This is a genomic window from Cupriavidus sp. 05N40 (genome assembly GCF_056397305.1).
This window is the reverse complement of sequence record NZ_JBFTND010000024.1, coordinates 1-47,722: the sequence shown is the minus strand read 5'-3', so window position 1 is coordinate 47,722 and position 47,722 is coordinate 1. Positions and strand designations below refer to the sequence as shown.

The 47,722-nt window shown below is 60.8% G+C and carries 44 protein-coding genes and 2 pseudogenes; 19 read left to right on the top strand and 27 right to left on the bottom strand.

Features of this window, described 5'->3' with window-relative positions; all coding sequences use genetic code 11:
- Together AC1DO7_RS08135 and AC1DO7_RS08130 are read left to right on the top strand one after the other, a co-directional pair.
- Positions 1–1,270 (top strand): MFS transporter (locus AC1DO7_RS08135; protein ID WP_477115978.1); only part of this gene is annotated, 1,270 nt, incomplete at its 5' end.
- A 106-nt stretch (positions 1,271–1,376) separates the two neighbouring features.
- Positions 1,377–1,811: a cupin domain-containing protein gene (locus AC1DO7_RS08130; RefSeq protein WP_441614120.1), complete on the top strand. Its 435-nt coding sequence runs from the start codon at positions 1,377–1,379 to the stop codon at positions 1,809–1,811.
- 239 nt (positions 1,812–2,050) lie between these two features.
- On the opposite strand, the gene AC1DO7_RS08125 is transcribed toward AC1DO7_RS08130, so the two are convergent.
- Complete coding sequence (locus tag AC1DO7_RS08125) at positions 2,051–2,404, bottom strand: hypothetical protein (protein WP_441614121.1); 354 nt, start codon at positions 2,402–2,404, stop codon at positions 2,051–2,053.
- A gap of 784 nt (positions 2,405–3,188) precedes the next feature.
- Between AC1DO7_RS08125 and AC1DO7_RS08120 the strand changes: the two genes are divergently transcribed.
- The 3 genes from AC1DO7_RS08120 to AC1DO7_RS08110 all read left to right on the top strand — a co-directional run bounded on the left by AC1DO7_RS08120 (position 3,189) and on the right by AC1DO7_RS08110 (position 5,116).
- Complete coding sequence (locus tag AC1DO7_RS08120) at positions 3,189–3,860, top strand: energy transducer TonB (protein WP_441614122.1); 672 nt, start codon at positions 3,189–3,191, stop codon at positions 3,858–3,860.
- 72 nt (positions 3,861–3,932) lie between these two features.
- Entirely contained in the window at positions 3,933–4,661 is a 729-nt protein-coding gene (locus tag AC1DO7_RS08115; protein WP_441614123.1) for a MotA/TolQ/ExbB proton channel family protein, read from the top strand.
- 41 nt (positions 4,662–4,702) lie between these two features.
- Positions 4,703–5,116, top strand: a complete 414-nt coding sequence (locus AC1DO7_RS08110; RefSeq protein WP_441614124.1) for an ExbD/TolR family protein — start codon at positions 4,703–4,705, stop codon at positions 5,114–5,116.
- A gap of 89 nt (positions 5,117–5,205) precedes the next feature.
- Here AC1DO7_RS08110 and AC1DO7_RS08105 read toward each other — a convergent pair whose 3' ends face one another.
- The 5 genes from AC1DO7_RS08105 to AC1DO7_RS08085 form a co-directional block, all read right to left on the bottom strand.
- The gene (locus tag AC1DO7_RS08105) at positions 5,206–5,586 is read right to left on the bottom strand and encodes a DUF4124 domain-containing protein (RefSeq protein ID WP_441614125.1); all 381 of its coding nucleotides are present in this window, start codon (positions 5,584–5,586) and stop codon (positions 5,206–5,208) included.
- Between the two features lie 9 nt (positions 5,587–5,595).
- Positions 5,596–6,144: a DUF2726 domain-containing protein gene (locus AC1DO7_RS08100; RefSeq protein ID WP_441614346.1), complete on the bottom strand. Its 549-nt coding sequence runs from the start codon at positions 6,142–6,144 to the stop codon at positions 5,596–5,598.
- A 306-nt stretch (positions 6,145–6,450) separates the two neighbouring features.
- Positions 6,451–7,557, bottom strand: a complete 1,107-nt coding sequence (locus AC1DO7_RS08095; RefSeq protein ID WP_441614126.1) for a porin — start codon at positions 7,555–7,557, stop codon at positions 6,451–6,453.
- Positions 7,558–7,704: 147 nt separating this feature from the next.
- Entirely contained in the window at positions 7,705–9,021 is a 1,317-nt protein-coding gene (locus AC1DO7_RS08090) for a serine hydrolase domain-containing protein (RefSeq protein WP_477115982.1), read from the bottom strand.
- Positions 9,022–9,612: 591 nt separating this feature from the next.
- A complete protein-coding gene (locus AC1DO7_RS08085) occupies positions 9,613–9,978 on the bottom strand; it encodes a nuclear transport factor 2 family protein (protein ID WP_441614127.1) in 366 nt (121 codons plus the stop codon).
- A 115-nt stretch (positions 9,979–10,093) separates the two neighbouring features.
- Between AC1DO7_RS08085 and AC1DO7_RS08080 the strand changes: the two genes are divergently transcribed.
- Positions 10,094–11,002, top strand: a complete 909-nt coding sequence (locus AC1DO7_RS08080; RefSeq protein WP_441614128.1) for an AraC family transcriptional regulator — start codon at positions 10,094–10,096, stop codon at positions 11,000–11,002.
- 63 nt (positions 11,003–11,065) lie between these two features.
- Entirely contained in the window at positions 11,066–12,328 is a 1,263-nt protein-coding gene (locus AC1DO7_RS08075; RefSeq protein ID WP_441614129.1) for an HNH endonuclease, read from the top strand.
- 263 nt (positions 12,329–12,591) lie between these two features.
- Here the strand turns inward: AC1DO7_RS08075 and AC1DO7_RS08070 are convergent, their stop codons facing one another.
- The 5 genes from AC1DO7_RS08070 to AC1DO7_RS08050 are packed head-to-tail and all read right to left on the bottom strand — an operon-like array spanning position 12,592 to position 16,793.
- Complete coding sequence (locus AC1DO7_RS08070) at positions 12,592–12,969, bottom strand: RidA family protein (RefSeq protein WP_441614350.1); 378 nt, start codon at positions 12,967–12,969, stop codon at positions 12,592–12,594.
- On the bottom strand, positions 12,969–14,444 hold the full coding sequence (locus AC1DO7_RS08065; protein ID WP_477115977.1) for an FAD-dependent oxidoreductase: 1,476 nt from the start codon (positions 14,442–14,444) through the stop codon (positions 12,969–12,971). Before AC1DO7_RS08065 ends, AC1DO7_RS08070 begins: the two co-directional genes overlap by 1 nt.
- Entirely contained in the window at positions 14,441–14,752 is a 312-nt protein-coding gene (locus AC1DO7_RS08060) for a (2Fe-2S)-binding protein (protein ID WP_441614131.1), read from the bottom strand. Before AC1DO7_RS08060 ends, AC1DO7_RS08065 begins: the two co-directional genes overlap by 4 nt.
- Positions 14,721–15,851: an NAD(P)/FAD-dependent oxidoreductase gene (locus AC1DO7_RS08055; protein WP_441614132.1), complete on the bottom strand. Its 1,131-nt coding sequence runs from the start codon at positions 15,849–15,851 to the stop codon at positions 14,721–14,723. Before AC1DO7_RS08055 ends, AC1DO7_RS08060 begins: the two co-directional genes overlap by 32 nt.
- 3 nt (positions 15,852–15,854) lie before the next feature.
- The gene (locus AC1DO7_RS08050; RefSeq protein WP_477115981.1) at positions 15,855–16,793 is read right to left on the bottom strand and encodes a tripartite tricarboxylate transporter substrate binding protein; all 939 of its coding nucleotides are present in this window, start codon (positions 16,791–16,793) and stop codon (positions 15,855–15,857) included.
- A gap of 225 nt (positions 16,794–17,018) precedes the next feature.
- Between AC1DO7_RS08050 and AC1DO7_RS08045 the strand changes: the two genes are divergently transcribed.
- A complete protein-coding gene (locus AC1DO7_RS08045; protein WP_441614134.1) occupies positions 17,019–17,924 on the top strand; it encodes a LysR family transcriptional regulator in 906 nt (301 codons plus the stop codon).
- A 218-nt stretch (positions 17,925–18,142) separates the two neighbouring features.
- Here the strand turns inward: AC1DO7_RS08045 and AC1DO7_RS08040 are convergent, their stop codons facing one another.
- The 5 genes from AC1DO7_RS08040 to AC1DO7_RS08020 all read right to left on the bottom strand — a co-directional run bounded on the left by AC1DO7_RS08040 (position 18,143) and on the right by AC1DO7_RS08020 (position 22,724).
- Entirely contained in the window at positions 18,143–18,466 is a 324-nt protein-coding gene (locus AC1DO7_RS08040) for an HNH endonuclease (RefSeq protein WP_477115980.1), read from the bottom strand.
- Positions 18,467–19,347: 881 nt separating this feature from the next.
- A complete protein-coding gene (locus AC1DO7_RS08035) occupies positions 19,348–20,067 on the bottom strand; it encodes a hypothetical protein (RefSeq protein WP_441614136.1) in 720 nt (239 codons plus the stop codon).
- 17 nt (positions 20,068–20,084) lie between these two features.
- Positions 20,085–21,233, bottom strand: coding sequence for an MFS transporter (locus AC1DO7_RS08030; RefSeq protein WP_441614137.1), 1,149 nt, complete (start codon positions 21,231–21,233; stop codon positions 20,085–20,087).
- 140 nt (positions 21,234–21,373) lie between these two features.
- Entirely contained in the window at positions 21,374–22,132 is a 759-nt protein-coding gene (locus tag AC1DO7_RS08025; protein ID WP_477115976.1) for an SDR family oxidoreductase, read from the bottom strand.
- Positions 22,133–22,226: 94 nt separating this feature from the next.
- Entirely contained in the window at positions 22,227–22,724 is a 498-nt protein-coding gene (locus AC1DO7_RS08020; protein ID WP_477115979.1) for a response regulator transcription factor, read from the bottom strand.
- Positions 22,725–23,008: 284 nt separating this feature from the next.
- Between AC1DO7_RS08020 and AC1DO7_RS08015 the strand changes: the two genes are divergently transcribed.
- Positions 23,009–23,959 (top strand): GlxA family transcriptional regulator, encoded by a 951-nt coding sequence (locus AC1DO7_RS08015; protein WP_441614139.1) that lies wholly within the window; start codon positions 23,009–23,011, stop codon positions 23,957–23,959.
- Positions 23,960–24,451: 492 nt separating this feature from the next.
- On the opposite strand, the gene AC1DO7_RS08010 is transcribed toward AC1DO7_RS08015, so the two are convergent.
- Genes AC1DO7_RS08010 through AC1DO7_RS07995 form a run of 4 tightly spaced genes read right to left on the bottom strand, consistent with a single transcriptional unit; the run spans position 24,452 to position 28,335 of the window.
- Positions 24,452–26,707 carry a xanthine dehydrogenase family protein molybdopterin-binding subunit gene (locus AC1DO7_RS08010; protein ID WP_477115975.1) on the bottom strand — a complete coding sequence of 752 codons (2,256 nt, stop codon included), beginning with the start codon at positions 26,705–26,707 and terminating at the stop codon, positions 24,452–24,454.
- A 10-nt stretch (positions 26,708–26,717) separates the two neighbouring features.
- Positions 26,718–27,176, bottom strand: coding sequence for a (2Fe-2S)-binding protein (locus AC1DO7_RS08005; RefSeq protein ID WP_441614141.1), 459 nt, complete (start codon positions 27,174–27,176; stop codon positions 26,718–26,720).
- A gap of 11 nt (positions 27,177–27,187) precedes the next feature.
- Positions 27,188–27,505, bottom strand: a complete 318-nt coding sequence (locus AC1DO7_RS08000) for a c-type cytochrome (protein ID WP_441614142.1) — start codon at positions 27,503–27,505, stop codon at positions 27,188–27,190.
- A 20-nt stretch (positions 27,506–27,525) separates the two neighbouring features.
- Complete coding sequence (locus AC1DO7_RS07995; RefSeq protein WP_441614143.1) at positions 27,526–28,335, bottom strand: SDR family NAD(P)-dependent oxidoreductase; 810 nt, start codon at positions 28,333–28,335, stop codon at positions 27,526–27,528.
- 274 nt (positions 28,336–28,609) lie between these two features.
- Here AC1DO7_RS07995 and AC1DO7_RS07990 point away from each other — a divergent pair, with 274 nt between their 5' ends.
- Both AC1DO7_RS07990 and AC1DO7_RS07985 read left to right on the top strand, forming a co-directional pair.
- On the top strand, positions 28,610–29,416 hold the full coding sequence (locus tag AC1DO7_RS07990; RefSeq protein ID WP_477115974.1) for an alpha/beta fold hydrolase: 807 nt from the start codon (positions 28,610–28,612) through the stop codon (positions 29,414–29,416).
- 137 nt (positions 29,417–29,553) lie between these two features.
- Positions 29,554–30,617, top strand: a pseudogene (locus AC1DO7_RS07985) (IS256 family transposase); the annotation flags it as partial.
- 25 nt (positions 30,618–30,642) lie between these two features.
- Here AC1DO7_RS07985 and AC1DO7_RS07980 read toward each other — a convergent pair.
- Positions 30,643–31,881, bottom strand: a complete 1,239-nt coding sequence (locus AC1DO7_RS07980) for an IS110 family RNA-guided transposase (protein ID WP_477115973.1) — start codon at positions 31,879–31,881, stop codon at positions 30,643–30,645.
- A 234-nt stretch (positions 31,882–32,115) separates the two neighbouring features.
- Here AC1DO7_RS07980 and AC1DO7_RS07975 point away from each other — a divergent pair.
- From AC1DO7_RS07975 to AC1DO7_RS07965, 3 genes and pseudogenes are all read left to right on the top strand, one after another.
- A pseudogene (locus tag AC1DO7_RS07975) lies at positions 32,116–32,337 on the top strand (transposase); the annotation flags it as partial.
- 280 nt (positions 32,338–32,617) lie between these two features.
- Positions 32,618–32,821 carry a hypothetical protein gene (locus AC1DO7_RS07970; protein WP_441614146.1) on the top strand — a complete coding sequence of 68 codons (204 nt, stop codon included), beginning with the start codon at positions 32,618–32,620 and terminating at the stop codon, positions 32,819–32,821.
- 19 nt (positions 32,822–32,840) lie between these two features.
- On the top strand, positions 32,841–33,380 hold the full coding sequence (locus AC1DO7_RS07965; protein WP_441614147.1) for a carboxymuconolactone decarboxylase family protein: 540 nt from the start codon (positions 32,841–32,843) through the stop codon (positions 33,378–33,380).
- A 117-nt stretch (positions 33,381–33,497) separates the two neighbouring features.
- On the opposite strand, the gene AC1DO7_RS07960 is transcribed toward AC1DO7_RS07965, so the two are convergent.
- Together AC1DO7_RS07960 and AC1DO7_RS07955 are read right to left on the bottom strand one after the other, a co-directional pair.
- Positions 33,498–33,872 carry a hypothetical protein gene (locus tag AC1DO7_RS07960; RefSeq protein WP_441614148.1) on the bottom strand — a complete coding sequence of 125 codons (375 nt, stop codon included), beginning with the start codon at positions 33,870–33,872 and terminating at the stop codon, positions 33,498–33,500.
- Between the two features lie 370 nt (positions 33,873–34,242).
- Positions 34,243–35,151, bottom strand: coding sequence for a LysR family transcriptional regulator (locus AC1DO7_RS07955; RefSeq protein ID WP_477115972.1), 909 nt, complete (start codon positions 35,149–35,151; stop codon positions 34,243–34,245).
- Between the two features lie 121 nt (positions 35,152–35,272).
- On the opposite strand from AC1DO7_RS07955, the gene mdlC reads away from it, so the two are divergent.
- The 5 genes from mdlC to AC1DO7_RS07930 all read left to right on the top strand — a co-directional run bounded on the left by mdlC (position 35,273) and on the right by AC1DO7_RS07930 (position 42,209).
- On the top strand, positions 35,273–36,892 hold the full coding sequence (gene mdlC, locus AC1DO7_RS07950) for a benzoylformate decarboxylase (RefSeq protein WP_441614150.1): 1,620 nt from the start codon (positions 35,273–35,275) through the stop codon (positions 36,890–36,892).
- 49 nt (positions 36,893–36,941) lie between these two features.
- Positions 36,942–38,390, top strand: coding sequence for an aldehyde dehydrogenase (locus AC1DO7_RS07945; RefSeq protein ID WP_441614151.1), 1,449 nt, complete (start codon positions 36,942–36,944; stop codon positions 38,388–38,390).
- A gap of 13 nt (positions 38,391–38,403) precedes the next feature.
- On the top strand, positions 38,404–39,594 hold the full coding sequence (gene pobA, locus AC1DO7_RS07940) for a 4-hydroxybenzoate 3-monooxygenase (protein WP_441614152.1): 1,191 nt from the start codon (positions 38,404–38,406) through the stop codon (positions 39,592–39,594).
- 271 nt (positions 39,595–39,865) lie between these two features.
- On the top strand, positions 39,866–41,248 hold the full coding sequence (locus tag AC1DO7_RS07935) for an MFS transporter (RefSeq protein ID WP_441614153.1): 1,383 nt from the start codon (positions 39,866–39,868) through the stop codon (positions 41,246–41,248).
- 16 nt (positions 41,249–41,264) lie between these two features.
- Positions 41,265–42,209 carry a ketopantoate reductase family protein gene (locus AC1DO7_RS07930; RefSeq protein WP_441614154.1) on the top strand — a complete coding sequence of 315 codons (945 nt, stop codon included), beginning with the start codon at positions 41,265–41,267 and terminating at the stop codon, positions 42,207–42,209.
- A gap of 274 nt (positions 42,210–42,483) precedes the next feature.
- Here the strand turns inward: AC1DO7_RS07930 and AC1DO7_RS07925 are convergent, their stop codons facing one another.
- The 4 genes from AC1DO7_RS07925 to AC1DO7_RS07910 form a co-directional block, all read right to left on the bottom strand.
- On the bottom strand, positions 42,484–43,086 hold the full coding sequence (locus AC1DO7_RS07925) for a cysteine hydrolase family protein (RefSeq protein ID WP_441614155.1): 603 nt from the start codon (positions 43,084–43,086) through the stop codon (positions 42,484–42,486).
- Between the two features lie 1,037 nt (positions 43,087–44,123).
- Positions 44,124–44,414, bottom strand: coding sequence for a hypothetical protein (locus AC1DO7_RS07920; RefSeq protein ID WP_477115971.1), 291 nt, complete (start codon positions 44,412–44,414; stop codon positions 44,124–44,126).
- Between the two features lie 1,254 nt (positions 44,415–45,668).
- Positions 45,669–46,772, bottom strand: a complete 1,104-nt coding sequence (locus AC1DO7_RS07915; RefSeq protein ID WP_441614354.1) for a BamA/TamA family outer membrane protein — start codon at positions 46,770–46,772, stop codon at positions 45,669–45,671.
- Positions 46,773–47,279: 507 nt separating this feature from the next.
- On the bottom strand, positions 47,280–47,722 hold a 443-nt coding region (locus AC1DO7_RS07910), incomplete at its 5' end, for a hypothetical protein (RefSeq protein WP_477115970.1).

Genomic DNA, 47,722 nt, shown 5'->3' with positions numbered 1-47,722 from the left:
GCGGATCCTGCCGCTGATTTTCTTCTCATACCTGCTGGCGTTCCTGGACCGGATCAACGTCGGCTACGCGCAATTGCAGATGAAGGGAGATCTGGGTTTTTCCGATGCCGTGTATGGCCTCGGAGCGGGCATCTTCTTTCTCAGCTACCTGCTGTTCGAGGTTCCGAGTAACCTCCTGCTCGAACGCATCGGCGCACGGCTTACAATTCTGCGGATCATGGTGCTGTGGGGCCTGACATCGGCCGCTACGATGTTTGTCACGACTTCCACACAGTTCTACGTGGTGCGTTTCCTGCTGGGCGTTTTCGAGGCCGGCTTCTTTCCTGGCATCATCCTGTACCTCACCTACTGGTACCCAAGCACGCGCCGTGCGGCCGTCACGGGTATGTTCATGTTCGCCATTCCAGTGTCGGGAATCATCGGTGGTCCGGTGTCTGGCTGGATCATGTCGTCGATGAACGGCGTCGGTGGCTACGCGGGATGGCAGTGGATGTTCTTGCTTGAAGGGTTGCCCACGGCATTTCTGGGTATCGCCTGCTTCCTTTTGCTGAAGAACAGGCCTGCGGATGCCGGTTGGCTGACGCCCGCGGAGAAGGATCTTATCCAGAACGCTCTCGGTGCTGATGCATCTGGAGCCGCCAGTGCGCACAGTGGAGTGGGATCGGAGCTTCGCCAGGCCTTCTTTGATGCTCGTGTGTGGCTGCTCGCGCTGATCTACTTTGCTACAGCCTGTGCGAACTACACCTTTACGTTCTGGCTGCCAACGATGATCAAGGGACTGGGCGTCACCGATGTCGCGCAGATCGGCTGGTACTCTGCCATCCCGTATGTGTGCGCTGGTGCGGGCGTCCTGTTGCTGACGCGCAGTTCGGACCGATTCAAGGAGCGACGTTGGCACGTCGGCGGTGCTCTCATCATTGCGGCGGCCGCGCTGGCATCCACCACATGGCTTCAGTCCTCGCTCGCCGCGAGCCTCGCAGTCCTTTGCTTCGGCGCTTTCTTCCAGTTCGGTGCCGGCATTGCATTCTGGGCCATCCCGCCGACGTACTTGCGCAAAGAGGCCGCTGCGGTGGGAATCGGACTAGTGAGTTCCATCGGCGTGGTTGGCGGCTTCGTCAGTCCGACACTACTGGGCTTTATCAAGGGGCAGACCGGAAGCTTGTCATACGGCATCTATGTCATCGCTGCCATCATGGTCATCGGTGGTCTCGCCATTCTGTTTGTACTGCCCAAGAGCGCCTTGCGTGTGGGCGCCGCGCAACCGGACTAGGCCTTTTCGCTTCCATCAGGACGGCAGCGTTTCACGCAGCCCGCAGCACCAATATTTCACTGCACCGTATGGCGGCCAGAAATGAATCCAGCAAAGGAGATCTGTAATGAAACCCACAACGATTACCCGCTTCTCGCACGTGCTTCCAACCGACACGGCGTTCCGGGGTGAAGGCCTTCGCGACTTCTTTGTGTATCGCGACCTTGGCATTGCTGCCGCCACGAACGGACGCGTGATCGCGCAATTGGTGCGGGCGAATAATGCACCGGAAAACGGCACTGGATGGCATGTACATAAGGCAGAGTTTCACATCGTCTACATGCTGAAAGGTTGGGCACGCTTCATGTACGAGGACCGCGAGACGCTGGTGGCCGCAGGTGATTGCGTGCATCAGGCGCCGGGAATCAGGCACTACCTTTTCGATTACTCTGAAGACATGGAGTATCTGGAGGTAGTGGGACCTGCCGATTTCGCAAGCATTGAGGTGGAAGGACCTTGTGCGGTACCGAAGCCAACGCCATGGAAGCAACGGGCGGCTTGACGCGTTGCGCGTAGGAGCGCCCCCGAAAGACATTGGACTTCGATACACCGGCTGAACGATTCCATCAATCCGTTGCGTTGACCGGTTGAATCCACAATGCCTAAGCCGCCAGAAGACATGATCTCGTCATTGTCCGAGAAGGGTCGGGATGCGGATGCCAGCCAATATCGTCGCCATGGGGGGTGTGTGCAACACCCCCATCCGCCTGCTCAGCGGCACCCAGTACACCACGCCATTCGCTACGCCAGATCTACAGGGCCGTGATCGTCGCAATGGTCACCGTGTGGATGGTGAAGATGGCCCTTGACCAGGTAGTCCATGTGGTCACCGTGTGGCACGGCTTCGTGCCCGCAGCCGGGGCCGTGGACATGCCCGGGCTCGTGCCCCCCGCAGTTGTGGTCCGGCGTGCATCGGTCGGGATTTTTCTCACCGACTTCTAGCCGGTGCTCATCGACATGGCTCGCATGCGGATGATGCAAATGGCCGTCATGCAGAAAATCGATGTGTCCGTTGTGCCGGATTGCCGTATGGCCGCAGTGCATGCCATGCCGGTGATGATGGTGGGCATGGTGCGGCAGATCGCAAGTGCTCATGCCAGACTCCTTTCGATAGGTTGCCGCACGGTTCAGCGGCAAACAGGCGCGCCTGCCAACCATGATAGACGAGCGAATGGCCCGCCATCGCGACGCCGTGGACCCACATTCAAAACCTGCGTCCCAGCTTCGGTCCTGTTGACGGACACGCGTGGCGAAGAGAAGGCGCGATCACCTGCGGGGCAGTCGTGGCAGTACAACTGACAAGCTGACGATCCCCGTCAGTCCTGCGCAGCGCCACCTCGCCACTGAGCGATTGCTTGCCCGGTTTGTTGGTGGCAGACTTGCAACAAAGTTGCAAAGAGTGCTGATCCTCTTTCCTTGCTTCCCATGCGGCAGCGCTGCTTATCGATCCTGCTGGTCCTGTTCCTGCTGTTCGCTCAGTCGGTGGTGGCGGTCCATGCGCTCGCGCATCTGCAGRCTCACCAGCAGACGAACCCCTGTGCGGCACCTGCCGATGTCGGGCAGTGCGGGCCCGCACGTTTGCCATGACCCGTTTTCCGCTACGCGCCATCGCGGCCGGCGGCGCGGCCGCTGTCGCCGCTGTCGCCCATGCCCAATCGGCAGAATCCAATCCGCCTCTCTCACCGTCTCCCTCTCCACCGCGGGGCAGCCTGACACAGCAGGAAGCGATAAAACCTGCACACGCTCGTGGTCGCAGCCAGGCGCCTGGACTAGGTACGCAACGCGCTGTCGCCCGAGAGCGGCAGTGCCGTCTGTCGGCTCAGTGGCTTCCAGAGTCGGAGCCGTGCAACGGTTAGCGCCATTAGCGGGGACTCTTCCCATGTTTGATCAACGATTCCTCAAGGTCGCCATCGTCGTCCTGCTCCTTCACGCAGGGCTGCTCTATCTGATCCAGACCGGCCTGGGCCGCAAGCTGACCGAGGCGGTTGTCGGGCCCGAGATCATCGCGCGCATCATCCCGATGGAACTGCCGCAACAACCGCCAGCGCCGGAGCCACCCACGCCGCAACCGACGCCGCCCAGACAGGCCAGGGTGGTGACGCCGCACCCGAACCCGAACCCACCCAAGCCGCAACCCACGCCGACCGCCGTAGCATCATTGCCGCCGCTGCCGAACGCGATCGAGGCGCCGCCGCCTCCGCCCGCTGCCCCAGCTCCGGCGCTGGAGCCGCCCGCACCAGCCGCACCTGCCGCAGCGGCAAACGCCGCGCCCCGCGCGGTGGGAATCGGTGAAATCGCTTGCTCGTCGCCGCAGGTCACCTATCCGGCGCAATCGCGCCGCACGGGTGAAACCGGCAAGACGATCGTGCGCCTGACCACTGACGAAAACGGCCGCGTGGTCAAAGCGGCCGTTGTCAGCTCAAGCGGATCCACCCGCCTCGATACGGCCGCGGTCAATGCGGTACAGGCGATGCGCTGCAAGCCCTATATGGAGAACGGCCGTGGCGTGGCGGTCACCGCACAGCAGCCGGTCACCTTCGAACTGGACTGAACTGCCGGAACTTTCCGCGCCCGCTAAACGCCGCCTATTCACCGCTTGTTCACCGCCTATCCAGGAGCCACCATGCAGGACCTCGGACTCTCACACCTCTGGTCGCAAGGCGATGTCGTCATGCGCGCCACCGCCATCATTCTGTTGATCATGTCGGTGCTTTCGTGGATCGTGATTCTCACCAAGGCGTGGGATCTGGTTCGCCTCAAGTCGATGGCACGTGGCGCCGAAATGCGTTTCTGGCGGTCGGACAATTTCGATCACGCACTCGACACGCTGGGCGCCAACGATGCCAACCCGTTCCGCGCGCTGGCCATGGCCGGCCGCGAAGCCGCGCAGCACCATCTCGCCAGCCAGCCGCAACTGCAGGATGCACTGGACATCTCGGACTGGCTGACTCGCTCGCTCAGGAGCGCCAACGACGAAGCCGTGGCGCACATGCAATCGGGCCTGGCTGTGCTGGCCTCGGTCGGCTCGACCGCGCCCTTCGTCGGGCTGTTCGGCACCGTGTGGGGCATCTATCATGCGCTGATCGGCATTGGTGGCGCTGGCGTGCCAACCATCGACAAAGTGGCCGGCCCGGTGGGCGAGGCGCTGATCATGACCGCCTTCGGCCTGGCAGTGGCAATCCCGGCCGTGCTCGGCTACAACACACTAAGCCGGGGCAACAAGGGCGTCATCAGCAAGCTCAACCGCTTTGCGCACGACCTGCACGCCTACTTCGTGACCGGCGCCCGCGTGCGCCCCACCACGAGCGCGCGCGCCGATGACGGTTCGATGCGGCTGGCTGTCGAGAACTGAGCGCCTGCATCCCTGGGCCCGAAACAGGAGGGATAAGCATCATGGCATTTGGCACGCTCGACGAAGACGATGACGAACTGATGAGCCAGATCAACATGACGCCGCTGGTCGACGTCATGCTGGTGCTGCTGATCATCTTCATCATCACCATTCCTGTCATCAATCAGGCGGTGAAGATCAGTCTTCCCCGTGCGAGCAACCAGCCCAACGACACCAGGCTGCAGGACATCAAGCTGTCGATCGATGCGCAGGGCAGGGTGTACTGGAACCAGCAGCTGGTAGACAACGCCGCGCTGGAGCAACGCATTGCGGAAGCCGTCAAGCTGCGGCCGCAAACTGAATTGCATCTGCGCGCGGATCGCGACGTGCGCTACGAGCGCGTGGCCGAGGTGATGGCGGCCGCGCAGCGCGGCGGCATCGACAAAATCGGGTTCATTACCGAACCGAGGCGTTGACACTGCTGCTAGGCAGAATCGGCGCYGATGCGAACGCCCGTGTTTTTGGAGATCTCAGAGGAGAATTGCTGTGTGGGTTCAGCGTATAGCTATTCGCACCGGTATCTGGATACTTGTGCGCCAGCGCGCTGTACAGCCTCCGACGCTTGCTGCGTCTGTACCGGATTATGGCTGAGCATGGCACGCTCAGCGTTGGTAACAGCAGCCTGGTAGGACTGGCGCAGCGACGGGCAGATGATGCTTGAAGTGAGCCTGGCCTGCCCCTTGGGATCGAAGACGGATGACGGTTCAGCGCGATACTCTGCGTTTTGTTGGCCGATGGATTTCTTTACCATCTCCGTCTTTGCGTCGCTCTGGCACGGGGCATCCTGCAACGTGACTTGCCCCGCGGCGCTCCGGCATTGATAGATGGTCTGGCCGGCGGCATTCGTGGCCATGACGAACATCGCGATTGTCAGATACCTCTGCATGGTGCAACTTCAGGATACGGGTGCCTGCACAGCGCGCAGCTTTCGCGCGCTCTCCGGTCCTGACGGGCCAGTTCCTTCAGTCGACTGTGGCGAGATAACAGTGATGTAGTCGCTGAGGATCGTCCCCAGTTCGACGTCCTTGGATGTGTAGCGCATGATCGGGATACCGGCCGATGCAAGAACATCATTCTTTTGCTTATCGCGCTTCTGTGCTTTAGCGCTACCGTGCGAGGCGCCGTCAAGCTCGATGACATAGAGCGGCCGCATCGTCTTGCGCTCACAAACCAGGTAGTCGACATACTTCTGAGCGAACAGGTTCCTGGCGGCCTGTGATTTTCCCTTGTGCTGTACAAACGCGGACATTGCGACCTGGGGAAAGACGTGCGTTTCTTTCAGCGCCGCGCTCAGCCGCTCGTAGAGCTGTATCTCATCCTGGCGCAAGAATGGCGCTCTGCGGGCAAAGCGAAAATGCTTAGAGGGACTCCCGCCTGCGCCTGCCGCCTTCAGTACCGACAGGACAACGACGACAATGCCGAAAAGGAACACCAGCCCGAGCATCGCTTTCACTTGACCCTCCTGCGCCTATTGTTGTATCGCGCGATACTAAGCACTAACACGACCTGGCAGCACCCCTCCATAGTGGGGCGAGCTTGGGTCGGGATGCGCAGCCCGGCGCTCGCCAGAGTGTGCGGAAGGCGTTAGGGAAGGGGGTTTTCCGCCGCCTTCGGGGGCAGCACGGCGCCTTTGCCGCAGACAAAGGCTTGCCGGGAGCTGTCTTAGCGCCCTACATGCGCGATGTCGACCGCAAGATATCAGTGGGTAGCCGCCGGGAATGAGCCCCGCCACCTTCCCGGCGGTCACCCATCAGAACTTGTGTCGGATGCCGACGGCGACCGCCGTCATGGTGCGGTCGTTCGCCCCGAGGAAATAGCCATTGGCGAAGCTGACCGCCGAAGTATCGAAATTGATGCCAGCATTTCGCACGTAGGCCATGGTCAGATAGATATCGGTGCGCTTTGACAGGTTGTAGTCGGCGATGAAGCTGATTTGCCAGGCGTTGGGTACATTGGTGCCGCTGAGCATCTTGACGTCGTCATAGAAGTAGCCGAGCGTCAGGCCCAGCGCAGTGGTAGGTTGGTAGTTGATGCCGGCCCAGTAATAGTCGTCCCTTACGATGGTGGCACCGTTGCTCGCCTTGTTCAGGCCCCACCGGTAGCCGGCCATCAGCTTGACCGGGCCCGCGCTGTAGCTGGCAGCCACCCCGGCCTTGCGAAAATTGCCGACGTCGCCACTGGTCGGGATGGTGGGGTTGTAGCGGTTGAAGGCAAACGCCAGGCCGAAGGGACCGGAAAAGTAATTCAGGCCGGCGCCATAGCCAGTGTCGCGGCGGAACTGGCCGGGAGCCTCACCGTTGCCGAACACGCCGTTGCCGAACGACCAGTCGGCGGTGGCCGTCAAGGCACCGAAGTTGCCAGTGTATTTCGCCATATTGTCCGAGCGGAAATCCAGGCCCAGCTGTGCGGCGATCGGTTCATATTGGGTCGAATAGCCGGATGGTGAGAAGTTGGAGAACGCGTCGAAGATCGCCGTGTATTGGCGCCCGAACGTTATCCGCCCGGCGCGCTCGCTCTGCAGGCCAACGAACGCCTGGCGGCCGAACAAGCGCCCCGACTGCGTAGCCTTGCCATCGTCGAGGCCAAAGCCGCTTTCCAGCACGAACACCGCCTTCAATCCGCCGTCCAGGTCCTCCGTGCCACGCAGGCCCCATCGCGAGCCGGACAGGCCGCCCGAGTTCAGCGCCACACGTGTTTCCCCCGGCCCGGGAAAGCCGGGCTGCGTGGGCAGCTTCGGCGAGAGATGGTTCACGTACTCGATATTGGCATCGGCCACGCCGTACAACGTGACACTCGCCTGGGCCGCGCCGGACAGCGCGCCGCAGGCGGCGGACAACATCCATAGGGGCGTCTTCATTCTGGTGGTCTCCTTTATTATTGATTTCTTCATGGACGGCGCGGCAGGTGGCACCGCAAGCGAGACCGGAAGTCGCCGGACGAACGCGAAGCGGGCGTCCGGCGCGGGCGCACACAGCCAGGCCGCCAGGCAGCCTGCCGTCAGGCGTCAGCGCGCGATGGCGCCGTAGATGGCCTGCGCGGCCCGGCCGAATGTCTCGGACGATTCAAGCGGCCCGCGCGATGCCGCGGTCTGCCGCTTGTCGCTGGCGCTGGTAGCGCGCGGCGCGGTGTCGGGACTCGAAGAGAATTTGACGATGGTTAGCGCCCGGCGCGGGTTGATGTAGATCTTCTGGCCAAAGCGGCCGCCGGCTTCCACCGAGCCGTCGCCATCGTTGCGTTGGTACCAGTAGTCCCGATAGGCGTAGCCCTGCCGACCGGCTGCCAGGTTGCCCCGCGCAAACCGGGCCTGATTGTGGCCGGGCTGCAGCGCGATGCGCGTGGCATTGGCAACGTGGTCTGGCAAGCGTTGCGCTTGCGCCAGTCTGACGAACTCGGCAAAACGGGCCGCATCGCGCAGAGTGCTACTGATCCCGCCGCTGGCCATCTCGGTGCCAAGGCGGTCGATCTGGACACTGGCGTCATCCTCGGCGAAGCGCGACCAGATCCGCTCTGAAGCCATTTGCGCCCACGACTTTCCGGTGATGCGGCGCAGGGCCCAGGCTACGGCTTCGGGCGAGCCGTTCTGGTAGTACCAGACATCCGCTGCCTTGTCCGCGGCCGGGATGGCCACCTTCAGGAAGGCATAGATATTGTCCGGAGCACCTTCGCGGCGCGGCAGGATGCCCACCGCGCCGAACAGGCCAAGATCTGGTGGAAGGTGTTCCGGATAACCGACGGCAACCTCCATGTCGAGGTTCTGCTGGACGGTGGCCTCGCCGAATGGGGTGCCGGCCAGTTCGGGCACATAGGTGGACAATCTGGTTTCTGGATCGAGCTTGCCTTCGTCGACCAGCATGGCAGCCAGCAGCCCGGTGACCGATTTGGTCATCGATGCCCAGATATGCATCTGTTCAGCGCCGAAACCGTTGAAGTAGCGCTCGTAGACGATGCGCCCTTCGTGCAGCACGATGAAGCCGTCCGTATGGGTCTGGCGCAAGTACTCATCAAGCCGGATGGTCTGACGGTCGACTTCAAAGCTGACCAGGTCCAGGCCCGCAACGGGTTGCACCGGCATGGGCAGGGGCTGTGCCGAGTGCCGAATGCCTGCTGTGGGCGAAAGTTCGCGCGCGTGCCGGAAGGCCCAGCGCAGGTAGGGGTAGCGAAACGCGTTGCTGCTGTTGACCTGTGCGTCGGGTGGCGGCGGAAACCCTTGCATGATGCTGGTGGCCGGGTCTGCCGCCGGAATTGACGTCGGGGTTGCCGCCGACAGGGCAGCCTGCGGCTGCGCCAACGTCACCGCCGGCAGCGTGCCCAGCAGTGCCATCGCTGCGATTGCGTTACAGCGCCGTACGCCTGGCTTGCCAATGGAAAATGGGAACCGCACCTTGTCTCCTCCGTTTGCCCGCGCTTCGATTAGCGCGTTGCAACGGAGGATGCGGCGTGTAGCGGATATCCGGCAATAGGCTGCCCGGCATAACGCCATAACCGTTGGGAATGGGTCGTCGCCGCGGCCGCGGCGTCGGCGAAGCAGGCCCAGCCAAGCGTGACAACGGTAACAAGGCCCGGACACCGGGCTGCTGCATACGAACCACCACACGCAACCCGCAAAGCTGCCCACGCAAATCGGCGATGAACCCAAAAATGGCACTCGGCGCGGGCAAATGTGGCGGCTACAGCCAGTCAGGGCCAAGGATCAAGACGGCGGTGAAGGCGATCGAGGTCCGCCATCATCGCGTCCGTTTCAAGGTGGATCGGTGGATTGAATAGGGTGACGGTCATCACCGGGTCATCACCACATGTGATGTATTGACCCGCACGGTTTCATAGGCGGACATGGGCCAGCTCCCTTTGACTCAGGTTGACAGCGCGCCAGGCCAACATCGTACGGGTTGCTTCGTGCGAGTCCCTCGCCTGCTCAGAACATCGTGTTCGTGTTGTTGGCCGTCTCCGGTACCGGCTGCAGCACGTCCCAGTGCTCAACGATCTTTCCATTGGCGTCAAAGCGGAAAATGTCGACGCCTGCGGTTTCCTTGCCGCCCCAGTCCAGATAGCGCACGTGAATGAATGCGAGGTCGCCATCGATCGCGATACGTTTGACCTCGCACGGCACTTTGCCGGCCTGCTTGATGTAGCCGGCGATGAAGTCGGTGCCATCCGGAAACAGGGGGTTGTGCTGGATGTACGGACCCGCAACCAGGCCCGGCAATAGCTCGGACTCGCCGTTGTTGAAGATGCGTGCGTAGATGGTGTCGATGGCAGCTTGAATGCGTTCTCTGTTCATGGTTCGCCTTTCGGGGAGGGGTGTTCCGTAGTAAAGCAGCCCAAGGGAAGATGATCCATATCGATGCATCCAGAATTCATATCATTTCGTCTCATTCAGCAGCTATGATGAGGTCATGGAAGCGTTGAACGGTTGGTTAAAGGCGGTCCGAGCCGATGGCCTGGTGCTGGTACGCACGCGCGTGGCAGGGCCATGGGGCTTTGCGGTGCAGCGTCGCGATGCCGTGGTGTTCCATTTCGCTGCGGAAGGACATGCCTTCGTGCGTCAATCTGATGCGCAGACGCTGGAATTGCGTGCTGGTGAACTGGTTCTGTTCCCGCGCGGTGGTGCGCATGAAGTCGTGCATTCGAAGCGAGGCAAGGCCATTCCACTCGATACATTCCTTGCCAGACGCGACGGCGTCGTTGACCCGGATCCCAAGGCCACCACGCTCATTTGCGGCCAGTTCGACCTGGATCAGCATCTGGCGCTCCCCGCGTTAAGGGCGCTTCCGCAGGCCGTGCTGCTTCGCGCCGGGATGGAACCCGGGCATTCTCCTCTGAGCGATACGCTGCGCATGCTCCGTAACGAAGTAGAGACGCCGAACTTTGGCAACCACATCGTGGTGCGGAATCTGCTTTCGTCCTTGTTCGTCTACTTGATGCGCGAATGGGCTGAAAATGCGTCCCCTACAGATAACGCTTGGTTCTCGGCCCTACGGTCGCCGCAAATGACGCGGGTCCTTGCGCGGATGCACGAAGCACCAGAACGTGCCTGGACGCTCACGGCACTCGCCAAAGAAGCCACCTTGTCGCGAGCCGCTTTCGCCCGCAACTTCTGCGCCCTGGTGGGCGAACCACCGCATCAGTACCTGACGCGTTGGCGCATGGGCATTGCCGCGCAACTGCTGGAGGAAACCGAACTACGCCTCAGTGAGATCGCGTCGCGCGTCGGCTATGGATCGGAGTTTTCGTTCAGTCGTGCCTTCAAGTTGGCGCGTGGTGTCTCGCCGATCAAGTACCGCCATCAATGGAAAGGTCGCTGACGGTGAATCGACGCTCAGATCAACGAATCGGTATCATGATGGTTTCCTCCCAGCAATAGGCCCATGAAGACCGCTTTAAGTCTCGAACAGATCCACGCCTTGGTTCGCGAACGATTCCCCGAACTGGAGCGAGAGAAGAACACCAATAGCACCAGCTATTTCCTTGGCAAGAAGAGTGTTTTGAACCGAATCTTTCGGCTCAAGTCGGCGCCTCGGGGCCTATGGGATCTGAAGCTTGCACAGTCCCACGCGTCCGGGGGCGATCGCTCGCTGGAGAGGGTGGAATCTGTAGAGTCACTTGCGGCGTTGATCAAGCATGAAATTTCCCTCCTGCAGGATAGAACTGGGAAATCATCGAGCCAGACCCCAATGACTTCCAGTGGCTCGACATCCGCCTTTTCAGGCTATACCGGTGCCCCGCCTAATGCCTTTGCAATGGGTATCATTCGTTCGTTGGAGAAGGAGGGCTTTACTGTCGCAGCTACGACGCAGGGCCCGGTGAAGGCTCAACGACGAACATTGCGTATCACCTGGCGCGGCATTTACATCGGACTGATGAGCGAGCAGCTTTGGTTGAGTAAAGTTCCGTATGCTTGCCTGTACCGCTTTCCAAAGGAAGGCGTTAAGGTCTCTATCGCGAAAGCGCCTCAAGATTTCGAAAAGTATGCTTTCGCCCGCGACCATGGCTGTGATCCGGATCGGCTACACGTCTATACGGACTACAGCGGGTCTTATCTATGGATCGAGGATGAAGCGACAAGTCTACTGCTGATGCGCGATTGGGCGAGACGGATTGACGCAGCCTTCTTTCCGCCGGAAAGCAGTCTGGACGCGGCGAATATTCAGGAAGACTTGCAGACGATCTTGACAGACAAGTCGAAATCCGAAACGGAGCGTCTCGCAGAAGTGGCTGTGCGTCTGGGGCAAGGGCAATTTCGGGCCGACCTCGAGCAAGAGTTCAATAGCGCGTGTGCAGTCACGCGGTTGACCGTTCTTTCGGCGCTGCGCGCCTCACACATCGTGCCGTGGAAGCATTCGACCGACGCACAGAGGCTCGACCCCAAGAATGGCCTACTGCTGTCAGCCAACCTGGATGCGTTGTTTGATCGATATATGATCACTTTCCGACCGGACGGAAAATTGGCAGTCTCCAAGTCCATGACGCATTGCGATCTGAACAAGCTTGGTCCTTTGCAAGATCTTGAGAACAAGCCATGCGAGAGGCGTGCAGCCTACCTAATGCTTCATAACGCGGAATTCGACCGGCTCGAAGAGCGCCGTGTGGAATTTGTCAGCGCCTCTTCCCAATCGCTAGGCGACCGCTGAGGCCAGATGGACAGCGCCGGCCGACTTGACCCTATCGGCATGTGGTGTCAAGTCGCCAGGCATATTTTGGCGGACCAGATTGACGTGTAGTCGGAGAGATTGGCCGGCCAGGGGACGCTTGCCGGCCAATGACTGACCTTCGCCGCATCAGATCATACGACCGCAGCCGGATCCACAGCGGTCGTATGAGAACGCACGCGCATAACATTTTAAGGGCTGCACGCGTAGCAGTTCGGACAGCGATCGCTAGGTTTCTTACTCTCCTATACAGCCGCGCTTCCTTCTGCCGCCACTATAGTTACTTCAACTCGTAGCCCCTCCGTGGCGAGCGCTGCCTCGACAGTAGTACGAACGGGTGCCTCCGCTTTGTTGTCTGCCAACCACCCCTCCCATACAGCGTTCATTCCTGGAAAATCCCTGATGTCACGCAGATGGACCGTCGCAGAGAGAAGCCGGCTAGGGCTGCTTCCCGCTTCAGTAAGGAGCGCCTCGATACGTGACAAGACCTCACTTGTTTGCGCGGCGATATCGCCGGTGGCGGAAGCACTCCCTTTGGCAGTTTGTCCGCACAGATACACCAGTCCGCCATAGCGGACAACCTTGCTCAGACGCGAATTCGTATGGTGTCTCTGGATTGCCATCACGACTTGTGTTCCTTCTTTTGTGGTGCTTGATTGGGGGGGCACGCTAGGGCGGCCAGCGACCCAAGACTTATTGGTTTGATCGGGGCACGAATGCGATAGGCGCCAATCTCACTCGGCGTACGATGGTGGGTATTCGCAAGTATCTGGGTCACGGTGATTCCGCACATCCTCCCCTGACATGGCCCCATCCCGCAGCGACTAAAGAACTTAGTCTGGTTTGGTCCCTCACACCCCAACTTCGCCATCTCACGGACGCGCCCCGCGGTGACTTCTTCACATCGGCAAACAACAGTGTCGTCAGCACAGTCAACGAGCCATTCTGGAGGGCGATAAAGGGCATCCAAGAATGGACGGACACGCTGCTGATGCTTTAGCGCGGAGCGCCAAGACTTCGCAAGTTGCTCGCCCCTTTTAGCGTCTAGTCTTCCGATTGCCACCGCAGCCCCTATGGCAGCGATGGCACCACTGKCCTCCGCAGCCAAAGCGCCCGCGATCGCCGCACCATCGCCGGCTATTCGAAGCCCAGACAAGGACGTCTCACCCCACGCATCAACGGTCGGATGCCACGCCAGTTGCTCATCGCTCCACGAGTGGTCCACACGCAAGAGCCTGGTTATCTGAGTATTGGGCACGACGCCGTGATGAAGCAAGGCAACGTCGGCTTCGATACATTGCGCTCTGCCGCCCTCGACGAATGACACCGCTCGCACACGTTGACCGTCATCTGTAGCCTCAATGCGAAGATCTTCCACATGCTTGACAAAGCGTACGCCCGCACGGCGCAGCCTCCATAGCATCCGTAGACCTTTTCCGAGAATCTTCGGGCACGTTGCAGCCAATGTCAGATGCTTCAATGCGCGCCGCTTGTTTTCTGTGGGGGTTGTCTCAATGATGCCGGCAATTTTGGCTCCTCCGTCTAGCAGTTGGCATGCAACCAACAGTAGCAATGGACCGCTTCCCACCAGCACAACCCTGCCGTCTGGGACTTGAGCTGCCGTCTTAAGAGCGATCTGTGCAGCGCCTGCATTTAGTACGCCTGGTAGCGTCCAACCGGGTAACGGCGAGGGGCGCTCCATCGCTCCGGTGGCAATCACCAATTGCGGAGCACGGGCGTTGAACGAGCGTCCTGACTGTTGCGCGGTAACAGTCAGATCACGCGCCACATCCCACACCAAAGTGCCGTACCGGACATCGGCCCCTGATTTTGCAAAGCGCTCCGCCAAGGACGCGCCATGGCAGTAGTCCGGACCGAGCAACTCTTTGACCGTTCGGGGCGCGACCGTGATATTCCGGTATATCTGGCCGCCAGCGCGAGGCTGTTCATCGAGCACGACAGTCCGCAGGCCACACGCTGCCGCAACTGTCGCTGCCGACATCCCCGCAGGACCGCTACCTATAATGATGAGGTCGTGGGTGAAGCCTTCGTTGATCCGCTTTTCGTCGATGGAGCGAACATTGTTCCCTGAGCTCATGCTGCTGCCTCCACGCGCCGTGCGCCCGATGGCAACCGCACCTGCATTCCTTCGCGCACCTCGACCATACAGGATTGCACGTTCTGAGCGCCATCCACTTCTACGACGCAGTCGAAACATACACCCATGAGGCATAGCGGCGCCCGTGGAGCTCCCGATACTGCCGTCTTTCGAAAAGGCACGATTCCCGCGGCAAGCAATGCTGTCGCCAGGGTCCGGCCCGCGCACGCATGTACCGCTTGTCCTTCCACGTGGATGACAACAGTCGGCTGCAGCTCAGTGGGCGATAACTTGATTGACTTGAACATCGAAACGCCTTGCCTTGAAATCCCGAACTTCAACCGGTTCGGTGCCGGTACGTATCCATTCCACAAGAGGGCCGGAATGTGCTGGTGCCAGCGTGATGCCGCTGTGGCACGTCACGACGAAAGCTCCCGGGCACTCAACGGACTGCTCATAAATCGGATAGCCATCCGGAGTCATGACACGCAGCGCGCCCCATGTGCGAACCAAGTTGACATTGGCCAGCATTGGGAAGCTGCGCACCGCTCGCGCTGCAATGCGAGCCAGTTCAGGCAACGTGGTGCCATCGTCCATCCCGACTTCTTCCTTCGAGTCACCGATCTGCACAACGCCTTCGCCCGTCTGCCGCACGTAATGGCACGGATATCGCAGAAATGGCGACACCCGTTCGCTAACCAGGAGTTGGCCTCGTACAGGTCGTACGGGGGCGCATAGTCCTACCTGGGGAGCAAGGTCTCTGTTCGCCAGTCCGGCAGCGAGTACCACGCGCGATGCCGAGAACGTGCGGTCTCCAGCCCGGACTCGGAATTCCCCCGCGCGGTGCTCAATTTTCCCAACGCTTACGCCGGTCACCAGGTGGCCACCGAGAGCCTTGTAGCCTTGGACCAGCGCTCTCAACGTACGCAGCGGACTGACATGACCGTCGAGCTCGCAGTAAATCGCACCGACAACATCCGGGCCGGTTTCTGGGATGAGCCGGCGCAGGCTCGGCAGATCTAGGACTTCGTATGGATAGTTGATACCGAGTTGTGCACCTAATACTGCGAGTTTCCCGGCGGACTCAGAGAGCGTCTTCTCATCGAAGCTCATACTAATTCCGCCTGGCTGCTGAAGTTGGACGTCAATTCCCGTGAGGTCTTGCAGTTCCGTCGCGAGTGCTCGCCACTCGCGCGCCGCCTGCATGGTCCAGCGTGCATAGGCCGGACGACCCAGCCCCTTGTTCTGGACCCAGACGAGGCCGAAATTTCCTCTCGATGCACGAAAGGCGTCATCGCTTCCGTCAAGCACGCACACGGTATCTCCGCTGCGGGCAAGCCCATATCCCACGGATAGGCCCACTACGCCCCCGCCTATGACGAGCGTGTCGATGTGATCAGTACCCATGGCCTATTCCGCCTTGATGTTGCGCTCGCGGACAATCTTTTCGAACTTGTCTGCCTCGCTGCGAATGAACGCAGCGACCTCGGCGGGAGTCTTGCCCGAATCCGGTTCGATGCCGAGCTTGACGAGCTTCTCGCGGAAATCTGGCGTTGCCATCACTTCGCGAATAGCCGTGTTTAGTCGATTGACGATAGGTGCGGGGGTGCTGGCCGGAGCCTGGATGGATTCCCACGCCACAAGTTCGAAGCCAGGTACGCCCGACTCCGCAATGGTCGGAACATCGGGGACCGCTGAGACACGCTTCTTGCTCGACACGGCAATAGCTCGAAGCTTCCCTTCCTTGACGAGGTTGATTGACGACGCCACTGTGGGCATCATCATTGTCACCTGCCCGCTCATGAGGTCTATCAGCGCAGGACCACTGCCTTTGTAGGGCACGTGGATCATGTTGATTCCCGTCTTGGACAGCAACAACTCCGATGCCAAATGACCCGCACTTCCAGGGCCATAGCTCGCATAAGGAAGCTTGCCCGGCTGCGCCTTGGCCATCGAGACCAGATCGGGAATCGATTTCACAGGAATGCTAGCCGGCGTAACGAGCCACAGCGGAATGACGCCGAGCAGCGCAACGGGCGCGAAGTCCTTATAGATGTTGTAGTTCAGCTTCTGAAGGGCCGGATTGATGGCGAACGACGAGGAAACCGACAAGAGCGTGTAGCCGTCTGCAGGCTGGCTCTTCACATACTGAGTCGCGATGATGGAATTSGCGCCCGGCCTGTTTTCCACCACAATCTGCTGGCCGAGCTTCACRCTCAACGCAGCGCCCAGYAACCGCGCGGTCGCRTCCGARGATCCGCCCGGGGGAAACCCGACYACCAGTTTGATTGGGCGGGTTGGATATGACTGCGTCGGCTCCTGTGCGCTCACCGGGAAGCACGCGAACATCGCGAACGCGGTGACCCCTGCCGATGCCAGTAAGCTGCCCAGGCCGCAGCGCGGCGTCTGTGGCAGAAGGGTCTTGTCATGTTTGAGTTCGGGGGGCATGTTTGTCCGTATCTCCATACCCCTGGTTTGCCGCTAAGATTTGGGTCCAGGGTGAATGAATCTTAGAAGCGCTACCTCTGCATGACAATTCATTCTTTACAGCCTGCTTATTCCAGAAAGTTATGTATGAAAAAGACCGTCAATCTACGCCAAGTTGAATCCTTTTACTCCGTAATGCGCACGGGTACCGTAGTCGGAGCAGCGCAACTGATGAACGTGACGCAGCCGGCGGTCAGCAAAGCAATCGCCCTCCTCGAACTGCGCATCGGATACAAGCTCTTCGAGCGCAGGGGTCGTAAGCTTGTGGCGACGCCTGAGGCGGAGGCGTTATACCGTGAGATCGAGCCAATCTATGGCAGCCTCGAACGGATTTCCCAGATCGCTGAAGACATCCGTAACCAGCGCGCGGGAGCACTGCGTATTGCGACGCTACCTTCGATTTCTCAGTGGCTGTTGCCGAGGGCCATTGCTCGCTTTCTGTCGACCCGACCAAATGTATCCGTCTACATCGAGAGCCTGCCGTCCCGGCAGGTCGCGGATCTCGTCGCTACACGTCAGTTCGACGTAGGCTTGATCGAACTGCCGCTGTCGCGGCCCGCTATCGCGATGGAGCCACTGGAACCCAGTCCGGCAGTCGCGGTACTGCCGGTCGGTCATCGACTCGCCTCGAAGCGGGCAATTTCCGTCAAGGACCTTGCCAGTGAGCGGCTAATTTTGCTGTCCCAGCACAGTTTTCTGCGCCACCAGATTGACGACGCGTTTTCGAATGCTGGAGTTGCGGCAAACGTCATTGTGGATACACCCCATTCCTTGGTAGCCTGCGGACTCGTAGCGGCCGGGGCGGGAATCACACTGGTGTCACGCTGGGCTGCGGAGCTGTTCTCAGCGCATGACGTCGTCGTGCGACCATTAAGAGAAGAGCTAGCTTCGCGATACGCAATCATCTTCCCGAATCCTGGACCCAGACTCCTCTTGGCGGAAGCTTTCGCCGAAGACTTCAGGGAAGAGATTAGACACCCGAAGCGGCGTTAGAATGCCTTCGGCGACACTCGGTTTTTTGCTGCCGGAAGCGGAAATTTCTTCCGCCCGCGTTTCATCTAAGGCTCGGATTTCTCCCTGCCCAGAATCTGACGGCTGATTGAACGCGTAAAGAAGCCATTGACGATCTAGCGCTGGGGGGCAGGAATGGGTCGGGAGCGGTCCAGCCGCTGGCCGCAGCCAAGCGGTCGTGACGGGGCGACCCAAGGATTCTAGGCGTGGAATTCGCAATCGGTGCCAACGGCGGCGGGGGTCGGCGGGTTCACGGACCCGACTGAACGCAGTAGCTTCTCGAAGACCCAGGGGTGGTGCCACCGTCTCCGGCGCATGAGCCGCTCTACGTATTCCTTGTGATGGGCAGCGTCCCGCGCTGCTTTGCCCTGGTGTCGGCGGGCGTTGCAAAGCCGGCAGGCGGCCACGATGTTGCTTTGGGAGTTGCCGCCGCCATCGACTCGGGCATGCAGATGCTCGGCCGTACATTGCAGGTGTCGAGCCTGCCGACTGGAGAGATAGAAGGTCGCTGCGAACGCTCCCATGGATTGCTCCCACATGGGGCAGCAGCAATAGAAGCAACGACCGGATTGACGATGGAAGGCACGGGCGCGCAGACGCGCGAGAGTCGAGGGCATGAGCGATCCTGTGTTCAGGAAGATTTCGGAAACTTCGAAACCCGCTCGCCCTTAACAAGGCATACACGGGAACCAGCCAAGTAGCTCGTGCTGGCACCTCTTCAGCCCCTAGCGGAGACTGACAGCAAGGAGTTTAGCCTCACATTTTCCCGAGATGCAAGGGAAAGGCGCGCCCGCCTTGCAAAATCGCAACATTGCACCTCGTACTGCCGCGCCGCCGCAAAGCTCTAATGGCTCTGCGAAGGACATTGACGCGTCGACAAATGCCGCTGTCCAGTCTAAGGCGTATTCCTAGACGCAGGGAAGCCTGATCGCAGCCTCGGAACGCTAGTTGGAAAGTTGGAACGCTAAATGGTGCCATAAGCCGACGGGGAACCGACCAGCGGAGGTCGCTTGCCGGCCAAGAGGCGTCACTGCACATCACGATCCCAACGGCCGCTATGGGCCGGACAAGAGACGCAGCCATTTGAGTCGGGTCTGGTCTACGTGTTTGGCCACCAAGCGACCTCCACCCAGTGGCGATGAACAGCCATGGCCTGCGCAAAATCACCGCTGCTGCGGCGGCACCGGCAAGGTCAAGCTGCTCGCCAAAGCTAAAGCTGAAGGCGCCAGCATCGACGATGCCGCGCTGCGACGGCTTCGAATTTGCGTTGCGGTTCCGGATGGTTGGGGAGACGTCGTTTTCCTCGATACCGTGGAGACGCCTCCGGCGAAGTCCTCGAAGTAGTGCCGCGCGCGCTGCCGCGTTAAGGATGCTTTAGCCGCGCGATACTTCCTCGCGCGGCTCTTCAACTGAGGGCAATGTTGCTGACATCAATAGAGACGACCAGCGGCTCCGACAACGCTTGACCGTCTGGTAGGCGAGGATAGATGCGACGTCTAGTCGGGAATCGGATTCCGGAAACCGTGATGTAGTCGCTGACGTAATGCGCTCCGGCTGTATTGCCAGCGATCTCCACGTCATAGTCAAGGCGACGTACTAGATTGTCGGAATCAACGTAGATTGCCTGCGCATTGCTGAATACCTCTAGCGAATCTGGGTAGCGCACTTCGATCTTGCGCCATGTTTCGCCGCGCTCTGTCCATGTCCCTGCGTCCTCGCACACTACACCGTCCCATGAGAGCAAGAATGGTGTATTCAGATAGGTCCACATAGCACAGCCAGCGAAGAAGGCCAGTTGCAGTGGATCCCAAGAGGTTTCCAGCTTGTGTCCTTCAAACGAGGTGCGGGGCTGGATACGCTCTTCCAGAACTTGATTAGCCGCATCTAGTAGAGCGATTCGGCGTCCCGTAAAGTCACTCCTGTTCGCGAGCGTTCCGAACGGTTCGTGTGACGCCCATTGACTGTCGGTCCTTACTGTGACCGTAGTCGTGTCGAGTACACCGGGTTGGGATTTGATAGCCCATAGTGCCCCACCCTGGCTCAAGTCGGCCTGAACCTTTGTAAATTCCCGCCATTGGGCGAGGCCCCCGTGGGCGTCGATGATGGCTTTCGCGATGCTGTTCATAGAATGGACCTTTTTCATTACCTAGCCGGTGCCACATGGCGATTGAGAACAAGGGCGACCATCTCACACGCGCCGGCGAATAGGCCAATGCCCCAGATGGCATCAGTCGCCAGAATCGCCGCACCTATTGCGCTGCCAATGGAAAAGCCGAAGTACATGGTCGACGTGTTTAAGGCCAGCGAGAGCGGTGCCTGGGACGGGCCGCCGGCTGCCATCAGGCGCGACATCTGTGCCGGGAAGAACGCCCAGACGGCGAAGCCCCAGACCGCGATCGCCGCCAGGACTGGTAACAGCGCCGGGCCCGCCGTATGCGTGGAGGCCGACACTGCGAGCGCCCAGAATGAAAGTGCCAGGGCGAAAAGCGAGTAGCGCGCCACTCGGCTCGAGCCAAACTTGTCCGTCAGCGTGCCTCCCGCCGTAACACCCACTGCCGCCGCCAGGCCCCACATCGAAACAGTCGCATTGATGCCAACTGCGTCGAATTCAAGCACGCGAGACAGGTAGGCTGCGATATAGGGATATGCAGCATAGGCACCGATGGACCAGAATAGGCTCACCGAAAGCAATCGGACGACGGCAGGCTGACGGGCGATTGAGAGCCGTTGCGATAGCGTTGCCACAGGAATGCCAGCACCGGCATCCCGGGCGACGCCGACGAGAATCCCTGCAATCGCCGTCAGGCTCATCGCGCCGACCGCCAGAAAGGTGGCACGCCAGCCGAAGGCATGTCCCACTACGCCGCCAAGAGGCAAGCCCAGCGCGATCGCCAGTGTCATACCCCCGCTCACAATGGCCAACGCCCGGCCTCGCTTGCTAGCAGATACGATCGCACCGGCAAGGGCGTTGGCGTTGGGCACATACAGACCCGAAGCAACGGCCATCATCACGCGTGCGGCCATCAGGAGCCCAAAGCTGGGCGACCAGGCGGCCAGCAGGTTTCCTCCGCCAAAGATGGTCATGGCGAACAGAAGTACGCTGCGACGCCGTAATCGCGCCGTCATGACCGTCGCGACAGGTGAACTCACGGCCATGGTCAGTGTGAATACCACGACGAGCAGTGCGGTATGTGGCACGGTCATTCCGAAATCGGCTGCCATCGTAGATAGCAGAGGCGCAATCATGAATCCCTCGGTGCCAATCGCAAACGTGCCGAGCGCCAGAAACAAGGCGGGTACTAGCGAGTCGTTGCGTTCGGGGGCGGGTACCGCAGAGGCCGCGGGTGCCGTTACCGCACGGCTATTGTGTGACAAAGATCTTCTCCTGCGCGTGGTCACTGGCACTCCGGGCCGGGGCGCCAGGCTTCTCGTTAAACCGGGATGGGGTTATCGGCGATGTGCTGGTTGAAGTCGTGAACCAACTGATGCTCGCCGAGTCCCGGGTTATCGCGCATGGCGCGAATGGACTCGACAAACACCTCAGGCGCTTCGGTCGCGAGGCCGCGCATGGTTTCTTCGATAAACGCCTCCAGGGGCATGGCACGCGGATCGCCGCTCTTCTTGACGAGGTCGGTGTCGACCCAAGGCGGTGCGATCTCCTGGATTGTCACGTTGGTCGCGCGGAGCATGAAGCGCTGCGACAGGGCATAAGAGTGCAGCGCCGCTTTAGATGCGGAATAGACCGCATTAGTGGCGATCGGGACATACGCCAGCACCGACGTGTTGTAGATAATCGTCGAGCGCGGTTGACCCTTCAGATGCTCGACGAGCTCCGACGTCATGCGGATCGGGCCCAAGAGGTTGGTGTCGAGGATGCTGCGAGACGCGGCATCCTCGACGGGAGTCGACGCGTCGTCAAACGGCATGATGCCCGCGTTGTTGATTAGAACGTTCAGCGTGGGATAGTCCGAGATCAAGTCCTTCGCCACGCGCGCGATGTCGRCAGCGTCGGAAATATCGAGTTCAACGCCATCAATGCCGGGATGCTCCACCGAAATCTGCTGCAGAAGTACTTTGCGGCGTCCAGCAATGATGACCTTGTTTCCCAAGGCATGAAAGGCCTTCGCCAATCCCAGGCCAATGCCCGACGTCCCGCCCGTAATAAAGATGGTATTCCCGGTGAGTTGCATTACCACATCCTTTCGTTAGAAGAGAAAGCGCTTGCCTCGGTGCTTCAGACCACAGCGCCACTTGCCCTCTAATGTGGCGGAAACCCATGCGGTTTCACATGTCATTAATCCGTCGATTCAGGACAAAGTGATTGGGGAGACGATCATCACTGTCCGGTGTGAGGCCGATTAGGTCGGCTTTGCGCACAATGTCGGCTAGGGAGGTTGCCCTCATCTTTCGCATAGCCGCAGCGCGGTGTACCTTGACGGTGATATCGCTGATGCCAGGTTCGGCTGCAATCTGCTTGTTCAGATCAACAAGCGGCTTGAGCAGAAAGTCCCAAGCACCAGCTTTCATGGCGCGTACGCAACTGCTGATGTCGGCGAAGCCCGTCATGAAGATGAAGGGCATGCGATGGACCTGGGTGGCCTTCTGCTGAAAATAGAGACCGCTTTCACCGCGCAGGCGGACGTCAAGCAGCAAGCAGCTCGGTCGGTCCGGCTTCTCGGACGCGTTTAAGGTCGATGTGCGCTCGAAGGTACGCGCGTCAAAGCCGGCGGAGCGGAGGAGGCTGGACAAAGATGTGCGGATTGCGTCTTCGTCATCGACGATGTGGACGAGGTGGCTGCTCGTCGCATGCGGAATTGCTGGGCATCCTTGTTCGGTTGCCGGTTCCGGGGCGGAGCCCTACGCCTGCGAGGGAGGGGCGAAGGCATGGCAAGGATAGGCCTGGTCGTGTCTCTGCGGACAGACGAAATCGCGGAGATTCCGGACATCTTCAGGCTGCGCGGCGCTCGACACTGACCGCTCACTTGACGGCGTCAGGCGCCAGGAATAGATTGCGGGAGAGTCTCATGAAACTGTCATTGGGACGCTGACGTAACGAGAAAGAAGCAATGCGGCAAATCGGCTTGATTCTGGAAAATGGATTCCAGGTCATCGGTCTCTCGGCGCTATCCGCGTTTGAACTGGCCAATGCGGAGCTCGGCGAAGAGGGCTACCGCATGACGATCCTCTCCCAATACGGAGGTATCGTTCATTCGACAATTGGCTTGGGGATCGTGACCACCAAATTCGACACGATGCCCGATACGTTGATGGTTGCAGGGATTCGTGTCCCGGGCCCCCTGGATCCCGGGCTGAAGTCCTACATCGGCCGTGCGGCCCGCGAGGCACGACGTGTCGCGGGCATCTGCACGGGCGCGTTCGCACTTGCAGAAGCCGGCGTGCTGGACGGAAAGACTGCTACCACCCACTGGTTGCATGCCAGACGATTGCAGGAAACCTTTCCTCAGGTTCGTGTCGACGAGGATCGCATTTTTGTTCAGGACGGAAACATTTGGACCTCGGCCGGCATGTCTGCGGCAATGGACCTCGCCCTGGCGCTCATCGAGCACGACCACGGCGCGGCGCTGGCTCGTAACGTGGCCCGACGTCTGGTCGTCTATTACCGCCGCCCCGGTGGGCAATCCCAGTTTTCTGCATTGCTGGAACTCGAGCCGCGCAGCGATCGCGTCAAACGCGCACTGATCTACGCGAAGGAAAATCTGCGCAATGCGCTGACGGTGGAGGAGCTAGCGGATGCCGCGCGCCTGTCGCCGCGGCAGTTCAGCCGTGTCTTCCGCGAGGAGACTGGGCAGTCGCCGGCTAAGGCCGTCGAGATGCTCCGGCTGGAAATGGCCAGAACCATGCTCGAGTCAGGTCGTCACCCGATGGAAACCGTGGCTCGAGACACAGGGTTCGCGGACCGCGATCGTATGCGCCGGGCCTTTGTACGCGCCTACGGCGTGTCGCCAAGCAGCATCCGGCGAAATGATGCACTAGTCGAGCAAGAAGTGACGGAATGAACTGACGGCCAGCGACCGATGTGGTCGCGTTACGAGCATGTCTTCGACGCTAGGATGCGCAGCGTCGCACCACCGGCTTGCGAAACGACGTGCCTCGCGGCTCGAATACGACCTCACCCAGACGGATGCCGACACCAGACAAGGCGCATAGGGCATCCTGGCGCGTGGGTGGTCAGTACCCATGAGCGGTCGGTGTCTCACATTAAAAGTGCATTATAGGTTTCTTTCTGTAGCTCGACACTGATCCTGGTGCTAATTCCCGGTTACATCGAATGAACTAAGTTCTCGACCTTACAAATCCATCGTCATCGAGGACGACAAAGCCCTTTGAGGGAACACTACCAAGTGCGGGCGCGGCATACAGGGTGCACAGTAACCAAACGGTTGCTGCTAACAGTAGATTGTGAGGCAGAGAGGACGTGATGCCTCTCTGCCTCTCTGCCTCTAAACGATCAAACGATCAAACGATCAAACGATCAAACGATCAAACGATCAAACGACGAAGGGCATCTGCCGCTGGCGCTTGCCCGTCAGCCGGAACAGTGCATTGGCGACCGCCGGTGCGATCGGCGGCACGCCAGGCTCGCCCAGTCCCGACGGTGCGTCTTCGGACGGCACAAAGAACACGTCGATGCGCGGTGCATCGGGCATCCGCGGTGGCGGATAGTCCGGAAAATTGCTGTTCCGAACCACTCCGTTCTCCATCTCGATGGCGAAGCCGGGCCGAATCATCGACAAGCCGAAGATGCATGCGCCCTGGACCTGGGCTTCTGCAGTCAGCGGATTGACGACGCGATTGCAGTGGACACCGGCCGTGACGTTGTGCACGCGCGCCTCGCCCTTGGCGACGGACACTTCGACGACATAYGCAATTACGGTCCCGAACGATTCGTGCACGGCCACGCCCCACGCATGCCCCTTCGGCAATTTGCGCTTGCCGTAGCCGGCCTTATCCGTGGCCAGCTGCAAGGCGGCGCGGTGTCGGGCATGCTTGGTGGTGTCGAGTCGTGCCATGCGCCAAGCGACGGGATCCTGCTTCGCGGCCGTGGCGATCTCGTCGATCAGCGTCTCCTTGACGAAACTCGTGTGGGTGTTGCCCACCGAGCGCCACCAGAGCACCGCGACATCGACCTTCGGGTGATGGGCCGTCACCTGCATCGGCAGAGCGTATTCGTTCTCGACGATGCCTTCGGTCATGGTCGAGTCCACGCCGTTCTTCACGAGAACAGGCTCAAATGGGGTTCCCATGACGATCGACTGGCCGACGATCGCGTGCTGCCAACCTACGACCTGCCCCTTTTCGTCGAAGCCGATGCGCGCGCGGTGGACGTGCAGCGGGCGGTAGTAGCCGCCCTTGATATCGTCTTCGCGACTCCACATGACCTTGAGCGGTTCGGCATGCCCTCTGGCAATCCACTCGCGAAGTACGCCTGCCGATTCRACCAGGTAGTCCGACGTCGGCACGGCACGCCGGCCGAAGCCACCCCCGGCCATCATCGTGTTCAGCGTCACCTTCTCGACCGGCAGCGACAACGTTTGGGCGATCGCCGTCTGATCGACGGTCTGAAATTGCGAGCCGACCCAGACCTTGACGCTGGTCGCCTTATTGCCGCTAATCTCGGCCTGCATGGTACAGTTGAGCGGTTCCATCGGCGCGTGCGCGAGATAYGGCAGCCGATATTCGGCGTCGATCACGCGCGCAGYGCCCGCGAGGACCGCCTGCACGTCGCCACTCTCCAGCGGGAGCGCCATCTTGCCCGGCTGCATCGCAAGCTTGCTGTATTCCTCGTAAAGCGCCTGCGTGCTGACCTTCGAGCCCGTGTCCTCCCATTCGATCTGCAGCGCGTCGCGCCCCTGCTTGGCCGCCCAGTATCCGTTGGCGACCACCGCCAGGCCGGAGCCGCCGCGATCCGCGGGCACCTGCATGACGTCGACGACGCCCTTGATCGCGCGCGCCTTGTCCGCGTTGAACGACTTCACCTTGCCTCCAAAGCGGGGCGGGTGCGCGACTACGGCGACAACCATGTCCTTGAGCCGGGTATCGATGCCGAACACGGGGTCGCCTCGCAGCTTCGAGGCGGCATCCAGGCGCGGCATTGGCTTGCCGATGAGGCGGAACTGCGATGGGTCCTTCAATACCACGGTCGTCGGCACCGGCAGACTCATGGCCGCATTGGCGAGCTCACCATAGGTGGCGCGACGCGTGCCCGATGTGACCACCCCCTGCACGGCGGCGCAGCTGGCGGGGTCCACATTCCATTGTTTGGCCGCCGCAGTCACGAGCATCGCCCGGGCGCGTGCGCCGAGCTCGCGATACTGCGTAAACGAATGCATCAGCGCGGTGGAGCCGCCCGTCATCTGAATACCGAAGCCCGGATCGCGGTAAGCATCGCCGGCCGGGGCCAGCATTGACCGCACGTTCTTCCAGTCCACGTCGAGCTCGTCGGCCAGCACCATTGGCAGCGCGGTATGCACACCCTGTCCGAACTCGAGCCGATTGACCGCAATCGTCACCGTGTTGTCGGGGGCGATGATCACGAATGCCTGCGGAGGCGACGRCGATTTTTGCTTCGCGCCGTCTTCCGCTGCCTGGGCGAGTTCGACACCGCCGACCAGGCCCAGCGCGAGTCCGCCGCCGGCAACGCCGGTCAGTTTGAGAAAGGTGCGGCGCGAGAGCGGCGCGACGCTGTTTTCGGGCGCGGCCGTGCTACCACCGCCCGCCAGCGCTTCCAGTCCACGAATACGCATGTGGCGCTCCTCAGGCGATCGCGCGCGCGGCATCCTTGATAGCCGCGCGGATACGTTGATAAGTGCCACAGCGGCAAATGTTGCCCGCCATCGCTTGATCGATATCGGCATCGTTCGGCCGCGGCTTGGTGCGCAGCAAGCTCACGGCGCTCATCACCTGACCGTTCTGGCAGTAGCCGCATTGCGCCACATCGTGCCGGATCCAGGCGTCCAGAACCGCGCGGCCGATTCTGTCGTCGCCCATGCTCTCGATGGTATTGACCTTAGTGCCGGTCACCGACGAGATCGGCATAACGCAGCTCCGCGTCGCTGTGCCGTTGATATGGATCGTGCACGCGCCGCACGCGGCCATGCCACAGCCGAACTTCGTGCCAGTCATGCCGAGATTATCGCGGAGCGCCCACAGCAGCGGCGTGGACGGATCGGCGTCGACATCGACCGTCTTGCCATTGATGTTCAGGGTGGTCATTCTGGCCTCCTCTACTTCTGCGAAAGGACCCACTGCGCCAGGGCGGTGAGATCGGCATCGGGCACTTGCGGCTGCGGCGGCATCGGTACAGCGCCCCACTTACCGCTGCCACCGGCCTTGATGCTGGTTGCGAGTTGCTCCGTTGCCTTGCTGCCGCCCTTATATTTGGTGGCGATTTCTTTCCACGACGGACCTACCAGGCGGGCATTTGCCTGATGGCAGCCCACGCACGCGTACTTCTGTGCGAGGGCTTCACTGGCTCGGGCCGGTTGGTGAGAGAAGAGGGTGGCCATAGCAACCAAGGCCAGAGGGGCGATTGTTTTGTTCATGGGGAGTGAGGTTCAGGGTTTTAGTCTTGCTTCCCGGCACGCGCCGCGTAGCGCGGCGCGGCGACGCGGGAGGACAAATTTGACGCCATGGCTTCGCGCGCGGTCTCCCATGCATGCCATTGCGAGTCGTCCTGTAACGACGGAATCGAGGCAAACACGTCGGCGTCGAGGTCGCTCAGTGCTGCGTCCACCAGCGTTTCGGGTGTCATGACCCAGCTTTCCGGGAGATTCGACGTAGGGAGACCCGCGACTTCCCAGAAGTCAGTGCCGGTAGCCCCCGGCAGTACGACCTGAACGGTCACGCCGCTTTCGCTCAACTCTTTCTTCAACGAGCGGCTGAATGCGAGTACGAATGCCTTTGCGCCGCCGTAGACCCCATTGAGGATCTCGGGAGCGATCGCGACGATAGATGCGATGTTGATGATCACACCGGCGCCGCGCGCGGCAAACGCTGGCGCGGCCGCATAGGACAAGCGCATGACGGCGGTGACGTTGACACCAATCATGCGTTCCATGTCGTCCACTCGCGATTGCGAGAGGGTACCCGCACCGCCGAAGCCAGCGTTGTTGACCAGCATGGAGATGCGATCGTTGCTAGCGAGGGTGGTCTCGACACGCCGAAGGTCGGCAGCGTCGGTAAGATCCGCCACGAGCACGTCTACGTGGGCACCATGCGTGCTCGCGAGCCTCGCCGCATGCGCGCGCAGCCGTTCTTCATTGCGTGCAACGAGAATAAGGTCATAGCCGCGTGCCGCGAGGCGATCGGCGTAGACGGCGCCGATGCCGGAGGACGATCCAGTGACGAGAGCGGTTCCGAGTTGTGATGGCATGTGTATCCCTTTGGGTGAGAGCGAGTTGCCTGGTGCGCATGGAGTGGCAAGCAGATACGCCCAAGCATAGGGATAGTGATGTTCCACGGACTGACATATACGCACAATTTTCGGACAACAATCTTGCATGCACGTGTCGTCATACTCGGCGGTGCGTGGGCGCGAACCAAAGGCATGACCGAAAGCGCCGCGTTTATGTCCTGCATCGGGACGGATTCGGCAATACGCTTGGCGGGGTACTCATCGAGAACGATCCACAATATATCTACCCACCATGACACGTTCTTTCGACATCGACACTCCATATGGCCGAATCTGCGCGCGCGAAACGGGCCCCGAGGGAGGTCTCCCGCTACTGCTGCTGCAGCGGTTCCGCGGCACGATGGATGATTGGGATCCGGCGTTTATCAAAGAACTGTCGGCGGATCGGCGCATCATCTGGTTCGACAGTACGGGAATCGGGCGGTCGGGCGGCATCGTGCCGGACACGATTGCGGGCATGGCGGCGGTAGCATGCGCGGTCATCGCAGCACTGGGTCAAAAGCAGGTGGACGTGTTGGGTTGGTCGCTAGGCGGGGTGGTCGCGCAGCRGTTGGCACTTGAGGCCCCGCATCTGGTGCGACGCCTGATCGTCGCTGGATCCAGTCCCGGTGGAATCACAGATGGGCCGCAACCTCATCCGAGAGTTCCGCAGGTCATGACACGTCCCGTCAATGACATCGAAGATTTCCTGTTTCTATTCTTCTCGAAAAGCGAATTCGGAGTCGATGCGGGCCGCGCCTCGTTGAAGAGAATCGCTGACCAACTGGACCGCGGCCCCGCCGTCACGGCCGAGGCATTCATGGCACAAATCAAGGCCATTTCGACGTGGCAGGGCGTGCTGCACCGGGCCAGCGAACTACGTCTGCCGATGCTCGTTGCCAACGGCGCGTGTGATGTCATGCTACCGGCCTATCGCTCTTTCGTATTGTCACAGCAGGCACCCGATGCAAAGCTAATCCTTTATCCCGATGCTGGCCACGCGTTCCTGTTCCAGGAGGTTGAAGATTTCGTGATGCAGGTAGACCGCTTCCTAGCATAAGTGATGGCCGTCGCGAACCCATGGCGATGCGGCCGCAGCCATAGCAGCGAGCATGAGGGTCATTAGTATCCACCCCGCAGCGAGGACCTGTCAGAAATTTTGTGTTTGGGGCATAACATGTCGCCAAGGAGCATGTCATGCCACGCAAAACCAAGACGAGCCGGGCCGCTGACCGTGAGCTGCCCACCATCCCCGAGGACTTGATCGCCCATTTCGTGAAGGGCCCGATGACTGCCGAGGCGGTCCAGGACGCTTCGATGGCGTTCAAGAAGGCCTTGATCGAACGAGCTTTGGGCGCCGAGCTAGGCCATCATCTGGGCTACTCGCCGGGCGCCGAGCGTCCGGCCGRCACGGCCAACCAGCGCAACGGCAGGAGTGCCAAGACCGTGCTGACCGAAGACGGCCCGTTGCGCGTAGACATCCCACGCGATCGCGACGGCAGCTTCGATCCGATCCTGATTCCCAAGCACGAGCGGCGCTTCACCGGGTTCGATGACAAGATCATCGCCATGTATGCCCGTGGCATGACCGTGCGCGAGATCCAGGCGTTTCTGGCCGAACAATACGGGACCGAGGTCTCACCGGAGTTCATCAGCTCGGTRACCGACGCGGTCATGGACGAGGTCACCGCCTGGCAGGGCCGCCCGCTGGAGGTGATGTACCCGGTGGTGTTCTTCGATGCGCTGCGGGTCAAGATGCGCGAGGACGGCGTGGTGCGCAACAAGGCCGTCTACCTGGCCTTGGGCGTACTGCCAGACGGCACGCGCGACATCCTGGGCCTGTGGATCGAAACCACCGAAGGCGCCAAGTTCTGGATGAAGGTGTTTAATGACCTGAAGACCCGTGGCACGCAGGACATCCTGATTGCGGTGACTGACGGGCTCAAGGGCATGGAGCAGGCCCTGAATGCGGTGTTCCCGGACACGACGCTGCAGACCTGCATCGTGCATCTGATCCGAAACAGCCTGGAGTACGCCAGTTGGAAGGAGCGCCGGGCCGTCGCAGCGGCTCTCAAGCCCGTGTACACCGCGCCCACCGTGGAGGTTGCGCTGGCCGAATTGGCGGCCTTCGAGCAAGGGGAATGGGGCAAGCGGTACGCCCGATCGCCGCGTCCTGGCGTCGCGCCTGGGACCAGGTGATCCCATTCTTTATGTTCCCGCCGGCGATCCGCAAGATCATCTACACGACGGATGAAGTTGACAAGCCCCCGCGGCAATCTCCGCCGTTCATGGCGTCCGTATCGGTGGCCAGGGAGCGCGAACCGCACCCTGCGGTCGCGCTTGCTTCCAGCGCGAGAACAGGCGTTGGTAAGCCTGCTCGGCTTGCTCTCCAACTGCACGCTCCAGATCCCGGACGGACTTCAGATTGTAGGCGGCGGCAGACCCCTTGCGGCTACCGCGGCGCGCAGGAGGCAGGCCTGCCTGCAATTCCAACTCACGGGTCTTTCGCGCTGTCAGCGCTGGGCGATCCCACGCGAAGGATTCGTTACGCGTGAGGACGTGCCAGACGATTATTGCCAGCTTGCGCGCGGTGGCAACAGCCGCGATCTGCTGACCGCGATGATCCCGGATGCGCAAGAAGAAGGCACGAATGGGGCCGGCCGTTTGCGCTGCGGCCCAGGCAGCCTCAACTAGCATGGCACGCGCGTAGGAGCGTCCGCGCTTGCTGATGTGTCCGTGCTTTGCTGGGTGCGAGCCGGATTGGTAGACCGAAGGATTGAGGCCAAAGTAGCTGACCAATTTCTCCGGCGAGSGAAAGCGAGCAATATCGCCGATGGCGGAGAGCAAGCCGATCGCAACGGTGGTGTTGACGCCGGTGATGGTCAGGAGCTTGCGCAGCCTGTCGTCCTGAATAGCGGATTGGGCCAGGATGCGCTCGACCTCCTGCAGATTCTCTGCCAGCCGGTCCAGCTCATGCAACCGCTGGTCGATCCCGATGCGCTCATCCGTGGGTAGCTGCTGCCAGCTCAGCCAGGCCCGCCCTTTCTTGCCAAACAGGTCTGTCGCCGGACACCGCTCGATGAGATGTGCGGCAAGGACGGCGTGAATCTCATTCTTGAGCCGCGTCCGCTGCCGCACGATCTGGGCTCGACGCGACACCTGCCGCCGCATCGCTTGCGTGGTCTCGTCTGGAATCCAAACCTCGGGCAGGAAGCCACTCGCATAGAGTTGCGCGAGGATCGTCGCATCGATCTTATCCGTCTTCACGCGGRCTTCCGCAATCAGACGGACTTGCAGCGGGTTGGCGACGATCACCCTGCCGACATGGCCTCTCAACACATTCGCAATAGCGATCGTATTGCCGGTCGCCTCGAGTACCACGTGGTCGTCGGGCTTTAGCTTGGCGGCAAAGCGCTCCAGCTCATCGCGTCGCAGTCCGACGCGCCCACCGGCGCGCAGCAGGCCATTCTCCAGATAGGCGATCTCAGCTACCGATCGCGATACATCCAGTCCTATCACTCGCATTGGCGTCTCCCATGGGAAACATCGCAAATGGGAGCCGGTGGGACAGCACGACAACTACGGATTCGCGCTCGCAGCGCAACCGGGCGGGTCGCAGGGGCGGCCAACTACTAACACGAGCTCGCGGCTCAACGTATATGAACGGCCTGCCCACCCGAAGTGCTCCCCGGTGCCCCTGTCCCGGATGGTCTAACCATACACCAAGTTACTCGGTGAGGAGGAGGGGCACCGGCTCCTATCATGCCGGTTACCAACGCCATTGAGAGCATCAATGCGCAGTTGCGCAAGATCATCAAGACGCGGGGCCACTTCCCCAGCGACGAGGCGGCGACCAAGCTACTGTGGCTGGCCCTGCGCAACATCACGGGGAAGTGGGGCAGTTCAACGCATGACTGGAAGGCTGCCATGAACCAGTTTGCGATCCACTATGAGGAACGGTTCACCCATCCACATCGTTGAGATAATGCCGGCTCACCGGTCGAAATGATAGTGAGCCTTTAACTGCCCTGCACACAAAAAAACTGACAGGTCCCGCAGCGACAAAGAATCTCATCCATCGGTTCACGCTTCTACCCCTACTTTCCGTTTCCTCGCTTTCGCCAACCCTCGGCCTCACGTCCGAAAAAGTCTACCAACGAAACACTATTGCGCTAGCGAACGATTGTTACGCTGAGGCGAAAGCAATGTTTGGCGAATTATCTTCGAACACGGCCTTGTCGTCGTTAGGGTAGAGCTAGTTGTGAAAAATCGACTGCCTCCCGTCCCACGCGCCATGCCGCTGCCTGCATTTATCGGTGAAACGATGTGGAAGCTCGAGACCGCCACCACCGAGGTGGTGGTGGATGTCGCGATGCCGCTGCGCAACAACCCTGGTTCCCAGGAACACGCGTTGGTCGACCAGTTCAACCAGTCCCTCGCCGAGAACCCCATCCCCGTAGCTTAACCTTACTAAAGGAATCCAAATGACTCGTATGTCCACGATCGATATCACGTCCGCCACCGGCCTGACTGCGGAACTGTTCGCCAACATCAAACGCGGCCTAGGGAAGGTTCCGAACGCGTACGCGAGCATTGGTTCGCAATCTCCCGTCGTGCTCCAATCGTTGTTGGCGACAAACGCAGCCTTGAAATCCAGCGGCGAGCTTTCTGCGAAAGAGCTGGAAGCAATCAACCTTGCTATTAGCGAAAACAGCGGTTGCGACTATTGCCTCGCAGCACATACTTTGACCGGCAAAATGGCGGGTTTTACTGCTGAACAGATGCTTGAACTGCGCGCCGGCGGATTGAGCTCTGATGCAAAACTCGACGCGCTCGTAAAGTTCGTACTGACCCTCGTTCGCACAACCGGTACCGTTCCGCAGAGCAGCCTGGATAACGTACGCCGGGCTGGCTATACCGATTCGCAAGTCACTGAATCGATTCTCGCAGTCACTGCGATTCTGACGACCAACATCTTCAATCGCGTCAACGATACGACTCTGGACTTTCCGGCGGTCAAGTAACCATTCGACAGCCGTGTAATCACGCATATCTTGACTTCCCTTCATTTTTTTCGGGAGGTCAAGATCTAGGCTAGCTTCATATATGCGGATCGCACTGAAAACCCTGAATTGCAGCAGCTAGTAGGTCGGGAAGGCGTAGGCCACCACCCCTGCATTCGCGCGCCAGTAACCGCCTTCCATGCCCGGCTGGTCGTGCAGCGCCAGATCGAGCACCGCCTGCGCCGCAGCCAGGTCCATGGATTCGCGTCGATCGTCCTCTGATGGAAGTTGCTGGCGAACGCGTGCTGCGCCGGCCTGCAGGGTCTGGCAACTGATCGAGGTAAGTTGGCGCGCACGCGCAATCTGGGGGCCGGCGCCTTGGCGACTCAATAGCAGCAGCAGCCACCCCAGCACAAAAGCGGCCACAGTGATAGATAGCCACAAGATCAGCAGATCGCGTCGGGCGGATGGTTGCAGCAGCGACAGGTCAGGTTTCCTTTTGATGTGAGACACCGATTGGTCAATCGGTGGGCGATCGGCAATCGGCTGGCAATCGTAACCTTGCCAGAAGGGGCATTGCCGTGCAAGGAACCGCTCGGCTAGACGACCCGCACACCTACGTGTCCTTCTTCAGCGTCATGGAAATAATGAGCAGCTTCTCAGGATGCCGAGAAGCGATGCAGGAGCATCCTCGCCTTGTTCCAGGCTGCGAGATAACCATACTTTCGATGACGATCTGCTGAAGGTGATGAACGCCCGCTCTCTGCCAGTGAACAGACACATCGAAATCGGATCCAGTATGTCGGTAAAGGGTCGGTCAGAGACGGCCGCGGCTTCGCGCAGGGCATCCGACAGAGACCGGCCTGACCCAGCGCCACGACAATCATGATAGTTGCGCCGTTAGAGCGCGCAGTTCCTCGAGAAGCTTGATCGAAGGACCGGGCAGCATGCCGGCCCTTCGACGGAATGCAGTCAGAACTCTCTTGTCGCTGGCGCCCGGTATCTCCAGAGCGTCGATGAGTCCCGCCTTGCGCTCGGCGTCGTACATGGGCTCGGGCATCCAGCCGAGGAAACCTGAACGGCCAATCAAGCTCTTGAGCGCAGTGACGGAGCGTGTCTCGACGACGACGTTGGGCAAGGCCAGGTTCTGTCGCGAAAACACCTTCTTCATATGCTCGAAAGGCGCGGTTCCCTTCGGAAGCATGACCCAACGCTCTTGCAGCGTATCAACGAGCTTGAGATTTGGTTTTTTTCGCAAAGGATGGCGCCGACCAGCAACCACGTAGCTGGTGTCCTCCCAACGGCAATCCTTGACAGCGACGATTTCGTCAGTGTCCTCAATGTCGGCCCCCAGCGCCAGATCGATTTCGTGYGAGACAAGCGCATCAGCAAGGCGATCCCAGACTCCTTCGATGATCTGGACTTGAAGATTTGGCCACTTCTTGCATGTGCTGCCGATTGCCAATGGAAGCACCAGGCAGGCGATGCTGCCGACTGCGCCGACGCGAATCGTTCCTTTTGCCAAGCCCAGCATCGCCTTGATGTCCTCACTCGCATGCTCAGACTCGCGCTGCAAAAGGAGCGCGTGGGGCTGCAACGCCCTGCCCACATCCGTCAACTGCATCCCCTTTGAGTGACGCTCGAACAGAGGTGCGCCAACCTGCTCCTCGAGCCGGCGAATCRTGCGACTAAGAGCCGGCTGCGTCACATTCAAGGCGTCAGCCGCGCGACCAAGGCTTCCGGACGAAACGATGGCGTTGAAGGCGACAAGATATTGGAGATCGAAAGTCATGCCTAACGGTAATGACTTTCTCTCAAAAAAGCAATTTTCATGAGAGTGATGAGCTTTCACACTTGCGCCATCGAGACAAGCGCTGCGACCCGTCCAGCGCACAACAGAAGGAAAGCGCGAAATGACCGGACCCGTACCACTCGCCGTCGTCGAAGCAGCCAAGCAACCCAGCACCGTCACCGTTCGCGACGCCGTCATCGACCTCATGCGTCGTTTCGGCATGACATCCGTGTTCGCGAACCCCGGTTCGACTGAGCTCCCGATGTTTCGCGATTTCCCAAGCGACTTCCGCTACGTGCTGGGTTTGCAGGAGGCTACCGTGGTCGGCATCGCGGATGGCTACGCCCAGGCAACGCGAAATGCTTCCTTCGTGAACTTGCATTCGGCAGCAGGCGTGGGCAATGCGATGGGCAACATCTTTACGGCTCATAGAAATCGCACGCCGATGGTCATCACGGCAGGCCAGCAAGCGCGTTCGATCCTCCCTTTCGACCCATTCCTGTCTTCCGCCCAAGCCACTGAACTCCCCAAGCCCTATGTGAAATGGAGCATCGAGCCTGCGCGCGCTCAAGACGTGCCAAAGGCCATCGCGCGGGCGTACTACATCGCGATGATGCCGCCGCGTGGCCCCGTGCTCGTGTCGGTGCCGGTAGACGACTGGGACCAACCAGCAGAGTTCGTGCCGGCAAGGGTTGTGAGTACGGAACTTCGCCCGCAGCCTGCCGTTCTGGCACAAATCGGCGACGCGCTAGATGCAAGTCATCGACCGGCGATCGTCGTAGGTGCCGCAATCGATCGGGACAACGCGTGGAACGAGGTCGTTGCTCTTGCTGAGGCGCACAACGCCCGCGTGTGGGCAGCGCCGATGTCGGGCCGGTGTAGTTTCCCCGAAGATCATCGGTTGTTCGCTGGCTTCCTGCCCGCAATGCGCGAGCGGATCGTCGAACTGCTCGGTGACCATGACCTGATCCTGGCCATTGGTGCGCCCGCGTTCGCGTATCACGTCGAAGGCGCGGGACCACACATCCCAAGCGGAGCTACGTTGTGCCAGCTAACTGAGGACCCGGATACCGCGGCTTGGACGCCGGTTGGAATGTCGGCTGTCGGCAGCATCCGCCTTGGAGTTCTTGATCTGCTCGCCCGCCCGGCGCCCCAGATTCGAGCCTCGCCGCCGGCCAAGATCAGCGCGCCAAAGGCAGAGCCTTCGCCGTTGATGTCGGTTGCCTATGTCCTTCAGACGTTGGCGGAAGTAAAAGCGCCCGAGGACATCGTGGTCGAGGAAGCACCGAGCGCCCGCCCGGTGATGCAAGCCTATCTGCCAATCACCCGCAGCGAAACTTTCTTCACGATGGACAGCGGCGGTCTCGGCTACGGCATGCCGGCAGCAGTGGGCGTAGCGCTCGGCAAACCGGGCAGCCGCGTCATCTGCCTGATGGGCGACGGTTCCAGCATGTACTCGATACAGGCGCTGTGGACCGCAGCGCAACTCAAGCTGCCGATCACTTTCGTGATCCTGAACAACCGTCGGTACGCTGCGCTACAAGATTTCGCGCCCGTGTTCGGGTTCTCCGCAACCGATGTCGTTCAGGGAACGGAACTGCCCGACATCGATTTCCTGTCGCTGGCAAAGGGCATGGGATGCGCCGCCACACTCGTCAGCGATTCCGGCGATTTGCGGACGGTGCTCGACCTTGCCCTGGCCGGCAAGGCGCCAAACGTCGTGGAGGTTCAGGTCGCCTGAACACACCGCCCACTCCCGCTTCCATACAAGACCTTCCGGAGACAAACCAATGAAGATTTCGATGCTGATCAACGGTGAGCAAGTCCAGGCCCGCAATGGCGCCACCTTCGAGCGGCGCAATCCGCTTGACGGCAGCGTTGCGACGGTCGCGCCCGCGGCCACCGAGGAAGACGCGGTCGCGGCCGTCGACGCTGCCGCCGCGGCCTTCAAGACCTGGTCGCACACGGGCCCAACCGAGCGTAGAACGATGCTGACGAGGGCCGCACAAGCGCTCGAAGCGAAAGCCGAGGCATTCGCGGCTGCAATAGCGTCCGAGACCGGCGCGTCGGCGATCTGGGCAGGCTTCAACGTTCACCTTGCGGCCGGTATGCTTCTCGAGGCCGCATCGCTGACCACGCAGATCGGCGGCGAGATCATTCCTTCCGACGTGCCGGGCAACCTCGCCATGGGTGTACGACAGCCTGCGGGAGTCGTTTTGGGCATCGCTCCCTGGAACGCGCCCGTGATCCTGGCTGTACGGGCCATCGCGACGCCACTGGCTTGTGGCAATACGGTGGTGCTCAAAGGCAGCGAGATCTGTCCGGCGACACACGGCCTCATCATCGAGGCGCTGCAAGAGGCCGGGCTACCCAAGGGCGTGGTGAACTTTGTCACCAATGCGCCGGCCGACGCGGCTGCTGTAGTGGAGGCCATGATTTCGCACCCGGCTGTGCGACGAGTGAACTTCACGGGATCAACCCACGTGGGCAAGCTCATTGCCGCAACCTGCGCGAAGTACCTGAAGCCCGTGGTTCTCGAACTCGGTGGCAAGGCGCCGCTGGTCGTCCTCGACGACGCCGACGTCGATGCTGCCGTCAACGCGGCCGTGTTCGGTGCGTTCGCCAATTCGGGACAGATCTGCATGTCGACCGAGCGGATCGTCGTCGATTCGGCCATCGCCGATGATTTCGTTGCCAGGTTGAGCGCACGTGCATCGAGTCTTCCGCTCGGTGATCCGCGTCTTGGCCCGGCGGTTCTCGGCTCAGTCGTGGACATGAGCACGGCAAAACGCTGCAACGAACTGATCGATGATGCGCTTATGAAAGGCGCGAAGCTCGTGGCGGGTGGCAAGGCGAACGACACGCTGATGCCCGCGACCCTGCTCGACCACGTAACGCCGGACATGCGCATCTTCCGCGAGGAGGCTTTCGGCCCCGTGAAAGGCATCGTGCGTGTCAGTGGCGTGGAAGAGGCGGTCGCTTGCGCCAACGATAACGAATACGGCCTCGCAGCCGCGGTCTTCGGCCGTGATGTGGCGCGCGCCATCCAGGTAGCGGGACGCATCGAGTCCGGCATTTGCCACGTGAACGGGCCCACGGTGCACGACGAAGCGCAGATGCCATTTGGCGGCGTCAAGGGCAGTGGCATTGGACATTTCGGCGGGAAAGCCGGTGTCGAGGCCTTCACCGATCTGCGATGGGTGACCGTTCAAACGACCCCGCGTCACTACCCCTTCTGAGCGAAACACCGGAATGAAAACACAAGTTGCCATCATCGGTGCCGGCCCGGCCGGGCTTCTGCTGTCCCACATCCTGCACCTGCAAGGCATCGAGTCGATTGTCCTCGAAACCCGCAGCCGCGAAGCCATCGAGGCCACGATCCGCGCCGGCGTGCTTGAGCAGGGCACGATTGATCTCATGAAAGAGATTGGCGTTGGCGCGCGTATGGAGCGCGAGGGCTTTCGGCACGAAGGAACCATCCTGCGCTTCAACGGCATTGACCGCCGCATCGATTTTCCAGAACTCACTGGTGGCAAGGCTGTGATGGTCTATGCACAGCACGAGGTGATCAAGGACTTGGTGGAAGCGCGCCTGGCGACGGGTGGCGACATTCGGTTCGAAGTGACCGATGTCAGCATCCACGACCTCGACTCGACGGCACCGAGCGTGCGATTTCGTCAATGGGGCGGCAATCTGCAGACAATTGAAGCCGACTTCATCGCCGGCTGCGATGGCACGCAAGGGGTTAGTCGCCCATCGATTCCGAAAGGCATGCTTAGCGGGTTTGAGCGGCTCTATCCTTTCGGATGGCTCGGGATCCTGTGCAAGGCACCGCCGTCATCAGACGAACTGATCTACGCCTTAAGCGATAGGGGCTTTGCTCTCGTCAGTACGCGTTCGCCGGATGTGCAACGCATGTACTTGCAGTGCGAGCCGACCGACAAAATTGAAAACTGGTCCGACGACCGTATCTGGAGTGAATTTCGCGAACGCCTGGCAACGCGTGACGGCTGGGCCCCCAAAGAGGGCCAGATATTCAGCAAGACCGTGGTCGGCATGCGCAGTTCCGTGACTGAGCCGATGCAGTACGGCCGCCTGTTCCTGGCGGGAGACGCGGCGCACGTAGTGCCGCCCACGGGTGCCAAGGGTCTGAACCTCGCGGCGGCCGACGTACGAGTGCTCGCAAGGGCCATCGGCAAGTTCTACAAGAACGGCCGTCAGGATCTGCTCGAGCGCTACAGCGAAACCGCACTGCGGCGCATCTGGAAAGCGCAACGCTTCTCGTGGTGGATGACCTCGATGCTGCATCGCTTCCCCAACGCGGACGAGTTCCAGCACAAGGTGCAGGTCGCCGAACTCGACTACGTAACCGGCTCGCGTGCTGCTTTGACAGCGCTGGCCGAGAACTATGTCGGCTTGCCATTCGACGCGCTCGACGACTGAGATTCAGTCCGTCAGACCGCCCGGGAAGAGGCGGAGGCTGTTCGAAAGCTATGTGGTGAGGAATGCCGTTTTCTCGATAAAGCAGTTTTCCGGCAGGCGTACAGGTTGGACACCTCTACTGCTACTACCAGGGCGCGCGGACGCCAGAGCGCTCAATCAGGAGACAAGACATGATCGATCGAACCCCGTCAGCCGTTGGCTCGCAAGCTTTTCCATCGCGCGGCCAATGCCAGCGCATGCTGCCCACGACCTGCAACTTGGGAGTACGCGCATGAGCCCCCAAGCGGTTCCCTTCAAGGGCAATGCCGATATCGGTCGTCTGCTCGACGATGGCGCCTATACGACCATGCAAAAGATTGTGGTCTTCCTGGCAGCCATGTCCATTGTGATGGACGGCTTTGATGGTCAACTCATCGGCTTCGCGATTCCGTTGATGATCAAGGAGTGGAACATCACGCGAAGCGCCTTCGCCCCAGCGGTTGCCGCTGGCCTCATTGGCATGGGGATCGGCAGCGCCTGCGCAGGCCTGTTCGCGGACCGATTCGGACGTCGGATGGCGGTCATCTCCAGCGTCTTTGTCTTCGGCGCAGCGACCTGCGCCATTGGCCTCGCGCCCGATGTCCTGACCGTGGCCGCACTTAGGTTTGTCGCCGGCCTGGGCATTGGTGGCGCACTGCCGAGTTCGACCACGGTCACGGCCGAGTTCACGCCGGCGCGCCGCAGGACGCTCGCAGTCACGGCCACGATTGTGTGCGTGCCGCTCGGCGGCATGCTGGCGGGCCTCTTTGCCGGTGAAATCCTGCCGGCATTCGGCTGGCGCGGACTGTTCTTTATCGGTGGAACTTTTCCAATTGCGCTGGCTATCATTCTTCTGTTCACCTTGCCAGAGACGCCTCGATTCCTGGCACGCCATCCGGCACGCTGGGATGAGTTGGGCAAGCTGCTAGGGCGTATGGGCCATCCGATGGCCGCCAATGCAACGTACACCGACGCCGCGGAACAGGGCGTAGAAGAGCGGGCCGGGTTTGGCGCGCTGTTCTCAGATGGTCTGGCGCGCGACACTCTGGCAACCTGGGCTGCGTTCTTCCTGTGTCTTACCGCCGTCTACGGCGCCTTTAGCTGGCTGCCGACGATGTTGGCATCAGAAGGATTGTCGATGGCCGTCGCTGGCTCGGGGTTGACCGCCTACAATCTCGGAGGCGTTATTGGCGCGTTGGTCTGTGCTGTTGCGATAACGCGATTCGGGTCACGTTGGCCCTTGGTGCTGTGCTGCGCCGGTGCAGCCGCAAGTGCATTCGCGATGCAGACCCTGAATGTCGGGCGCGACACGCACCTGTTGATCTTCGGTTTCGGTGTGCATGGCATGTTCGTCAATGCAGTGCAGTCCACCATGTATGCGCTGTGCGCGTTCATGTACCCCACCAGCGTCAGAGCGACCGGCACCGCGTCCGCGCTGGCCTTCGGACGACTGGGTGCGATCCTCAGTGCATTCGCAGGGGCAGCGGTCATTACGGCCGGTGGTGCCATGGCTTATCTCGCACTACTTGGCTCCGCGATGGTCTTCGCGATGCTCGCGCTCCTTGTCGTCACGCGTCACATCCCGAAGCGTGAGGGGCTGTTAAAGCCGAGTTCCGCGGTGGCAATCACTAGCTGAAATTCTGAGGGAAATCATGAAAATTACCATAGTCGGCGCTGGCGCCATGGGCTCAATGTTTGGCGGCTTGCTCGCTGAGTGCGGCAATGACGTCACTCTGATCGATATCAACGATGCACACATCAGCGCAATCCAATCGGATGGCTTGCGATTGGTCACGGACAACAGCGATCGGCGTGTGAAGACGCTCAAGATTTGCCGACCTGGGGAAGCTCAGGAACTACCCGAGTTGCTGGTGATCTTTACCAAGACCCTGCACACTGGCGCCGCGCTCCAAGGCGTCAAGCACCTGATTGGTCCGGATGTCCATGTGCTGTCCCTGCAGAACGGGTTAGGCAACGTTGAGAAGATCAGCGAGTTCGTCTCGCCAGAGCGCATCCTCATCGGCGTGACCACCTGGCCGGCCGACATGGTTGCGCCTGGCCACGTGCACTCACATGGCAAGGGTATCGTTAGACTCATGGCCGCTGACGGCAACGTCCGATCGATCGTCTCCGTGGTCTCCGAGACGCTCTCGGCCGCCGGTCTCCAGTGCAGTTCGGAAGCCACCGTATGGGCTGCGATTTGGGAGAAGGTCGCGTTCAACGCCGCGCTCAACAGCATCTGCGCCGTAACTGGGTGCACAGTCGATCAGCTCGGTACTACGCCTGAAGGTAGCCGCCTCGCAGAGCTAGTCGTCGTTGAAGTGCTGTCGGTCGCACAGAGGCTCGGTATCGAAGTGAATCCAGCCAAGTGCAAAGCCAATGTCGCAGGCGCCATTGCTCAGCACAAGGGGCACAAGCCATCGATGTTGCAGGACGTTCAGGCCGGGCGCCGCACCGAGATCGAAGCGATTAATGGAGCAGCGGTCGCCACGGCCGATAGCTTAAACATGAAGCTGCCCACAACCGAAACGCTGCTGTCGCTCGTGCGCCTCGTCGAGGCGCGGGCAATTGCCTGTCATCAGCCGTCTCTCTCATAAACACATCAGGATGTAACCCCATCAAGCGTTTGAATGGGAGGCCCCGTATAAAGACACAATAGCCTGCGTCTTGATAGAACGAGGCCTGTCGCCGTCGATGGCGGACATCAGCGGTCAGATACAGATCGCCCGATAAGCGGGCAGCCGCATTTCCCGGTCCCTCCAGCTCGTGTCGAACGGATATTTGACCGAGACTTTATAGCCCTTGTCAGCAGTCGACTTCACGGCCATCGTGAGCTGCCAGTACGCCGGCGACACGAAATGCCAGCAAATGCTAGGCAAGCAACAGCAAGGCATCAACGAGCGAGAGCACCGTTGTGCGCGAATCGAACGCCGTTGAAAAAAGATGATCGTGCACGACCTGATCTGGGTCGTAGCAGCAATCCTTGACCGTGAACAAACGGAAGTCTGCATCGCTCGCGTACGCGACCGACGACAGCACCACACCGGTCGACGCAATGCCCACCATGAGCAGGGTATCGATACCCTGCGCGGAAAGCCGCACCTGCAGGTCGGTACCAAAGAACACGCTGGCACGATGCGCGATGATGAGCGGTTCGGTGGCCTGTTGGCCGAGTTCCGGCGAGATCTGGTCGTCGACGAAAAGACCAAGTTGCTTGATTCCCTGCCCGTTCCTGTTCAACGGACTGACTTCCGGATAGCCTGGACGAAAGTGGATCTTGGCGAAATAGACGCTGACGCCCTTGGCCCTCGCAGCGTCACACAGCTTGCGTGTATTGGAAAGCAAAGTGGGCGCGACCGATGGAAATAACGCCAGGATGTCGGTCTGATAATGCATGACCACCAGAGCGGTTTGCGCTGGAACAATTGCCGGAATCTGCATGGTCACACTGCGCGCATCAGCGGCGCTTTCCATGCCCTGTTGATGGTCTGCTGAATCGACCGGACCACGTTCAACGGGTGACGACATAAGGCTACGCGATAAAAAATGATGATCGACTCTACCACGACCAATGGGTTGTCCGTTCTGGGTCGGCAGCCACCGATGACCGCCGTCGGTCCTCGAACGGTGAGCCGACGGCGGAGTTCGGCCATAAGCAGCCATCAAGCCAGGGACTTGAAGATTGCTGCCGCGTCCAACAAGGCTGCACGACTCAAGGCCACCTGCGGTTCGTCTATCTCGGCCCTGCCCAGGGCACGCTCCGCTTCCCTGAAACTACGCAAACCTACGCATAGCCTCAGGCGTGCGGGAATCACTCCCGGGCGGCGATGCGACGCCGGACTTGTCACAGCAACGCCCGAGGACGCGTGACCTACGCCCCTCGGTGTCTTGAGACAGCAACGTCCGAATCCCCCCAGGCATGCTAGCGGGGGATTTTTCGTCTCGCGTTCTCGGCGCGCTGGGTCCGCGCTCGGCGCCGGCAGGATTGGCGGCCAGCGGCCCGATCTCAACGGAAGAAACCGGGCGATAACTAAAAAATCCTGGTCACCCCTGCGTGTCTGCACAAAAACCACACGCGATGCAAGATTTGAGCGGCTAAAAGTGTCTAATAGGTTTATTAATGGGCTTTACCTTGGGCGAGACTGAAGGACCGCTTAGGGGTCGGGCAGGGCCGGTCGCTGTGGCCATCTGCATGGCCAGAACCTGGCCATAGAGTTACGCATCCCACCTCGCGAGTGGCCTCGATCTTGCGGCCCAATTACACGGCGCACTGAACTGGGATGAATTGGTCTGCCACGCGAGCGATTTGATGGCGCTCGCCGGGTAAGAGCCCAAACGGCCGCGCCTGGCAGCCGGCGTCACGATCACGTTCAGGACAGAAGTCACCGATCGCGATAGCCAAGAACAAAGCAGCCGACCTATCGGTCGGCTGCTTTCTTGAGAAGCCGCTGAAGGCTTGCGGAAGGTTTGGCTCGAACGACTACCCTTCCGCCCGCCTCGCTGACGCCGCCTTACTGCTTCGTGGCGGTGGGGGTCGTCACGACCTTCTCAGCCRCGACGGGGGTGGCCTTCGCTTCGGCCGGAGCAGCAGCCTTCGCCGTGCTCACCTTGGTGGCCTTGGCGTGCGCGGTGGCGTGCTTATGGGTAGCGGTCTTGGCGGAAGCCTTCGCAGCGGGAGCCGGAGTGGCTTGCGCAACCGCAGCGGCCGGTGCCGGGGCAGCAGCGGGAGCCGGGGCAACGCCTTGGGCGAAAGCGGCGCCGGTGATGGCGAGGGAGGCGACAGCGGCGAACAGCTTCTTCATGATGAATCCTTCTTTGAGGTTAGAGGCACAGCAAGTTGCCGTGCTTACCCGTGAAAACGATCCACGTTGATTTGGCGTTGACGATGAGGTTGTGACAAACCGTAAGCGATGTTTCTGCAGAACCCATCGCCGTTATGTCTGCCTCGACCCGAGAATTCACCAAAGGGGGGGCTGCTGCGCATCTGCAACGCCTTGGTGAACGCACTTCGGCTCCGTCTAGGTGATACGGGCAGCTAGAGCCTCGTCTGCTTGGCGCATCGGTAAGGATCGTGGCATAGAGCAGCCGGCCATCCGCACATCGATAGCCGGCGATCCGGGAAACGAATGCCGGGGAGCCTGCTGAGTAGGCCAGCACCTCCTCTTTCAGCGCCGTCGTATCCGTGTGTGGGGGATTCGCTCTCCAGAATCGTCCCGCAGCGATACTACCTGGCGAGCATGGCCCGAGGTCGGGGAAACACAGCGCCCTCCCTACCACGCGTGGGAACAGTGTCATGGGCGTCGATCCGAACCGCTTCTCCAAGGAAATGGGCACAGGTATCGCTCGCACCGACGGCATTGCTACATTCCAGGAGGATCACCAGACTCGCGCATGCCTGTCTAGCCCATCCGAAGATCGCCATGTGTCATCGGTCCGAAAGCGCTGAAACGTGCAATCTACCAACGAACCATCCTCAGTCCGCTTACGCCGAAGTGGGATGTCAGAGCCGTACAACAAACGGGGACCAATCAATTCTCGACCATTGGGTGATGGTGTCGAAGGTGGCTTCGTCACGAAGCTTCCGGCCTTACGACAGCGCGGTGTCGAATGAACGGTTGAGTCCGCAGTCGGGTATGGAAGCTCACTGCGCGGGCGGCCGGYGGGCCCCAGGTGAGCGACCTTCGAGTTCCGAGATCGGCCAGGAAGAGACTTTCGTCTGACGCTCCGCATGGACATTTATGCGGCAGTTCCACTCAAGCAAACAGTCATTCAATCGCCGGCTGCCGACGTCACTTGATCGGCCAACGCGGTCTTCCAATGCGGAGCCGGCAATCGTTGCTTCGCTGGTGTAGCTCTCAATAGGCTCTTGTGAACCCGCCGTCATGCAGCAAGTTCACACCAGTCATGTGGCCGGAGATGGGAGATAGCAGAACTTCGACCGGCCAGAGCCATCTCGTCAGGGCTTACTTACTTCCGCCAGGGAATGTTCGAAGTCTGCGCGCGGGTGGGTCGGTTGAGCCCGCGATGGCGCGCTCGCCGGGACGGCCTGAGCCTGGCTAACGCCAGGCGCTGCCAACCTGAATGTAGAAGGCGTTCTGGTCCCTGCTGTGGGCCACGTCGATCCCGACCGCCACGCCCAGCTTGCGGGCGACCAGGTACCGGAAGCCGGCGCCGACGCTGACCACGTTCTGCGCCTCGTCGAAGCTGTGCCAGTGGCCGTATGCCTTGCCCACCCCGCTGAAGCCCAGCACGCTCCAGCGCGGGGTGACGTTCCAGCGCAGTTCGGCCTCCGCCACCAGCGCGTTGCGGTCCTGGTAGCGGCCCTTCTGCACGCCGCGCAGATCGACATAGGGCTGTGCGTAGAACGGCGTCTGGCCGCTCGACATACGGCCGTCACCCCTCAGGCCAAGCACGAACGTGTTGCCAATGGGCATCCAGTGGTAGCCGCGCAGGTTGTACAGGTCGAAGCTGTTCGAGCTGCCCAGGCCGGGCCGGGCGAACTGGAGCTCAAGTTCGGCGTAGGTGCCGCGACGCGGGTAGAAGATGTTGTCGCGCGAGTCGTAATCCACCACCAGCGCGCCCATGCCGATGCGCTGGCCCCGCGAAATGTCGCCCAGTTCGGGCGCGCTGCTGCCGTGCCTGAACGTGGTGGTGGCATCGAAGTAGGCGTAGCGCGGGCCGACATACCAGCGGCTGTTGCCGAGACGGGCCAGGAACTGCTGGACGGTTCCCGCGCCGCTCAGTTCGTAGGCGCGCGGCTGATTGAGCACGCCGAAATAGTCCAGTCGCGCGTCGACCTTGGCGAGGCCGCCGAGGTAGCGGTAGCGGTCGCCATCCCAGGTATGGAAATGCCCGAGGAAGGCGCCCCACGTGCCATTCTCGGTATAGAGGCCCCCGGCAAAGGTGATGTTGGGCGGCGCCGGCCCGCTCTCGCCGGATCGCGCCTGCGCAACCGACTCCGAGAAAAACAGCAGCCCGAATCCGGCCCCGTAGCCGACGGCCGGCTCCGTAATGACGATCGGCACGGGCAGCGCGCCCTTGTGGTTGAGCAGGTAGTCGCTGGCGTCGAACTGGCCATCCTCCGGATCGATGAACGACAGCGGCGCGGATGCCGCGCCGGTGGCGGCGCACAATGCGGCCACGGTGCACAGGCCGCGCAGGCGAAAGGCAGTTCGACGATACACGGCGGATGTGTGCCGGGGCCATGAGCGATCGGCCCGTAGTTGATCTTTAAGCCTATGCGGCAGAGTAGCCCAAGCGGCCCGCCAGCGCCAGCACTGGGTCTGCGTCATCTCGAACAGAGGATGGCCGAGCGTGGCATCTTGGTCGATCATTCGACCGTCCAGGTCTGCGTCGGCCGAATTGGCGACGCTTTCCATGCCGACATCAAGGGACGTTGTACCTTGGAAACGGCCATTGATGTGCCCCCGTGACGACCGACAGGTATGGGATCGGTAAGAGCCGACCGGCTCACGACTGGTGGAGATCGCTTGCCTGCCAGAAGCGGGCGGTGTTCGCTTGCGAAAGCAGGCACTCAGCATTCACAGTAGCCTGCGCCGGAGCGCAGCACCGGGTCACCAACAGCGTAGCTGCGAACCCTTCGACGATCCAGCCTAGCCCCCAGAGCACCAAGGAAATTGATCGGAACGCAACGGGATTCCAGATGGTCAGAAGGCGCGCCTGCCTTCCCTGCTGGTAGGGAAGTTGCCCGCCGGCGTGCGCTGGAGATACAGGGTATGGCCAGTAATGGTGTCCCCGGTTGAGTAGAACTGAAGCGGCTTGTCTCCGACCTGCACCTGCGTGGAAGGGCCGAAGAGATCGTCAAGCCCGTACCAGGCTTCACCCCCCGCCATCTTGACCCGATATACACCGAAGGGAACCTTGATACTGGACACCGTCCCTCCGCGTACAAATGTCACCAGAACCGGCCGCTGGGTGTTCCATTCCTCAAGCTTAACGATGTTCAGGCTGCTGCTGGCCATTGCGTCGACGGTAAATCCTGCGGCCTGACCTTCCGGCAGTTGCTGGAATGTCAGCACGGTGCCATTGTCGGGAAACGGCTGGGCGGGGGCAGACGGAGTCGGCGGCGTTGCAGGCTGGGCAGGCATTG

Excerpts from the sequence above, each read along its gene's own strand:
- AC1DO7_RS08130 (WP_441614120.1), top strand. The coding sequence starts at position 1,377 with ATGAAACCCACAACGATTACCCGCTTCTCGCACGTGCTTCCAACCGAC.
- AC1DO7_RS08125 (WP_441614121.1), bottom strand. The coding sequence starts at position 2,404 with ATGAGCACTTGCGATCTGCCGCACCATGCCCACCATCATCACCGGCAT.
- AC1DO7_RS08120 (WP_441614122.1), top strand. The coding sequence starts at position 3,189 with ATGTTTGATCAACGATTCCTCAAGGTCGCCATCGTCGTCCTGCTCCTT.
- AC1DO7_RS08115 (WP_441614123.1), top strand. The coding sequence starts at position 3,933 with ATGCAGGACCTCGGACTCTCACACCTCTGGTCGCAAGGCGATGTCGTC.
- AC1DO7_RS08110 (WP_441614124.1), top strand. The coding sequence starts at position 4,703 with ATGGCATTTGGCACGCTCGACGAAGACGATGACGAACTGATGAGCCAG.
- AC1DO7_RS08105 (WP_441614125.1), bottom strand. The coding sequence starts at position 5,586 with ATGCAGAGGTATCTGACAATCGCGATGTTCGTCATGGCCACGAATGCC.
- AC1DO7_RS08100 (WP_441614346.1), bottom strand. The coding sequence starts at position 6,144 with ATGCTCGGGCTGGTGTTCCTTTTCGGCATTGTCGTCGTTGTCCTGTCG.
- AC1DO7_RS08095 (WP_441614126.1), bottom strand. The coding sequence starts at position 7,557 with ATGAAGACGCCCCTATGGATGTTGTCCGCCGCCTGCGGCGCGCTGTCC.
- AC1DO7_RS08090 (WP_477115982.1), bottom strand. The coding sequence starts at position 9,021 with ATGGCACTGCTGGGCACGCTGCCGGCGGTGACGTTGGCGCAGCCGCAG.
- AC1DO7_RS08085 (WP_441614127.1), bottom strand. The coding sequence starts at position 9,978 with ATGAACAGAGAACGCATTCAAGCTGCCATCGACACCATCTACGCACGC.
- AC1DO7_RS08080 (WP_441614128.1), top strand. The coding sequence starts at position 10,094 with ATGGAAGCGTTGAACGGTTGGTTAAAGGCGGTCCGAGCCGATGGCCTG.
- AC1DO7_RS08075 (WP_441614129.1), top strand. The coding sequence starts at position 11,066 with ATGAAGACCGCTTTAAGTCTCGAACAGATCCACGCCTTGGTTCGCGAA.
- AC1DO7_RS08070 (WP_441614350.1), bottom strand. The coding sequence starts at position 12,969 with ATGGCAATCCAGAGACACCATACGAATTCGCGTCTGAGCAAGGTTGTC.
- AC1DO7_RS08060 (WP_441614131.1), bottom strand. The coding sequence starts at position 14,752 with ATGTTCAAGTCAATCAAGTTATCGCCCACTGAGCTGCAGCCGACTGTT.
- AC1DO7_RS08055 (WP_441614132.1), bottom strand. The coding sequence starts at position 15,851 with ATGGGTACTGATCACATCGACACGCTCGTCATAGGCGGGGGCGTAGTG.
- AC1DO7_RS08045 (WP_441614134.1), top strand. The coding sequence starts at position 17,019 with ATGAAAAAGACCGTCAATCTACGCCAAGTTGAATCCTTTTACTCCGTA.
- AC1DO7_RS08040 (WP_477115980.1), bottom strand. The coding sequence starts at position 18,466 with ATGGGAGCGTTCGCAGCGACCTTCTATCTCTCCAGTCGGCAGGCTCGA.
- AC1DO7_RS08035 (WP_441614136.1), bottom strand. The coding sequence starts at position 20,067 with ATGAACAGCATCGCGAAAGCCATCATCGACGCCCACGGGGGCCTCGCC.
- AC1DO7_RS08015 (WP_441614139.1), top strand. The coding sequence starts at position 23,009 with ATGCGGCAAATCGGCTTGATTCTGGAAAATGGATTCCAGGTCATCGGT.
- AC1DO7_RS08005 (WP_441614141.1), bottom strand. The coding sequence starts at position 27,176 with ATGACCACCCTGAACATCAATGGCAAGACGGTCGATGTCGACGCCGAT.
- AC1DO7_RS08000 (WP_441614142.1), bottom strand. The coding sequence starts at position 27,505 with ATGAACAAAACAATCGCCCCTCTGGCCTTGGTTGCTATGGCCACCCTC.
- AC1DO7_RS07995 (WP_441614143.1), bottom strand. The coding sequence starts at position 28,335 with ATGCCATCACAACTCGGAACCGCTCTCGTCACTGGATCGTCCTCCGGC.
- AC1DO7_RS07965 (WP_441614147.1), top strand. The coding sequence starts at position 32,841 with ATGACTCGTATGTCCACGATCGATATCACGTCCGCCACCGGCCTGACT.
- mdlC (WP_441614150.1), top strand. The coding sequence starts at position 35,273 with ATGACCGGACCCGTACCACTCGCCGTCGTCGAAGCAGCCAAGCAACCC.
- AC1DO7_RS07945 (WP_441614151.1), top strand. The coding sequence starts at position 36,942 with ATGAAGATTTCGATGCTGATCAACGGTGAGCAAGTCCAGGCCCGCAAT.
- pobA (WP_441614152.1), top strand. The coding sequence starts at position 38,404 with ATGAAAACACAAGTTGCCATCATCGGTGCCGGCCCGGCCGGGCTTCTG.
- AC1DO7_RS07935 (WP_441614153.1), top strand. The coding sequence starts at position 39,866 with ATGAGCCCCCAAGCGGTTCCCTTCAAGGGCAATGCCGATATCGGTCGT.
- AC1DO7_RS07930 (WP_441614154.1), top strand. The coding sequence starts at position 41,265 with ATGAAAATTACCATAGTCGGCGCTGGCGCCATGGGCTCAATGTTTGGC.
- AC1DO7_RS07925 (WP_441614155.1), bottom strand. The coding sequence starts at position 43,086 with ATGGAAAGCGCCGCTGATGCGCGCAGTGTGACCATGCAGATTCCGGCA.